Origin of the sequence: Mesorhizobium sp. M1428 (assembly GCF_040317515.1) — a bacterium.
GTDB lineage: Bacteria > Pseudomonadota > Alphaproteobacteria > Rhizobiales > Rhizobiaceae > Mesorhizobium.
Window position 1 is genome coordinate 1 of sequence record NZ_JAMYKT010000036.1, and the last position, 46,380, is coordinate 46,380.

Annotated in this window: 39 protein-coding genes and 4 pseudogenes; 15 read left to right on the top strand and 28 right to left on the bottom strand. The window is 61.2% G+C overall.

Translation table 11 applies throughout. The features are described from left to right. The 7 genes from tssF to NKG60_RS29455 all read right to left on the bottom strand — a co-directional run. On the bottom strand, positions 1-1,147 hold a 1,147-nt coding region (gene tssF / locus NKG60_RS29425; protein ID WP_352976321.1), incomplete at its 3' end, for a type VI secretion system baseplate subunit TssF. A 1-nt stretch (position 1,148) separates the two neighbouring features. Beyond that, positions 1,149-1,904, bottom strand: a complete 756-nt coding sequence (gene tssE, locus NKG60_RS29430; protein WP_352665769.1) for a type VI secretion system baseplate subunit TssE — start codon at positions 1,902-1,904, stop codon at positions 1,149-1,151. Beyond that, positions 1,891-2,352 carry an Hcp family type VI secretion system effector gene (locus NKG60_RS29435; protein ID WP_023678576.1) on the bottom strand — a complete coding sequence of 154 codons (462 nt, stop codon included), beginning with the start codon at positions 2,350-2,352 and terminating at the stop codon, positions 1,891-1,893. Before NKG60_RS29435 ends, tssE begins: the two co-directional genes overlap by 14 nt. A 46-nt stretch (positions 2,353-2,398) precedes the next feature. After that, a complete protein-coding gene (gene tssC, locus NKG60_RS29440) occupies positions 2,399-3,901 on the bottom strand; it encodes a type VI secretion system contractile sheath large subunit (RefSeq protein ID WP_352665768.1) in 1,503 nt (500 codons plus the stop codon). 2 nt (positions 3,902-3,903) lie between these two features. Next, positions 3,904-4,440, bottom strand: coding sequence for a type VI secretion system contractile sheath small subunit (gene tssB / locus NKG60_RS29445; RefSeq protein WP_352665767.1), 537 nt, complete (start codon positions 4,438-4,440; stop codon positions 3,904-3,906). 6 nt (positions 4,441-4,446) lie between these two features. Beyond that, a complete protein-coding gene (tssA, locus tag NKG60_RS29450; protein WP_352665766.1) occupies positions 4,447-5,625 on the bottom strand; it encodes a type VI secretion system protein TssA in 1,179 nt (392 codons plus the stop codon). Between the two features lie 72 nt (positions 5,626-5,697). After that, positions 5,698-5,895, bottom strand: coding sequence for a hypothetical protein (locus NKG60_RS29455; protein WP_352665765.1), 198 nt, complete (start codon positions 5,893-5,895; stop codon positions 5,698-5,700). Positions 5,896-5,962: 67 nt separating this feature from the next. Here NKG60_RS29455 and tssH point away from each other — a divergent pair, with 67 nt between their 5' ends. Both tssH and NKG60_RS29465 read left to right on the top strand, forming a co-directional pair. Then, entirely contained in the window at positions 5,963-8,713 is a 2,751-nt protein-coding gene (tssH, locus tag NKG60_RS29460) for a type VI secretion system ATPase TssH (RefSeq protein WP_352976325.1), read from the top strand. A gap of 128 nt (positions 8,714-8,841) precedes the next feature. Beyond that, a complete protein-coding gene (locus NKG60_RS29465) occupies positions 8,842-9,075 on the top strand; it encodes a type II toxin-antitoxin system VapB family antitoxin (protein WP_352665763.1) in 234 nt (77 codons plus the stop codon). 304 nt (positions 9,076-9,379) lie between these two features. Here the strand turns inward: NKG60_RS29465 and NKG60_RS29470 are convergent, their stop codons facing one another. The 5 genes and pseudogenes from NKG60_RS29470 to NKG60_RS29490 all read right to left on the bottom strand — a co-directional run bounded on the left by NKG60_RS29470 (position 9,380) and on the right by NKG60_RS29490 (position 12,297). Then, positions 9,380-9,877, bottom strand: coding sequence for an RES family NAD+ phosphorylase (locus tag NKG60_RS29470; protein ID WP_352976327.1), 498 nt, complete (start codon positions 9,875-9,877; stop codon positions 9,380-9,382). A gap of 9 nt (positions 9,878-9,886) precedes the next feature. Further along, on the bottom strand, positions 9,887-10,237 hold the full coding sequence (locus NKG60_RS29475; protein WP_352665761.1) for an MbcA/ParS/Xre antitoxin family protein: 351 nt from the start codon (positions 10,235-10,237) through the stop codon (positions 9,887-9,889). A gap of 303 nt (positions 10,238-10,540) precedes the next feature. Beyond that, positions 10,541-10,833: pseudogene (locus NKG60_RS29480) on the bottom strand (type II toxin-antitoxin system RelE/ParE family toxin). Next, positions 10,830-11,138, bottom strand: a complete 309-nt coding sequence (locus NKG60_RS29485) for a type II toxin-antitoxin system RelB/DinJ family antitoxin (protein WP_352665759.1) — start codon at positions 11,136-11,138, stop codon at positions 10,830-10,832. Before NKG60_RS29485 ends, NKG60_RS29480 begins: the two are co-directional and overlap by 4 nt. Positions 11,139-11,307: 169 nt before the next feature. Then, positions 11,308-12,297, bottom strand: a complete 990-nt coding sequence (locus tag NKG60_RS29490) for a Tim44 domain-containing protein (protein ID WP_352976342.1) — start codon at positions 12,295-12,297, stop codon at positions 11,308-11,310. 359 nt (positions 12,298-12,656) lie between these two features. On the opposite strand from NKG60_RS29490, the gene NKG60_RS29495 reads away from it, so the two are divergent. From NKG60_RS29495 to NKG60_RS29515, 5 genes are all read left to right on the top strand, one after another. Further along, positions 12,657-13,376: a FadR/GntR family transcriptional regulator gene (locus NKG60_RS29495; RefSeq protein WP_352665757.1), complete on the top strand. Its 720-nt coding sequence runs from the start codon at positions 12,657-12,659 to the stop codon at positions 13,374-13,376. 14 nt (positions 13,377-13,390) lie between these two features. Continuing rightward, positions 13,391-14,596, top strand: a complete 1,206-nt coding sequence (locus tag NKG60_RS29500; RefSeq protein WP_352665756.1) for a mandelate racemase/muconate lactonizing enzyme family protein — start codon at positions 13,391-13,393, stop codon at positions 14,594-14,596. A gap of 39 nt (positions 14,597-14,635) precedes the next feature. Next, positions 14,636-15,619 (top strand): sugar ABC transporter substrate-binding protein, encoded by a 984-nt coding sequence (locus NKG60_RS29505; protein ID WP_352492409.1) that lies wholly within the window; start codon positions 14,636-14,638, stop codon positions 15,617-15,619. A gap of 200 nt (positions 15,620-15,819) precedes the next feature. Further along, a complete protein-coding gene (locus NKG60_RS29510; protein ID WP_352665755.1) occupies positions 15,820-16,800 on the top strand; it encodes an ABC transporter permease in 981 nt (326 codons plus the stop codon). 2 nt (positions 16,801-16,802) lie between these two features. Continuing rightward, positions 16,803-17,534 (top strand): ATP-binding cassette domain-containing protein, encoded by a 732-nt coding sequence (locus NKG60_RS29515; RefSeq protein WP_023678772.1) that lies wholly within the window; start codon positions 16,803-16,805, stop codon positions 17,532-17,534. A gap of 53 nt (positions 17,535-17,587) precedes the next feature. Here the strand turns inward: NKG60_RS29515 and NKG60_RS29520 are convergent, their stop codons facing one another. The 15 genes and pseudogenes from NKG60_RS29520 to NKG60_RS29590 all read right to left on the bottom strand — a co-directional run bounded on the left by NKG60_RS29520 (position 17,588) and on the right by NKG60_RS29590 (position 36,581). Further along, complete coding sequence (locus tag NKG60_RS29520) at positions 17,588-18,586, bottom strand: sugar-binding transcriptional regulator (RefSeq protein WP_352665754.1); 999 nt, start codon at positions 18,584-18,586, stop codon at positions 17,588-17,590. Between the two features lie 98 nt (positions 18,587-18,684). Then, positions 18,685-19,740 carry a hypothetical protein gene (locus tag NKG60_RS29525; protein WP_352665753.1) on the bottom strand — a complete coding sequence of 352 codons (1,056 nt, stop codon included), beginning with the start codon at positions 19,738-19,740 and terminating at the stop codon, positions 18,685-18,687. Continuing rightward, positions 19,741-20,823, bottom strand: a complete 1,083-nt coding sequence (locus NKG60_RS29530; protein WP_352866985.1) for an ABC transporter ATP-binding protein — start codon at positions 20,821-20,823, stop codon at positions 19,741-19,743. A gap of 76 nt (positions 20,824-20,899) precedes the next feature. After that, positions 20,900-22,225, bottom strand: a complete 1,326-nt coding sequence (locus NKG60_RS29535) for an iron-containing alcohol dehydrogenase (RefSeq protein ID WP_352665751.1) — start codon at positions 22,223-22,225, stop codon at positions 20,900-20,902. Then, a complete protein-coding gene (locus tag NKG60_RS29540; protein WP_352665750.1) occupies positions 22,218-23,747 on the bottom strand; it encodes a xylulokinase in 1,530 nt (509 codons plus the stop codon). Before NKG60_RS29540 ends, NKG60_RS29535 begins: the two co-directional genes overlap by 8 nt. 65 nt (positions 23,748-23,812) lie before the next feature. Beyond that, positions 23,813-25,342, bottom strand: coding sequence for an ABC transporter substrate-binding protein (locus NKG60_RS29545; protein ID WP_352665749.1), 1,530 nt, complete (start codon positions 25,340-25,342; stop codon positions 23,813-23,815). A 47-nt stretch (positions 25,343-25,389) separates the two neighbouring features. Beyond that, complete coding sequence (locus NKG60_RS29550; protein ID WP_352665748.1) at positions 25,390-26,289, bottom strand: carbohydrate ABC transporter permease; 900 nt, start codon at positions 26,287-26,289, stop codon at positions 25,390-25,392. Next, positions 26,289-27,200, bottom strand: a complete 912-nt coding sequence (locus tag NKG60_RS29555; protein WP_352665746.1) for a carbohydrate ABC transporter permease — start codon at positions 27,198-27,200, stop codon at positions 26,289-26,291. Before NKG60_RS29555 ends, NKG60_RS29550 begins: the two co-directional genes overlap by 1 nt. 340 nt (positions 27,201-27,540) lie before the next feature. Then, a complete protein-coding gene (locus NKG60_RS29560; protein ID WP_352665745.1) occupies positions 27,541-28,587 on the bottom strand; it encodes an NAD(P)-dependent alcohol dehydrogenase in 1,047 nt (348 codons plus the stop codon). Positions 28,588-28,935: 348 nt separating this feature from the next. Further along, a complete protein-coding gene (locus NKG60_RS29565) occupies positions 28,936-30,051 on the bottom strand; it encodes a Fic family protein (protein WP_352665743.1) in 1,116 nt (371 codons plus the stop codon). A gap of 262 nt (positions 30,052-30,313) precedes the next feature. Then, positions 30,314-31,032, bottom strand: a pseudogene (locus NKG60_RS29570) (superoxide dismutase). A 40-nt stretch (positions 31,033-31,072) separates the two neighbouring features. Beyond that, complete coding sequence (locus NKG60_RS29575; RefSeq protein WP_352976336.1) at positions 31,073-32,638, bottom strand: adenylate/guanylate cyclase domain-containing protein; 1,566 nt, start codon at positions 32,636-32,638, stop codon at positions 31,073-31,075. Positions 32,639-32,662: 24 nt separating this feature from the next. After that, on the bottom strand, positions 32,663-33,034 hold the full coding sequence (locus NKG60_RS29580) for a response regulator (RefSeq protein ID WP_352665741.1): 372 nt from the start codon (positions 33,032-33,034) through the stop codon (positions 32,663-32,665). Next, positions 33,031-35,823 carry a response regulator gene (locus tag NKG60_RS29585; protein WP_352665740.1) on the bottom strand — a complete coding sequence of 931 codons (2,793 nt, stop codon included), beginning with the start codon at positions 35,821-35,823 and terminating at the stop codon, positions 33,031-33,033. Before NKG60_RS29585 ends, NKG60_RS29580 begins: the two co-directional genes overlap by 4 nt. Further along, positions 35,820-36,581, bottom strand: coding sequence for a Tll0287-like domain-containing protein (locus NKG60_RS29590; protein ID WP_352665739.1), 762 nt, complete (start codon positions 36,579-36,581; stop codon positions 35,820-35,822). Before NKG60_RS29590 ends, NKG60_RS29585 begins: the two co-directional genes overlap by 4 nt. Before the next feature lie 659 nt (positions 36,582-37,240). Between NKG60_RS29590 and NKG60_RS29595 the strand changes: the two genes are divergently transcribed. From NKG60_RS29595 to NKG60_RS29615, 5 genes and pseudogenes are all read left to right on the top strand, one after another. Next, complete coding sequence (locus NKG60_RS29595; RefSeq protein WP_352866980.1) at positions 37,241-38,239, top strand: LacI family DNA-binding transcriptional regulator; 999 nt, start codon at positions 37,241-37,243, stop codon at positions 38,237-38,239. Next, positions 38,236-39,753 (top strand): sugar ABC transporter ATP-binding protein, encoded by a 1,518-nt coding sequence (locus NKG60_RS29600; RefSeq protein ID WP_352976337.1) that lies wholly within the window; start codon positions 38,236-38,238, stop codon positions 39,751-39,753. Before NKG60_RS29595 ends, NKG60_RS29600 begins: the two co-directional genes overlap by 4 nt. Continuing rightward, entirely contained in the window at positions 39,753-40,802 is a 1,050-nt protein-coding gene (locus NKG60_RS29605; protein ID WP_352665735.1) for an ABC transporter permease, read from the top strand. The genes NKG60_RS29600 and NKG60_RS29605 overlap by 1 nt, the downstream gene beginning before the upstream one ends. A 78-nt stretch (positions 40,803-40,880) precedes the next feature. Continuing rightward, positions 40,881-41,870: a substrate-binding domain-containing protein gene (locus tag NKG60_RS29610; protein WP_352665734.1), complete on the top strand. Its 990-nt coding sequence runs from the start codon at positions 40,881-40,883 to the stop codon at positions 41,868-41,870. 82 nt (positions 41,871-41,952) lie between these two features. Continuing rightward, a pseudogene (locus NKG60_RS29615) lies at positions 41,953-42,218 on the top strand (RES domain-containing protein); the annotation flags it as partial. Positions 42,219-42,338: 120 nt separating this feature from the next. Here the strand turns inward: NKG60_RS29615 and NKG60_RS29620 are convergent. Then, positions 42,339-42,503 (bottom strand): annotated as a pseudogene (locus tag NKG60_RS29620) (integrase); the annotation flags it as partial. A gap of 274 nt (positions 42,504-42,777) precedes the next feature. Here NKG60_RS29620 and NKG60_RS29625 point away from each other — a divergent pair. From NKG60_RS29625 to NKG60_RS29635, 3 genes are all read left to right on the top strand, one after another. After that, complete coding sequence (locus NKG60_RS29625; protein ID WP_352665733.1) at positions 42,778-43,587, top strand: class I SAM-dependent methyltransferase; 810 nt, start codon at positions 42,778-42,780, stop codon at positions 43,585-43,587. Between the two features lie 502 nt (positions 43,588-44,089). Then, the gene (locus tag NKG60_RS29630; RefSeq protein WP_352665732.1) at positions 44,090-44,812 is read left to right on the top strand and encodes an SDR family NAD(P)-dependent oxidoreductase; all 723 of its coding nucleotides are present in this window, start codon (positions 44,090-44,092) and stop codon (positions 44,810-44,812) included. Then, positions 44,809-45,939: an S-adenosylmethionine:tRNA ribosyltransferase-isomerase gene (locus NKG60_RS29635; protein WP_352665731.1), complete on the top strand. Its 1,131-nt coding sequence runs from the start codon at positions 44,809-44,811 to the stop codon at positions 45,937-45,939. Before NKG60_RS29630 ends, NKG60_RS29635 begins: the two co-directional genes overlap by 4 nt. The last annotated feature ends 441 nt before the right edge of the window (positions 45,940-46,380 follow it).

Below are 46,380 nucleotides of genomic sequence, written 5' to 3' on the forward strand. Positions count from 1 at the left end.
ACCCACACCGCGCGGGGGGTTTTTCCCCTCGGTTCCGCCCGCCTCGCTGTCGGGCGCCCCCCCCGGGGCGGCGGCCGGCGCCCCCCCCCCCAACCCGATAGATTTCGAAGTCCCGCGCTCGCGTGCGGTCGGCATGCAGCACCTGCCGCGTCTTGCGCGGATCGAGCTCGATGACGTTGCACTCACGTTCGAACAGATTGATGATCGGCGTTGCGAAAAGTTCAAAATCGGCCGCCGTCACATCAGCAAGTTCAGGCACCGGACGCCTGAAGATGAAGATGATCTCGAGTTCGGCTGTGCACGTGCGCACGATGGGCTGCAATCCCGAAACCCGAGCGTAATGAAAACGCTCCGGCATCATGAAATATTCGCGCAGAAGACGGTACCCTTCGAAGGTCGGACGTGTACGAGGCATCAGCGCCTCGTCATCGTTGATGCCGACCATTTCAGGTACCGGCAACGGCGAGATCGGGTTGGCTTTGCCTTCCGGCCGTGCACCAAGGGCCGAGCAGGCGCCGAAAATCGCGTCGAAAAGCAGTGGTGCCTTGGTGCGCGCGGAAAAGTAGAGATCAAGCCGGTCCAGCGACAGTTCGTCGAGCTTGCCTTTTCCGGTACGAGCCAGTGTGATGCGAAGCGCCGCCTCGCCATTCACACCGCCGATCCGAGCGATGCCGGCGGCAGCCAAGGCGCTGCGATCCTGAAAATAGCCGACCGAGGTGATGGCAATCGGCCACAGCGTGATGTCCTGGGCGGTGGTGAACGTGCAACGCGTCGACAGGCCTGGCAGGAGGCTGGAAACCAGACGCGTTTTGCGCTTGACGACATGGCCCCCAATCATTGTCTGGACCTGCTGGCCGGGTTTGAACACCACCATGGCCGTTGCCGGCGCCGGCGTGACAAGATCGGGATAGAGAACATCAAGGACGGCGCGCGAGAAACGCGAGCGTTCCGCATCGACCTTGAGCCGGGTCCGCGCGGCCAAGAAAGCAACGCCGTCAAGCAGCCGCTCGACGTAAGGGTCCGGACAGGGGACCGTATCGAGTGAAAGGTTGCGCGCCACCGCCGGATGCATGTCGGCAAATTCTGCCGCGAGCGCGCGGATATGGGTCAGTTCCTCCTCGTAATATTCTACGAAGACCCGGTCCATCTCAGGTTTCCCTAAATTCGGTCCGAGCCAAGCCGTTATCGAGATTGATCGTGGTGCGCAGGCGCATGCGTTCGGGCGTCGGCGTCATGATCAACACCGCATCTATCTCGATCTTCAGGCCCACGGTTTTGTCGCCAAGGGTTACCGTAACCTTTGTTGCACTGTCCTTGAGACGCGGCTCGAAGGTGGCAAGCACCGAGCGGATCTCGCGCGCAAGGGCCTCGCGATCAAAGTCGCGGGAAGAACGGCCCGAGAAGGAAGGCACTCCGTAATTGACGACGCTGCGACGCACCTCCGGAAAATCGGCCAGCGACGGCGGGTTGTCCGCGGCCTGTTCGCTTTCAAGGTCGGTAAGAAGCGGAACGGCCTCGAAGCGCTCGGTGTTGAACAAAGCCTCGACGTCGCGCCGCACGGCTTCCTTGAGCACACGAGCCGACACCACTACGCCGCGGCTTTCGATTTCAGCGCGGTGCTGGCTCTGAAAGGCCAGGCGGTGCAGACGCCGCTTCTGGTCGGCCGTCAACTCCGCGTCGGCATCGATGAGCCGCGCACTGGCCGCAACCAGATTGTCCAGCCGCTCCGCGCCAAGCTCGTCCTGCAGTGCCTGGCGCAAACCGTCTATCTCGGAGGTCATACCCGGCAGATCGTTTACCAAGCGGTCCCACAGAGAGGGCTGGACCGCTTCGCGCTTTGCTCGCGAGCTGCCGCTACCCAGCGACTTGTCCGCGCCGGGCCGCCGGGCCTCACTTGCCGACATAGACATCCATTTCGATTTCGTCGTTGTCGTCGTAGACGAACTTTATTTTCTTGTAGGCAAAGCTGACCTCTTCCTCGATCAGGTCCTCCTCATCCTCGGCCTGCGACATGTCGTATTCCATGATCGAGGCGTCGGTGAGTGTGACGACTAGGTAATCCTTGGTCTCGCCATCAATGGTCCGCCGTGCCGAAAACACGACTTCGTCCAGGGCCTTGTTTTCGAACAGCGCCTTTTTCAGGTAGGGCGAGGACTTGTCATAATGCTTGGTGAACTTGATCATACCCAAGGACACACGACCGCGGCGCGAGAGCGAATTTGGATCATAGGGTGCGATCATCTTGTAATCGACGCCATGGATTTCGATTTCGTCCTCATGGCCATCACGGGTGCTTGGACCCTTGATATCCGGAACCTTTAGAAAGCCATCAATCTTCGTATTTGTGGGCATTGTCTTTCTCCACCGCTTTCAAAAACCAAGATGTTGTTGCTACAAATCAAGTCTTTACGGACGGAAGTTCCGAAACCAGCCGGAGCGAGGCATTGATACCTTCCAGCTGATAATGCGGGCGCAGATAGAAGCGGGCATTGTAGTAGCCGGGGCGTCCCTCCACGCTGTCCACCTGAACCTCGGCGGCGGCGAGCGGGCGCTTGGCGCGCGCCTTGTCGTCGGCAAAGGCCGGGTTGGCCAGCACATACCGGTTGATCCATTCGGTCAGCCAGATCTGCATGTCGGAGCGCTCCTTGAACGAACCGACCTTGTCGCGCGCGATCGCCTTGAGGTAGTGGGCAAAGCGCGAGACCGGGAAAAGGTAGGGCAGGTTGGCGCTCAGCCGCTCGTTGGCCTGCGCATCGGGGTCAACCAGCCGTCCCGCCCTTGTCTCGTCGTCCTGGAGCGAATGGGCGCCAATAAAGGCGGCGAGATCGGTGTTCTTTCGGTGCAGGATGGGCATCAGGCCGAGCTTGGCCAGCTCCGCCTCGCGCCGATCGTCGATGGCGACCTCCGTCGGACATTTCATCGCTATCGAGCCATCATCGGTCGGGAAGCTGTGCACTGGCAGGTTGAGGACCGTGCCGCCATTTTCGACGCCGCGGATCTGCGTACCCCAGCCATAGAGCTTGTGGCTGCGGTTTATGTTCACGCCCATCGGGAAGGCGGCGTTCATCCAGACATATTTGTTGTGGTCGCCATGCACCTCCTCCTCGAAGGTGAAGCCCTTCACCGGAACCGTATCGGTGCCATACGGCAGCCGCGCCAGAACGCGAGGCATGGTCAGGCCGATGTAGCGTGCATCCTCGCTCTCGCGCAGCGACTGCCAGGAGGCATAGGCGGGGTTGGAGACGATCTGCTGCAGGTCCTGCGGGTTCGGCAATTCCTGCCAGCTATCCATGCGGAACAGGCGAGGCGAGGCAGCTGCGATAAAGGGCGTGTGCGCTGAGGCGCAGATGCCGGAGATGTTGCGCAGCAGACCGACGTCGCGCGGGTGGTTGGAGAATTCGTAGGCACCGATCACACAGCCGATCGGCTCGCCGCCAAGCATCGAATATTCGTCCGTGTAGACTTTCTTGAAGATAGGGCTCTGATCCCACATCTGGCCCTCATAATCCTCAAGCGTGTCGGCCAGCTGCTCCTTGGAGATGTTCATCACCCGGATCTTCAGCTTCTGATCCGTCTCGGTATTGTTGACGAGATACCACAGGCCACGCCATGTGCCCTCCATTTCGCGCACTTCCGGCGCGTGCAGGATCTCGTTGACCTGTTCGGAAAGCATCTTGTCGATTCCGGCAATCAGCGACTTGATCGACTTGATCGCATTCGACGAGATGGTCGTGGTGTCGGAACGCGATTGCGCTGCAAGTGCGAGATTGCGCACCAATTGCTGCAGCTTTTCGCTGTCGTCCTTCTTGACCTTGAAATCCTTCTCGAGTAGCCCGCTGAATTCTCCAAGATCGATGGTTTCCGCCTCGGCGACGGCGGCGGTTTTTTGCTGTTCGGCCATGGTCATTCCCCTGCCTTGTCGTCCGCCAGCGCCTGGCTGGCGATCTTGCCAAGCAGCGGTTCATTGTTCAGCAGTTGCGCGATGCGCTTTTCGGCGTCGACGCGCCCGTCCATGAAGCCGAGAAGTTCCTCGAGCTGGCGGCGCATCTTGAGGATTTCGGCCAATTGGGGCACCTGCTCGGCAATCTTGTCCGGCGCGAAATCGCCCATCTTGGTAAAGGTAAGGTCGAGCGCCAGCTCCTCGTCCCGCTCGGCGCCTTCGGCCTGAGGCAGCGTATTCTTCACGCGGGCTTTCACGCGTGGTCCAAGTGCCTCCATGAAACGCGGAAACCGGTTCGCATCGGTCTCGACAAAGGAGCGGTCCAGCACTGACTTCGCCGCTTCCTTCGTCTGCGAAGCCCCCGAAAGATCGGCCATGACAGCCATGACAAACGGCAGCTCGATTGTCGTTGGACTGCCATAGGTTTCCACGTCGTAGGCGATCTGCACCCGCGGCGCGCGATTTCGTTCGATGACCTTGGCTTTGCTTTCGGCTGGCATTGCTTGCTACCTTTCATCCTTCTGAGCCGTCTTCTTGACATCGGGAACGCCGGCAAGAAGCCGGAACTCCTTCAGTCCCGACGGGGCGAGGTCTTCCATCAGTTCAACAAAATCCATATGCACCATCCGGCGCACACGGCGGGCGAGGTGGGGAATCGGGCTCGACGGTTCGGTGCGGTCATAGAAGGCGACGACGAGGTCCAGGCATTTCACCACGTCGTCGCGGGAAGTGATCCGGTCGGGGAGTCCAGCGCTCGAGTCCGCGTAGCTAGCCACACTTGCCATAGTATCGGCTCCATGACCGTTTCGAGCAGGCATTGCCGGTTCTGCAGGCGAAGGGGGCGGCTTTGCCGAGCCATTCGCCATCGCGCCGGCAGCCGAGTTGCGCTCGAGGGTTGTCAGCAAACGCTGCAGGAACCGTTTTAATTCCGGAATGGTGGTCCCGCCGCTGCCTTCAAGGCGAGCGTTGAGGGCTGTCTCGACGGCTTCGAGTGCCGCGACCGCCGCGCGCGCATCGGCGATGAGCGACTGCATTTCCTCATTAGCTTGATCCGCCTGTGCCGCGCACCCGGCACGAACCCGGTTCAACAGTTGTCCGTGCGCACTGACAAGCGCTGCCTTTTCGGCCGCATTCAATCCTGACGCTGCTTCTTGCAGCATGACGCGGTCGTCGAGTGCAGCGTGTTCCAGGTCGCGTCCGCTGATCGGCCCGATTGAGCGTGGCGCAAAGAAAGTCATTTGCCGCAGGTTGGCCAGCATGCCGTCCTGACCATTTTGAAGGTCGAGCAGCGCGTTGATGCGGCGCAACGCGGCCTCGCGAGGCGACGTGTTGGGCCGCAGCGCCGGGTGCATGGTTTCCCAATGCTGGTCGAATGTCCGCCCAATAAGCGCCAGACCCTGCGCCAAGCCGGCCAGTCCCTGCTCGTTGGCCAGTGCGCGTGTGACAATGACAATCAGGCGCAGGTCGCGACCACGCGCGCGCAATTCCTCGGCCTTGGTGAGCACTGCTGGCCAGTCGACTGGAATGGTGCTTTGCGAGACCGGCCTGTTGTTGCCGTCATGGACAACCTTGACCTGGGGCTCCGTCAGGCGCTCGAGTTCGTGAAACGCCGGATCGTTACGCAAATCCTCTCCGGACGGATTTTCACCGTCGAGCGGAGCAAGCCAGAGTGCGACGTCGATCACACCGATCCCCCAGTCACCGGCCCTGAGGCCGACCTGCCCCTACGTTATCACACGGTTGCGCTTTTCCACAATTCAGCGAGTGCGGAAAAAATTAACAAAAGCTAATGCAGCCTTGTCTTGATTGTGAAATCCGGTGGCGTGATCGCCGAGCCCTGAATCGGGAATGCGTCGTGGCGGGATGTCGGGTCCCTCGTTGTTTGCGGCCACGATGCGGGATCTTCCACCAATGGTGGGAGCCCGCATAATCGGTGCATCGAAACCTTTGTTCATCACGCACTTTGTCAAGCGGCTGCTTATGTGGCAGGTTATCAACTTGCAGAGTGCAGGAGCACGTTCGATGGAACAGCGCCGGTCATCGCAGAGTTTCAAGCGCAAGGAACTGGTCGGCAAGCTCAATACTGTAGGCTTGCGCGCCTTCAAGGCAGCGGCCGACAGTGCAAAGCTGCGCGGCAATCCTTACGTCGAACTCGTCCACTTCATCGAGCAACTGGTGCTCTCCGACCGCTCGGATGTGCAAATTATGATCGCCGATGCGGGACTGGATGCGAGCCGACTTACGGCCGATATGACGCGCGCGGTGGACAAGCTGCCTTATGGCGCAACCTCGATCGAAGAGTTTTCCGACCATATCTTCCACGCCATCCAGGAGGCCTGGAATCTGGCAACACTGGAATTCGGGGTGGAGGAGGTCCGCAGCGCACATGTTCTGCTTGCTTGCCTGAAGACACCGGTGCTGGAAGGCCTGCTGTCGAAGATCAGCGGCGAGTTCGACAAGATCGACGCCGACGCCGTCGTGGCGCGCTTCGCCGATGTCACGGAGGGGTCACTCGAAGCCGGCGCTGCGCCAACGGTCAGCGCGGCAGAGGCCCCACGGCGGCATCCCGGCGGGGATTCGGCACTGGCCAAATATGCCACCGACCTGACCCAGCGCGCCCGCGACGGAAAGATCGACCCGGTCGTCGGCCGCGATCCGGAGATCAGGCAGATTGTCGACATATTGATGCGACGGCGGCAGAACAATCCGATCCTGACCGGGGAGGCGGGCGTCGGCAAGACCGCAGTCGTGGAGGGTTTTGCGCTGCGCATCGCCAAAGGCGATGTGCCGCCCCCACTGCAGGGAGTGAGCGTGCGCATGCTCGATGTCGGGTTGATGCAGGCGGGCGCTAGCGTAAAGGGTGAATTCGAAAAGCGGCTGAAGGCCGTAATCGACGAAGTTCAATCCTCTGAAGCGCCGGTCATCCTCTTTATCGACGAAGCCCATACCCTGATAGGCGCCGGTGGTGCTGCCGGAACCGGCGACGCTGCCAATCTGCTCAAACCGGCGTTGGCGCGCGGCGAGCTTCGCACCATAGCGGCAACGACCTGGGCGGAATACAAACAGCACATCGAGAAAGACCCGGCTTTGACCCGCCGCTTCCAGGTGGTAAAGATCGACGAGCCGTCCGAAGCGGTGGCCATTCTCATGTTGCGCGGGGTGGCCGGCGTTCTCGAACAGCACCACAAGGTGCAGATATTGGACGAGGCGATCGACGCGGCGGTCGGCCTGTCGCATCGCTACATCCCGGCGCGGCAGTTGCCGGACAAGGCGGTCAGCCTTCTCGACACCGCCTGCGCGCGTGTCGCCGTATCGCAGCACGCCACGCCGGCCGAGGTCGAGGACATTATGCGCCGTCGCCAGGCGATGGAGGTCGAGCGCGGCATCATTGGCCGCGAGGCTGCAATCGGCATCGAGGTGGCCGAGCGGCAGGCACGGGTCGAGGCCGGACTTGCCGATACCGAACGCACGCTCGCAGCCGCGCAGCAGCGCTGGGAGCGCGAAAAGGCGCTGGTGGCCGAGATACTCGAACTGCGCGCCAGGCTGCGCGGCGACGGCGTGCCTCTCGATGCCGTGGAAGGGCAGGAGGCCGCCACTGAGACAGAGAGCGTGGACCTGCCGGAAGCCGAACGCTCCAACGCCGGCACGAAGGTTCCGGCGGCAGGCGGTACTTCTCCTCCCGATCCGGCTGCCGATCTCGCTCGGCTGCGCGAACTGATGAGCGAACTGGCCGAGGCGCAAGGCGAAACACCACTTATCCTGCCATCGGTCGACCGCAACGCCGTGGCGGCCGTGGTTCAGGACTGGACGGGCATCCCGACGGGGCGGATGCTGTCGAGTCAGACCGAGAAGGCGCTGCGGCTCGCGGCCACTCTGTCCGAGCGCGTTGTCGGACAGGATCACGCCATGGAGATGATCGCCAAGCGCGTGCAGACCAGTCGCGCCGGTCTCGGCGCTCCGGAAAAGCCGGTGGGTGTATTCCTGCTTTGCGGCCCCTCGGGCGTCGGCAAGACGGAGACCGCCTTGGCACTGGCCGAAACGCTCTACGGCGGAGAGCAGAACCTGATCTCGATCAACATGTCCGAATTCCAGGAGGCGCATACGGTCTCCACCTTGAAGGGCGCGCCGCCCGGCTATGTCGGCTACGGCAAGGGCGGAATTCTCACCGAGGCGGTGCGACGCAAGCCCTATTCGGTGATCCTGCTCGACGAGGTCGAGAAGGCGCATCCGGACGTGCACGAAATCTTCTTCCAGGTCTTTGACAAAGGGATGATGGACGACAGTGAAGGTCGACGGATCGATTTCAAGAACACGCTGATCCTGCTCACGTCTAATGTCGGCTCCGAAGTGATCATGGCCCGGACAAGGAACGGGGCGGAACGGGCAGGGCTCGACGAATTGGACACCGCGTTGCGCAGCCCGCTGCTGAAGGTCTTTCCTGCGGCCTTTCTGGGCCGGGTGGTGACCATCCCTTACTTTCCGCTTTCGGATTCGATGATTGAAGCCATCACTCGTCACCAGTTCGCCAAGATTGCTCGCCGGCTGCGCGCAACCAACGATGCTGAATTGGTCATCGGCGATGGTGTCATGGATCTGGTCAAGGCCCGCTGCACGGAAATCGAATCGGGCGGCAGGATGATTGACGCAATTCTGACCAACACGCTCCTCCCCGAGTTGAGCCGCGGCGTGCTGAACCGGTCGCTCGCTGGTGAAAAGATGACGAAGGTGACGGTTGGCGCGTCAGCCCAAGGGTTTACCTATTCCTTCGAATAAGAGCGCGAAATTATGGGCGGCTCCTTTCGTCAGCTGTGGCGTAAATCGCTCATGCGGCAGCAAGCCAACACCACCCATCTTTGCTAGTATGCGAAGTGGGTCTAGGTAATGCCGCGAAGGAATCCGATATGGCCGATCCACAGCTCTCAGTCCGCAGCGGCAAGGCTCGTGATCTTGCGCGCCGGCTTGCTCGGCGTCAAAACCGCACCATGGTGGACGTGGTCGAGCGCGCGCTCGAATACTACGAGTTCCGAGAGGCCGGTCGTGAGCCTGCTTCGGCCTTCTATCGGCGTCTTTCGGAGCAATCCGGTGTAGACATCGATCTTGACGCAGTGATTCATGAGACCGGATCAGGCCGCTGATCAGCTGGAGCAAGGTTGCCCGACTGGCGCAGGCGTTTCGCAACCGCATCTCTGACTGAAGAGCTGCTCTGGCTTGCCGAGAATTATGGATGCTGCTGGTTCGCCAGAGGTGCAGCATTGCGGCACCCGCTCTCGCTCGCCGGCAAGAGTTCTGAAGCCTCTGGAATGCCGGGTAAGCAGGGCAGGGGCTGTTCTTCCCTTTTGCATGCCTGGTCCTCTGTCCGGCAATATTTCTCGTCATCTCGGCCAGATCGTGTCGGCCAGATCGTGTCACCTGGCGCCGCATCTCGACACAAAGCCGGCGTCAGCGCGAAAGCCGATTTTCATCGTCAATCAAGGTGAGGCGCGAGGGGGCTCTGTCGCTCCACCGCCAGAGCACGAGATTCAAGTCGTTGTCGGTCGCGCCGGGCGCGAAGCTTTTGACCAACAGCGCATTGAACCCGTTGGCCATCAGGCGCCGGGCAAAGGTCTGGGTCATCGCCTCTCCAGAAACGTTCATCTGCTCGCGCCAGGTCGTATCGGAAAGGACAGCGGGATTCATTCCCTCAGCTTTCAGGGCGTCCTCGTCCCGGCTGTCAAATATGTCCTCAATGTGTGCGTCGTAGGCGACGAGGGTGGTCGGCTGCAGGCTGCCCACCTGATTGGCTTCCCTCAGCGCCGTCACTACGGACAGCGAGGAATAGAGCGCTGCCACGCCGTTCGGATTGAATCGTCCTCCATAGAGTTCGGCGCCGCGGCCCGAGAGCGGTTCTCGCGCATAGTTCGGATTGAGGACACGATAGAGCGCACCGCGGTAGAGCATCGAACCCGGTCAGGCGTGGACGCCGGCATCAACCGCATCGATGTAATCAAGCACCTCGTCCGCACGGCCACTGCGAACCAGTTGCATCGCGGTCTGGCCCGAAAACCCCGGTAGCGGCTCCGATCGATACCAGGCATAGGCGATCAGGGTTGAACCGAAGCGCGGCTCGACCTTGTTGATCACCTCGACCATCTCACGCAGGCGGCGCTGCGTCTTGTCCGACCGGACCCGCTCCTTGCGCTGAACGGCGTCCTTGCCCAGCCCGGCAGTCCGGGCGACTTCCTCGCTCGTCGTGCGAAAGGCGTCGGCAATCTTGCGCGGAGCAAAGAAGCCATCGTCGGAGTACTGGGCCAGTGCCATTGTCAATCCCAAGCGCAAATGCCTCATATCCTGACGGGACATAGCGTCAAAATAGGAGGCATTCAAGGAGGAGAGCTCATAGTGAAGGAATTGGAAGCCGCGACCGTGCGGTGTTAAGCTGCGCTATTTGCCGCATAGAATGCGGCAAATGATTTTACGTATGCGGCGATTGAAGGAGCGCTCGAGGCCTGGCTGGCATTCAAACCTCAGATTTCTGCTGGAGGATCCGTAGTCACATGCATAACCCTCGAGAGAGCAGCGCTGGAAAGTGTGCCCGACGTCCTCGTTCGGAAGAGGAAGAGACTACTCCGTGGCTATCTCGTCCGGCCACATCTGAGCGCCATGTAGGACGCGAAGGATGCGACCGTGCCGGCCGTCACCACGCAAGCTGCAATATAGGGCGTGCGAGGGACCACGAGTTCGCGCGTGCCGGCGACCCGGCCGGGTCGCCCGCTTTCCGGAAAGTCTATTAGACGGCGAGCCGTAAGGACGATGTGGTGGTCGATTTGAACCGCCGCTCTCGGATTTTCGGCCTCGATATGCGTGAAGATGTCCTCGCGATCGAAGAGCGCAAACCGCGCCCAAACGAGCCTCAAAGCTCGCCCGCCTCGGCTTTGCGAAGCGCTGCGGCTCGCCGTCCAGCAAAATGAGCTTCGGCGTCAGCGTCATCGACGTCCGGCCGGGTGTCATCAAGGGCCTGCAGAACTTTCGCGCGGAACCAGGCATCATGGGCGTTGCTGTTGCTGACAAGCTCGAGCGGCAACGTGCCCTCGTTCGCTGTGCGGGTTAAGAGGATACGGACGGCATCCGATACCGTCAGTCCCATGTTTTCCAAAACCGCCGTGGCGCGTTCCTTCACTTCGGCGTCAATTCGGGTCTGGACCAGTGCGTTCGAGGCCATGGCAGTCTCCTTCGGTGATAGTCAGTGTAATGCATCTGCATGACAATTGCCAGACCCTCGCAAGCCCCATAGCCGATCGATTTGGCGTTCCCGACTTCGAGGCGGAGCTGAAAGACGAGGTGTCAAACGGCTCCCAAAACTGACCACTCTGATCGCGCTGGCAAGCACATCAGCTAGGCTGCTGGATCGCGGCGAGCTTCCAGTCCCCGCCGTTCTGGCGCATGAAGGTCCACAGTTCGGTTGTCTGCGTCGGCCCATCGGCCTGGCCCTCAACGATCTTGCCGCTGATGCGATCGCGGGTCACGTCGCGAGACTCATAGCGCAAAGCAGCCGTCGCGTAGTCGCGATCACTCTCCCGCCAACTTTCCGCAATATCGGCCTCCAGCAGGCTTACGTCTGATACGTCGTTCCTGACGCCCTTTTTGGCATTGTCGGCAAGTTCCTCGGACAGATAGGACACCATTTCCGGCGTCGCCAGGCGGCGCAATGCAGCATGGTCCTCGCGCCCGAATGCCTCCTGAACTTCCGTCAGTCGCTGTTGGAACGTGTCGAGATCGGTTTGGGTGAGTGTGATCTCATCGGAAGCATTGTCTTGGTTCGTTCCGCCATATCCTGACCCAATACCTGGAATGGGGAACGCTGTGGTGTTGCTCGGGTCAGGCCGGGCTGCTGCGTTGCGCCTAAAGGTCCCCGTACCCCGCGGGGCACCGGCCATAGCTGGCGCCGGGTTTTGCGCCGCCTGCGAGCGGAAAAACCGGATCGCCAGCATGATCGCGCCGCCGATCAGCAGTACTTGGAGCAAAAGACCCAACATGCCGGCCAAGCCGCCGAACCCATGGCCCAGAAGAACGCCGATCAAACCGCCGAGAAGCAGCCCCCGCATCATCGATCCGCCGAGGCCGTTGAAGAAGCCCGGGCGCTGGAATGCCTGCGGCTGACGGGCCGCATTGTTCGTTGAGGCATTCGGCGTCATCGAGCGCTCGACCGGTGCGGCCGGTTGCGGCGCAACTCTGGTCGGCGAGACCGGCTGGAAAGTGCGCATGCCGCGACTGCCGAAGCTGCCGCCACGGCGCGCATCGGCGTGATCCATAGCGACCATGGAAAATGCCAGGAACAACCCCGCAAACAAAACTGCAAACCGTCCCCAACGCGAAATCAGCATAGGCAAGTCCTCAAGTGACACTCTTTCCGCTCATATGGGATGCGTCGATCGAAATATCAGTGAATCGTCCGCCGAGATATTTTCGGGCGGCATGGTCGGCCGCCCGTCGGTGTTCACGACGAGAATGTCTGCCGTACCCAAGCGCGATGATCGCTGTTCGATCACGCAGGCTCCCGCACCCCGGCCGACCGGCGCCGGTCGCGTCAAAAGCATCGGTCATGCAAGCCTCTGGTCCCCGGCGATGATGCCTAGGGTTCTCCGTCGACGACTCGATTGACATACAGCTTTCCTAGGTACTATCAACACATCCGGACAACCTGCCAGACAGGTTTGCCCACTCCTGAGCTGGAGATTGCGTGAGCACGGCCGTATCCGCAAAACATTCCGACGCAGCGAGCCTGGTCAGCAATACGATCGGCGAGATCACGCGCCATATCCGCGCGCATGAGCTCGGGCCGGGCGACCGGCTGCCCAGCGAGGCCGCGCTTTCGAGACAATTGAGCGTCTCGCGTACCGTGGTTCGCGAGGCCTTCAGCTCGCTCGCCGCCATGCGGCTTATCGACCTGAGGGCAGGCAGACGGGCGACCGTCGCCGAGCTGGATTATGGCGCCATGTCACTGGTGATCGAGCATGGCGTCCACACCGAGCAGATCACGGTGCAGCAAATCTACGACGTGCGCCGCACGATTGAGACCCGCACCGCCATGCTGGCGGCCTTGCGCAGAACAGCTGACGAAGTGGAAAGGATCAGGACGCACGCGCTCGCCATGCGCGAGAATGTCCAGCAGCCGGAACAGGTCATGGAACACGATCTCGCCTTTCACCACGAAATCGCCAAGGCTGCGAAGAATCCGATTTTCAGCCTCATCGTCGGCGCGTTCGAGCGCGTATCGCGCCAGACCTGGCCGATCGGCTGGCGGACCCGCCCTTCGGATGCCGAGCAGTTGGAGATGATCCAGATCCATATCGATCTCGCCGAAGCAATCGAGACCGGTGATCCCCAGTCTGCTCGTGACCTGATGGCGAGGCATTTTGACGAGAGCGTCAAGGCCCTGCTGGCGGCCGGCATCGCCTGAGGAGCGGGGACGCAATGAAGATCACGAAACTGGAAACGCTACGGCTCAAGGAGCGGCCGAACCTTCTCTGGGTTCTGGTTCACACGGACGAAGGCCTCGTCGGGCTGGGCGAGACCTTCTTCATGGCCGAAACCGTCGAGACCTATCTGCACGAATACGTCGCGCCATGCGTGATCGGGCGCGACCCGTTGCAGATCGACCTGCTTGCCGCCGACCTCGTCGGCTATCTCGGTTTCCGATCGACGGGCGCGGAAGTCAGGGGCAACTCCGCTTTCGATATCGCGCTTTGGGATCTGTTCGGAAAGGCCACGGGTCAACCGATCGCACAGCTCCTCGGCGGCTTCACCCGGCACGAGATCAGGACCTACAACACCTGTGCCGGAACCGAATACATCAAGAAGGCCATCGGCCAGACGACGGCCAATTATGGGCTCGATAAGCCCGGCGACGCCTATGATGATCTGAACGGCTTCCTTCACCGCGCCGACGAACTGTCGCATTCGTTGTTGGAGGAAGGCATCACGGCCATGAAGATCTGGCCCTTCGACATGGCGGCCGAGAAAACACGCGGCCTGTACATATCGCAGCCCGACTTGAATTCCGCGTTGGCGCCATTCGAGAAAATCCGCAATGCGGTCGGCGACAAGATGGACATCATGGTTGAATTCCATTCAATGTGGCAGCTGCTGCCGGCCATGCAGATCGCTCGCGAGCTTGCCCCCTACAAGACCTTCTGGCACGAAGATCCGATCAGGATGGACAGCCTGTCCAGCCTGAAACGCTATGCCGAGGCTTCGCTGGCGCCGATATCGGCTTCGGAGACGCTCGGTTCCCGGTGGGCCTTCCGCGACCTTCTCGAAACCGGAGCGGCCGGTGTCATCATGCTCGATATCAGCTGGTGCGGCGGGCTCTCGGAAGCGCGCAAGATCGCTGCCATGGCTGAGGCATGGCACCTCCCGGTCGCGCCACACGACTGCACCGGTCCAGTGGTGCTCGGCGCATCGACCCACCTGTCGCTGAATGCGCCGAACGCACTTGTCCAGGAGAGTGTCAGGGCCTTTTACAAGACCTGGTACCGCGACCTTGTGACCGCTTTGCCGGAGGTGAAGAACGGCATGATCACCGTGCCTCCCGGACCGGGCCTCGGCATGGAACTGAACCCGGAGATCGATCGCGCCTTCACGGCGCTTCGACGGGTGACTGAGGCATCGACTCTCTGAAAATGAACCTGAAGCAGCTTTCTACGGAGGAGGAGAACCATGAAGAAGCTACTTATCTCGGCAGCCTTGGGAGCAGTACTGGCTGGAGGCTCGGCAATCGGCTCACGCGCGCAGGAGCCGATGAACATCGTCTTCACGCATCATTCGTCGGCGTCGAACCCGTTCTGGCAGGCGGTGAAGAAGGGGTTTGACGACGCCTGCGCCAAGATCCAGGCCAATTGCCAGATGGTCTTTACCCAGACCGAAGGCTCGATCGAGCAACAATCGGCCAACATGCAGGCGGCACTCGCGGCAAAACCGGACGCGCTGATCACCTCGATCGTCGACAACAATGCCTTCGACCAGATCATCGCCGACGCCCGCGCTGCCGGCGTCACCGTCATCGCGTCCAACGTCGACGACACCGAGGGTGCAGCCGGCAATGCCCGCCAGGCTTTCATCGGCCAGGGCTTCATTCCCGCCGGCTACGAACTCGGCAAGAAGATGTCCGAGTTCTTCCCCAAGGAAGGCAAGATCAGGGCGCTCGTCGGCGTCTCCGCGCCCGGTCAGAACTGGTCGGAACAGCGCGCTGCCGGCGTCATGAAATTCCTTGAGGAATACAAGGCCGCGAATGCCGGACGCGAAGTGGTCATTGAACGGCTCGACACCGGCACAGATGGCGCCGTCGTCGCCGATCGTGTTGGCGCCTATCTGTCTGCCCACCCGGACACCACAGTGTATTTCGACACTGGCCTTTGGCACGCCTACGTCGCCCAGGTCCTGATCGATCGCGGCATCGAGCCGGGCAAGGTGCTGATGGGCGGCTTCGACATCGTCTCGGAAGTCCTGCAACAGATGGAAGCGGGTTATATTCAGGTCCAGGTCGACCAGCAGCCCTACATGCAGGGCTTCATGCCGGTGATGGAAGCCTATCTCGCCAAGAACGTCGGTCTGCTGCCGGCAGACATCGACACTGGCAAGGGCATCATCGTCAAGGAAGACGTGCCGAAGCTCAAGGAACTGGCCGCAAAAGGCGTGCGGTAGGCGCGAACCGGCGTCCTCTCCTCGTTCTTTACGCGGAGAGGCAAGGGTGAGGGGCAGGCCGCGTGGCCTTTGGGCGTTTTAGCTCCGCCCCTCATCCTGCCACGGCATCTCCCCGTCAAGGGGACGGCAGAAGACAGACTGCCGCCATCCCCTTGCCGACGCGGCAAGCCAGCGCAACCAATCTCAAGCCGGAGCGAATGATGAGGCGCTTGATGAAGATTTACCTGGAGAAGCCGGAGCTTGCGGCGGTCGTGTTCCTGCTCCTTCTCCTCCTCGTCTTTCAGATCCGCTCGAACGGCGTATTTCTGAACACACAGAACGTGCGCGGAATGCTTGGGCTGCTGCCCGAAATGGGGCTGGTCGCGATCGGCGTGACCCTGCTGATGATATGCGGCGAGTTTGATCTTTCAGTGGGCTCGGTCTTTGCGCTGACGCCGATGACCATGGCGGTGATGCTGGCGGCCGGCGTGCCGTTCGCGCCGGCCTTTGCCGCCGGCCTCGCGATCGCCGCCCTGATCGGCTTCTTCAACGGGTTCATAACGATTCGTTTCGCGATACCAAGCTTCATCACCACGCTTGGCATGCTGTTCATCGCGCGTTCGCTGACGGTGGTAATCTCCGGTGGCTTCCCTCCTGTCATCCCAGCCAACGCTCTGCCCAAATGGCTGTTTACGATCTATGTCGGGCCGGGCGACCTCTTTCGCATGTCGTTCTTCTGGTTTGTCGCCGTGGCAATCCTGGTGACGGTGCTGCTGTCGCGCACGAATTTCGGCAACTGGGTGCGCGCCACCGGCGGCTTTCTGCCCGCCGCGCAATCGATGGGCATCCCGACGGCCCGGGTGAAGGTCGTCTGCTTCATGATCTGTTCGGTGCTCGCCGGCTTTGCCGGCACCATTCAGGTGATGCGCCTCGGCGCGCCGCTGCCCTCGATCGGCGAGGGGCTGGAGTTGCAGGCCGTGTCGGCTGCCGTCATCGGTGGCGCCTCGCTGGCTGGCGGCATCGGCACCATCTTCGGCGGCATCATCGGGGCTGCCCTGATCCGCGTTATCGACAACGGACTGGTACTGAGCCAGGTGGACGCCAACTGGTTCAAGATGGCAATCGGCTTCCTGACTATCTTCGCGGTCGTCATGAATGCCTGGCTTCGAAAGCGGGGCAGGGCAATGAAGGTGGAGACCTGATCATGGCGGCACCCATCATCGCGATCAAGGGACTCCAGAAATGGTATTCCGGCGTCCATGCCTTGAAGAACGTCACGCTGGACATCTACCCCGATGAGGCACTGGGCCTCGTCGGCGACAACGGCGCCGGCAAATCGACGCTGATCAATATCCTGTCAGGCACCCAAAAGCCCGATGGCGGCGAGATCAGGATCGACGGTGAACCGGTCCGATTCTCGAACCCGCGCGACGCCATGGATCGCGGCATAGAGACGATCTACCAGTACAATTCCATGGTCCCGACCATGACCATTGCCCGCAACGTTTTCATCGGACGCGAGCCGGTGAAGGGCTCGGTTTTCGGCATCGGCATCCTGGACCAGAAGCGCATGCGTGACGAAAGCGTCAAGGCGATCGCCGACGTCGATCTGCATCTGAGGTCGCCCGACGCGCTTGTCGGCGAACTGTCGGGCGGCCAGCGCCAAGGCGTGGCGATCGCCAGGGCCATGCACTTCAAGTCGAAAGTCATGATCCTCGACGAGCCGACCAATCATCTCTCGGTGAAGGAGACGCGAAAGGTGATCGGCTTCGTTCGCGCCCTCAAGGCCCAGAACATCACCAGCGTCTTCATCAGCCACAACATGCATCATGTTTTCGAATGCTGTGACCGGGTCGTGGCCATGGCGCGCGGAGAGATCGTTCTCGACAAGCGGATCGGCGAGACTTCGATCGAGGAAATCCACGAGGTTCTGTGACGTGGAGAAGCGATCACTCGCGAGCCAACTCTGCTGGTAGAGGTCAGTCTGCGCTACGGCTTTTCCGCAAGGATTGCCTCAGCGGTTTTCTCGTCGGTGATCAGCACATCGACGACTCCCAGACGCAACACCGCGCGCAGCACCGGAACCTTGTCGAGGCCGCCGGAGGGCAGGATCACAGTGTCGACGTCGCGCAGATGTTCGGGGGCGAGGCCGATGACGCGACTGTTTAGCGGGTGATCGACGAGATGTCCGTCGGCGCCGATCCAGTGGCCGCAAATATCGCCGACCGCTCCGGCTTCGCGGAGCGATCTGAGATCATCGTCTCCTACCAGTCCGATCCGAAAGATGGTGGCGTCCTTGTGCACCGCGCCCACCGAAACGAAAGCGGCGTCAACGTCGCGGGCATGAGTGAAGGCGTCTTCCAGAATAGACTGGCGCATAAGCAGGTCGCGCGTGGCTTCGGTGTCCGTGAACACCGGTGCCGCGATGTAGAAGCATTCCGCATCGAAAAGCGCCGCGAGCCGCGAAGCGATCTCGTAGATGTTGATCGCCGATCCACGCGTGAGCCCGCCAAGCAGGGAAACGACCGACATCCCTCTGACCGGGCGTACGGTCACTGAGCGCAGACTAAGCTGGAGCGTCCGTCCCCATCCCACGCCCACCGATATCCCATCACGGATTCTATGCGACAGGGCTTCACCGGCAGCGGCTGCAATGACCTGTGGCACCAGGGCAGGATCGGGCGGTGTCGGAACCACGATTGGGTCGGAGACACCATAGGCGTCCCGCAGCCGGTGCTCCAGCTCGATGCAGTTCGCCACCTTGGAATTGATGCGAATCTGGACGATCCCCCGCTGGCGGGCATGCGCCAGCATCCGGTTGACGCGAAGGCGTGTCAGGCCAAGAGACTTGGCGATTTGCGCTTGCGTCAGGTCACCGACATAAGCAAGCCAGGCGGCGCGCACGAGCAGCCCTTCCTCGCGATCGGCCGTGACGGAACTCGTTACGGCTTGGCGGCCGTCGCGCTTCTTTCGTGCGGGTTTCTCCATCAGATCATCCTGTCCACTCCGCGGCAGCGGGTCCAGAGCGGGCTCGGTGGAGCCTTGCGCTCATCGATATGAGGCATCAATCGAGTTTCCCGGCTCCGCTAGCCTCGATGATAGCGGTCGAAGGACAAAACCAGCGGAGCATCATGGCAAATTGCGTCGATGATGGCTCTCGTCAGCGGCAGGCGATCGTGCGGAAGTACACCCCCGGCCATCATATTCTTCAAAGTCGGACCAAGGTCCAGCGCCAGTTGCGCGCCCTCGACCGTGTCCGAACTCATATGTTCGCGCTTCGCCACGGAATAGGGCAGGCCGCGGCCGAGCAGGCGCCCCATGCGACCATTACGGCCCGCCTGGCAGGTCACATAAAGATCGCCGGAGCCGGCCAGCCCCAGCACCGTTTCGATTTTTCCACCCAGAGCTTCGACCAGAATCGCCATCTCGGCGAGGGACTGCGAGAATAACGACGAGGCAAGATTGTGCATGAGCGCGCCGTTGGGCGCCTTGCCGTCGCGCTCGAGCAGCCCAACCGGAGCCCCAACGGCGAGCGTGTAGAAATTCTTGAAAGCAGCGCAGATCTCGACGCCGACGAGATCGGATGACGATCGCGCATGATAGAAGGGCGCGCGCAGAATGCGGGACGCCGCGGCCACCTGGTCGGGATCATGCCCGGCCACGATCACAGAGGTGTCGCGCTGTGCGGCCAGTTCGCCGGCAATGCACGGTCCGCCGACGGCCATCACCGGGACAGACAAGCCAGTGCGTTGCTCGATCTCGCGGGCAAGCAGATGTGGCAGGATTTCGATGCCTTCGTCGCTTGCCGCAAGTCCTTTCGTAATCATCAGGATCGGCACGGGCGACTTGATGCTTTCTGCAATGCGCTCGATCGCCCAGGGAATGCCGGCCGACGAGACGCCGAGTACAAGCAGATCGGGTCCATCGTTCATCGCCGCCCCGAATTCGGTCCAGGAACAGGCGGTCACCGCGTCAGGCAGAGTGATGTTGAGGCGAGGGTGACGACCTGTATCGGCCACAGAGCCGACGATCTCCTCGTCGAGATGGGTGCCGACAAGAGTGATGTGGTTACCGGCATGAGCGGCCGGAAGCGTCATGGCAGAGCCCATGACGCCGGCGCCGAGGATGATGATCCGCGCCATTCAGCTTTTTCCCTTGTCCAGCCGCTCGCCGCTATCTTCGTCGAACAGGTGGATTCGCTCAGGCGTCGGCTCCAGATGGATCACAGCTCCAGGAGAGGGCTCCATGCGGTCATGTAGCACCGAGCAGATCGGGGTGTTGCCCATGCTGGCAAAGATGTGGATTTCGGGGCCGGTCGGCTCGACAACCGTAATCCTTGCCGGGATGCCGCGCCCGTCTGCCACTGGTCGAAGATGTTCGGGGCGAATGCCGTAGATCACCTTTTGGCCGGGCCGGACCGCAGCTCCTGGCGGGAGCGGGAGGGATAGCTCGTCGGTCCGCACCACCCAGGCATCGCGCTCGGAAGCCACCTCGCCATGGAACATGTTCATTGCGGGCGAGCCGATGAAAGAGGCGACAAACAGGTTTGACGGGCGATCGTAGACATCGAGCGGGCGCCCGATCTGCTCGATATGGCCGTCGCGCATGATGACGATGACATCGGCCATGGTCATTGCCTCGATCTGGTCATGCGTGACATAGACAGTGGTGGTCTTCAGCCGCTGATGGAGCTCCTTGATTTCGGTGCGCATCTGCACGCGCAGCTTGGCGTCGAGATTGGACAGCGGCTCGTCGAACAGGAACACAGTTGGGTCCCGCACGATGGCGCGGCCCATGGCAACGCGCTGCCGCTGGCCGCCCGAAAGCTGGCGCGGATACCGTTCCAGATAGGGTGTCAGGTTGAGGATCGAGGCCGCCCACCCGACCTTCTGTTTGATTTCTTCGGTTGGGCGCTTCTTCAACTGCATGGAAAAGGCCATGTTGTCGAAGACGGTCATGTGCGCATAAAGCGCGTAATTCTGGAAGACCATCGCGATGTTGCGGTCTTTGGGATGGAGCGTGTTGACGACCCTGTCGCCTATGGCGATCTCACCGGACGTGATCGGCTCGAGACCGGCTATCATGCGCAACAGCGTGGACTTGCCGCAGCCTGACGGCCCCAACAGAACGACGAACTGGCCATCCTCGATCGAGAGATCGAGTCCATCGATAATCGAGAGGGCGCCATAGTCCTTCTTTATGTTACTGATGGTGACAGACGCCATTAATTACTACCCTTCGATTGCCCTTGCCTGTGGATTCCACTTTCGCCGTGCTAGCCATTGGCGATCGGATGCGGTCTCACCATTCGTTCTCCAGAAACTCTTCTAGCAACCCCGCATCGGCGGCCAGATTGACAAAGGACCATCGGCCGCGGATTTCCCGCGAATAGCGGATGGCATCGTGCCAAAGCGCGCGTGGCAGGCCCAGGTCCGCGCCGGTGACCGGCCCCCCGGCAGCCTTGAGCGCCGCCTCCATGCGGGCGACCGGCATAGCCATCGGCCGAACCTCCTGGCGCAGGGCCGGCCAGATTTCCGCAAGCCTGCGGTTGAAGCTTTCCGTCTGGCTGGCGTCGAGTGCCGTCTTCCTCATCTCGGCAATGCAAAGTGGTCCGAGCTGCGCCCCATAGCGGGCCAGCATCGCCGCCTCGTCGATGACGGTCGGCTTTGCCTGCGGCGGTTCATCCATGTCGAGCAGCCGCGCTTGCAGACGCGCCATGACCAGCGAGGCAACCCCGACCTGCTGGCCGTGCGTGGTGCCGGGATGATGGTCTTGCGCGAACATGTCGACCCAATGGGAAATCTGGTGCTCTCCCATCGACCCGGGATGGGAAACGCCGGCAAAGCACACACCCATCGAGCACAGCGTCAAGACGCGCTGGAGATGCCCGACGGCGGTGATGTCATGCCTGGCAAGGCCAGGCGCGTGGGCCAGCATCGGCCCCTCGTCGCCCGCCTGCAGCAGGTAAGGCACCTCGGAATAGTAGGTGTCGAACAGCCGATGTGAAGTCCACCAGTCGATCTGGGCCGTGGAGCGGCAGAGGCTATCGCCAAGGCCGGCGGCGCTGAGCCAGGCGGGTGCTGCGGCCGACACGCCAAGGTCCAGGAATATGCCCCGCGGAGCATGCGAGGGCAGCGAGATCTTGAGCCCGGAGGCCAAGGTCACCGATGCTGTCGAGGCGCCGTAGCCATTCATTGAGGCGGCCGTACCGAAGACGGCATAGGGCCGCTCATCGAGGAAGGTTGCATGCTTGCAACTGTCATTGAGGACACCGGATCCGACGGCCACGACACCGTCGGCATGACGCGTCCTCTGCCTGACCATCTGGATCGTTGCCTCATCGCAGTCGAGGCCGTCAGGCAACACGATTTCGTCGATGCCGGCGATGGCACGCAGCGCCCTCGCGACGCGCCCGCCCATTACATCGACGGTGTTGACATCGGAGACCACGGCGATGCGGCCGCCTAGCTTCAGCGGCGCAACGAGATCCGCCTCGCGGCCCGCCGTCGTCTCCAGCAATTCGATTGTCTGGAACGGCAGGACCGCAGCTGCGCCTGTCTTGGGATCTGTCCAGCGTCCTGCGACGACGTCCTCGATCAACGCGTTCCAGTTGGTCGCTTTAGCCATGATCGGCCTGCATGAAGGCCGCGAGGCGCTGGTTCCAGGCTGAAAGCGTAGGCCAAAGATCGGCATGGATCGCACGAAGCTCGGCGTAGAGCGCGGCCCGTTTCGTGTCCGGTTCGAAGGCTCTGGCCGGCTCGCTGGCCATTGCCAGCGACGCTTCGGCGATGGCGGAAAACCAGCCCACGCCCTTTGCCGCCGCCATCGCCGCGCCAAGCGAGGAGGCTTCCACCGTCGTCGAACGTTTTACGGGACGATCGAGCGCATCCGCCAGAATCTGCATCCACAGGTCGGACTTCGCTCCTCCGCCGATCGCTATGAACTGGTCGATAGTCTGGGCGGCAGCCGCAGCGGCCCGCTGACTTGTCGCGGCCTGATGCAGCGCTATGCCTTCCAGCACGGCGCGATAGATGTCGCCGCGGCGGCTCGAGCCCGAAAGCCCGGCAATCACACCACGGGCCGCACTATCCCAGTGTGGGTCCATGACACCCTGCCAGTAGGGCAGGAGCATTATGCCGCCTGCGCCGATCGGGCTGGCAGCGGCTTCGGCCTCGAGCGCCTCCAGGGCATCATTTGCGCCATGCAGATCGACGCCAAGCATTTCGCGCGCCATCCAGTCGACAAGAAAAGTGCCGGCGCGAAGGCACGTCTCGTAGATATAGCCGTCATCGGCGACCGCCGTCTCGGTGCGGAAGGCCTGGTCGTGGACGTAGGCCGTGCCGAAGCTGCCGGAGACGACCGCCGTGCCGAGGTTGATGTAGGCGCATCGCGGCTGCAACACACCAGCGCCCGTGCCGGCGCATTGACCATCGCCGCCGCCTGCGACGATCGGCGTGCCCTCGCGCAGGCCCGTCGAAATGGCCGCTTCCGAAGTCAGTTGACCCAGAACGGTGCCGGGCCGCGCCAGGTCCGGCATCATGCGCCGGGGGACGCCTGCCGCGTTCAGTATTTCGTTCGACCAGTCCATGGCTCGCATATCGAGTATGCCCATCGGGTCGGCGGATGCGGTGGATGTCACCCACCGGCCGCTCAAGCGAAAGACCAGATAGCCATGGACTTCGGCCATCCGCTCCACGCGGGCAAAAATCTCGGGCTCTTCCTCGCGAAACCAGATCATGCGGTAAAGGCAAGGAATGACGTCCAGCGGCTTGCCGGATATTGCGTGGACGCGTGCCGCGCCGAAACTCTCGCCGAAGCGCCGTGCTTTCCCCCGGGCGCGCTCATCGAGCCAGAGCGTTGCAGGCCCGACCGCCTGGCCCTGCTCGTCGAAAAGGCCGAAGCTCTCGCGTTGGTTGGCAATCGCAAGGGCGGCAATGCGTGCCGGCGAAACTGTTGCCGCGACAGCACGAAGCGCCGTGACCGTCGAGGCCCACCATTCGGCCGGATCCTGCTCGAAATAGCCCGAACGCGGATTGGACATTGCAAGCGGTGCACGACCTTCGGCCACGGCCAGACCATTGCGGTCCCAGGCGATCGCCTTGGTTGCCGAGGTCGAGGAATCAATGCCGATGACGAGATCAGGAACCATTGCCGCCACGTTGCCAACGGGCGAGGGCGGTCGAAACCGCCTTCGCCCAAATCACCGATTACCCGCTAAAGACCGGCATCCTTGACTTTGCCGTCGACAATGCCGGCAATGGCATCTAGGCATGCCTTGGCGTCGCCGCCATAGTCTTGGCCCGTAAGCAATTTGCCGAGCTCAACCGGAATGTCGTTGTTCGACAGATCCGCCCAGATCGGCATGTCCGGCTCCGATCCCATCTGATTGTCGATCGTGTATTTGATCGCGTCGAAATGACGTGTCGTTCCGGGGCCGACAACGGCCTTCGCCTTGACCCGAGGATCTGTAAAAGAGGAATTGCGCATCGGCGAGGCGCCGCCGCCGAGCGTCGATACCCGCGCCATCACATCCTTCGAGCAGACCCACTGCATGAACAGCCATGCTGCTTCCTTGTTCTTGGAATATTGCGACAGCGAGATCGTCGAGCCACCCTGGTGACCGACGGCCGGGATTTCGTTGAAGCCGCAATCTGCGGCGGCGCGACGGCCAGGAACTTCCTTGGGCGCGGGCAGGGCCTCGAACAGGCCCTTGACCTTGGAATCATTGGCGTCGAAGCCGGGGAAATCTTCGCCCCAGGTGATTGCCATGGCGGCCTGACCCTGTGTCAGTGCCTGTCCCTGGCCGTCCCAGGTCCAAGTCGTCGCGGAGGGCGGCGAGTTCTTGACCAGCTCCTGATAGAATTTGAGCCCGGCCACCCCGCGCTCGTCATTGCCGACAAACTTCTTGTCTTTGTTGAAGATGGAACCGCCATGGCCCCACAATGCGAAGGTCCAGTCGCATTCCAGCGAATAATGGCCTGACTTCGCCTGGCATGCTGTGCCGAAGATGCCGTTGCTTTTTTCTGCCTCTGTGAGCGCCTGCACGGCCTTGAGATAGGCGTCGAGGTCTGTCGGCAGCGCAATGTTGTGTTTGTCGAAAAGATCCTTGCGGTACATCAGGATGAAGATCGGAATATCGAATGGAATTCCGCACTGTTTGCCGTTGTACATGGCGATGCCGTCGACTAGCGGCTTGGAGAAATCGTCCCAGTCGAAGTTGGGCATCGCCAGTTCTTTGTTCTGGTCGTAATACTCGCGCGGATCGACGACATCCTGTGCAAATGTCGCCATCCAGGACTGATCGAGATAGTAGACGTCGTACGTACCAAGCTGGCCCTGTACGTCTTGCGTCGCCTTGGCGAGAACCTGCTCCAGCGGCACGATCTCGACTTCCACCTCAATGCCGGTTGCCTTGGTGAATTCACCCGCGACAAGCTGGTTGGCCACGATCGTTGGCGGCGTCGCTTCCGAAGTGTAGCGGATTTTGGTGCCGGCATAAGGCTTGCCGACGTCGGCCAGCCACTTCAGCATATCGGCGTCCTGGGCGCGGGCTTCCTCAACCCCGAGCCCCAGCATCCCCCGATTGGTACGGCCGCCTCCTAGCATGGCCGACCCGAAGGCCGAAAAGCCGACACCGGCGAGCGCCATCTTCCTCATGAAGTCGCGTTTGGTTATTCGGCGCGCCGTAAAGTCGTTGCAGGTATCGGCGACGAATGTCTTCTTGTCGTGTTCACTGAAGCTCATGATCGTTCCTCCATTGCGTTTTTGTCGTCGTTCTTCTCGTCTGTGCCTCACTCCTTCAGGGATCCGAGGGTGAGGCCGCGGACCAGATGCCGTTGAACCAGCAGGATAAAGATGAAGCTGGGTATGATCGCGGACGTGCCGAGCGCTGTGATGTAGCCCCACTCGGTCGCGGTCGAGGTGACAAAGGTCGAGATCTTCACCGGCACCGTGCGGATCGACGTTGTCAGGAACAGTGAGAGCAGGAACTCGGTCCACGAAAAGATGAAACACAGCACGGCAGTCGCAGCGATGCCGCCCTTGACCATGGGAAGGACGACGCGTCGGAACGTCTGCCAACGCGTCGCGCCGTCAATCAGCGCCGCCTCATCAACCTCGCGCGGAACATCGTCGAAGAACGACTTCAAAAGCAAAACCGCCAGCGGCAGGTTGATCAAGCTGTGAACGAGAATGAGCCCCGTATAGGTATCGCGCAACCCGAGATCGCGGAACATGAAAACGATTGGAATGACGATCGCGATTGGCGGCATGAAGCGCTGCGAGAGTATCCAGAACAGGAAGGACTGCTGGCCGCTGAACTGCATTCGCGACAGGCAATAGGCGGCCAGGGTGGCCAGCAGCAGCGTCAGCGCCGTCGATCCGACGGCTATGATGGCGCTGTCGAGCAACGACTGGCGGGAATCGTAGGAGCTGGCGCCACCCTTGATGACCCCGGCCGCCTCGCCGCCCTGTTCCATGCCGATGTCGACGCGCGAAACGCCAAGCAGCGTCACGCGGTAATTGTCCGGCGTTGGCGTGAAACCGGTGTAAACCGGTCCGCTGCGGTCGAAAATCGCCGAATAGGGTTTGATGGACGACAGCGCCCACCACGCGATCGGGAACATGAAGATCGCCACCACCAGGACGGCGAGCACGTCACGGGCGATCGCTTGGGCGCGCGACGACTCCATCAGAACCTCACCTTGAACAGCCTGACGAACAGGTTCGACACGACGATCAAGACGACGAGCACGATCAGCGACAGGGTCGCGGCATAGGGAAAATCTCCGGTGAAGTAGATTCGACCCGCGTAGAATGAAAGTGTCTCGGTGGCCGTGCCCGGCCCGCCGGCGGTGATGATGTAAACGTAGTCGTAGATGCGAAAGAGATCGACGCCGCGGATCAGCACCGCGACCGCTATCACCTTGCGCAGCATCGGCAATGTGAGCCGCAAGAACGTCTGGATGCCGTTGGCGCCGTCGATTGCGGCGGCTTCGAAAGGTTCCTTCGGCAGCGCCCTGAGCCCTGCCAGGATGATGAGCACCATGAACGGCGTCCATTGCCATATGTCTGCCAGCAGGATCGCCGCCAATGCGGTTCCGGGCTGCGTCAGGATCGGCTGTGCCGGCGAGATCAGGTCGAGGGCATAGAGGTAGAACGACAGGACGCCGAAAGAGCCGTCCTGCATCAGCAGGAACATCATTCCGGTCACCGCAGGCGGCACCACCAGCGGCAGTGTCATCAGCGCCCGCAGCACACCGTAACCTTTGCGATCGGTGTCAAGCAGAAGGGCAACGAGGATGCCGAGCGCAAGCTGAACCGCAAGCGCGACGAAGGTGTAGATCAGCGTGGTTTCCAGCGAATGCCACATACGTGCATCCGAGAAGGCCCGCGTCCATTGGTGGAGCCCGGCGAAGTCAAGCTGCCGGGAGACGACATTGCGTTTGTGAAACGACAGCCAGACCGAATAGGCGAGGGGGTAGATCCCGAAAACGAGAAGCATAACCGTGATCGGCGCGAGCCAGGGGAATGGATGCTCGGCCGTCATGAACCGGGGCAGGGCCCATCTGGGCGTTTCGCGGGTCACGGTCACCGTGCTCACGCGCAAATCTCCGCTCGGTCACAGAGACGCATCGGCCTTCTCCCTATCGGCCAGATTGTGCCAACTTGAACTTTTGTAAGTTTGTTGTGCCTTTTGTTAAGAACGTGTCGGACGGCCGCCGATTTGTCAAGTGTCGGTTCCGTCAGGCTCAGGGGATTTGCTCGTGGTCCCAGAGGATGCCGTGATCGCCGGGTACGGGGTTGTTTTTGGAGGGAGGGCCGCCGGCAAATGCCGTGTACCAGCATCAAAAGCGCTCGGGGCCGCCAACTTTGGCACCCCAAGGAAGCTACGGAACGCATTGAGGAGATCGGGAGGACAGCCCGGGGCTTTGGAACTCGCCTTAATCCGGCAATCGGATCTGAAGCTTTACGTCCGCCGGCCGTGCTTCGACTGCGCGGTCGAAGGCGGTGATGGAATCTTCGAAGGGGAAGGTCGCCGAAATGAGTGGCTTTAGGTCGACCCGGCCCGACCCCATCATCGCGATTGCCCGCTCATATTGGTGGGCATAGCGGAACACCGTTTCGATGCGGACTTCCTTGGTCGAGGCGGTGGCGACATCGAATGCGATCGGCGCCACCGGCAGGCCGACCACCACCACCACGCCACCGGGCCGCGGCAGATCGAGCAGGGTCTCCCATGCCTTGGACGAGCCCGAGCATTCAAACACGACGTCGGCGCCCCAGCCATCGGTCAGGCGCTTTACCTCCGCCGCCAGGTTCTTGTCGCGGACGTTGACCGGGATCACGCCTTGATAGCCGCCGGCAATGTCGAGCTTGGGTTGGGCGAGATCTGCAACAACGGCGCGGGCGCAGCCGCCGGCGAGCGCCGCGATCGCCACCATCGTGCCGATCGGCCCTGCGCCAATCACCACCGCCGTGTCGCCCGGCGCGATCTTTGCTTTGGCAGCCGCCTGCATTCCGACAGCGAAGGGCTCCACCATGGCGCCTTCGGCGAAGCTGACATTGTCGGGCAGTTTGAAAGTGTAGTTGGCGGGGTGGACGACATAGGGCGTCAGCACACCGTGGATCGGCGGCGTTGCCCAGAACCTGACCGCCGGATCGATGTTGTAGAGGCCGAGCCGGCTCGCCCGCGAATTGGGATCGGGGATACCCGGCTCCATGCAGACGCGGTCGCCGACCTTTAGATGCTCGACGCCTTCCCCTGTTTCGACGACGGTGCCGGCGGCTTCGTGGCCCAAGACCATCGGCGCTTCGACCACGAACGGGCCGATGCGGCCATGCGTGTAGTAATGCACGTCAGAGCCGCAGACGCCCACCGTATGGATCTTGATGCGAACTTCGCCCGGGCCCACGGTCTGTGGCAGATCGATGTCACGCAGCTTGAGTTCGTGCTGGCGTTCAAGGACAAGGGCGCGAACGTTCGTCATCGACGTAGTCTCCTTTAATGCCGATTGTTCGAGGCCTCCTCAACCTTACCTGCATTCGGCACGCTCATCATAGCCGCTTATCCGCGGCTTCAAAATCCAGTTCAGAAACGGGTGTTGCCTGATTGTACCAACTTCCCGGCCAAGGGCCTTGAAGGCCGACCATGCCGCTGCCGAATTAGGGTGTGATCATCGGGGTGCTCTGGGGTCGGTAGTAGCCGGCGGCAGTTCGAACAGACTCTTACCATTGTCTTGGCCTCGAGGATCTCCTGTCAGATTGCAGCCAGCCACCCCTCGATGCTCAGGCAGGCAGACTCTTTGACAGCCCGCTTCTTCTGTCTCTGTTGTGGTTTACGCTCGGCCAGCAAGAGTGTTCAATGCGTAACGTGTGTATCGTCGTTCGCCGGTTCTAATCAGTGCACCCTTGGCAACGAGGTCCTGCAAATCTCTTGTCGCTGTCGCGCGGGATGCCTGAGTGATGGCGATGTAATTCTCGGCGCTGAGACCGCCCTTGAAACCATCTATACCTTCGCGGAACATCCGGGTGATGACCTTTTCCTGGCGCTCATTGAAGTGACCGCGGTAGCGTTCGTAAAACTTGGCCTTGGCGATCGAGAATTCGACACGGGCAAGCGTTACGCGTTGCGCTTCAAGGATCGTGTTAGCGAAATAGAGTAGCCAAGCCGTAATCGCTTTGTTTTTGTTGCTGGCCTCCAGATTGCCGTAGTAGGGCTTGCGGTGGCGTTCAATCGTGTACGCCAAAGCGATGAGACTGGGCTCACCCAGGCTTTGCGCCAGTGCCTTTTCGCAGAGGGCACGCCCTATGCGCCCGTTGCCATCCTCGAACGGGTGAATGCTCTCGAAATAAAGGTGCGCGATTCCGGCACGCGTCAACGCCGGAATCGGTATCTTGCCTTTGGGCGCAGTTTCGTTGAACCAAGCCACGTAGGCGTCCATTTCGGTCTTCACCCGGGCCGACGGTGGCGCTTCGAAATGGAGTTTGGGCTTATCCAGCCGATTGGAAACGATTTGCATGGCATCGGCGTGCAGGCGGTAGCTGCCGATGGTCCCGATGCGCCGCTCACCCGACATCACCATCTTGTGCCAGGCGTAGAGGGTGGGATGCGAGAGTGCATCGGAAAAATGCAAATAAACATCGGCCATCATTTCAGCGATACCGCGCTCGGCCGGCGGAATGTGCCTGGTCTCGCTCCCCCAGCCAAGTTGCTGGCGTAAGGATGATTGCAGACTCTCGCGGTTGAGGTATTCCCCTTCAATCGCGGATGTCTTCAAGGCTTCTTCGCTGATAAGGTCGATGCGAATCTGGTCGCGATCGTCGGCACCGACATGACGAAAGACGCCCCGCAACTCGCCCGACCGCAACAGGAACTCGCTTTCCAGCGGTTCCAATACCTTCTTATCGTAGGTAAAATGCGGCCAGTCAGTCTGCTCCCAATTCCATACCATGAGTTATAGAGCGCCTTTCTATAACTCATGATGCCATGAAAAATGAGCTATAGCAATCCTCGCTATGCCTCAGAGTCCTGTCGGATACGTCAACAATTTGCAGACATGTTCGGGGTTCGAGTCGGCGGTGCGCTGCATGGCAAGGCCCACTATTGAGGAGGCGTTCTTTTGCTATGGTCGAAAAGCGGCCTGACAACAAATCGAGATCGAGCATCACGAACTCGAAATTGCGATGGATGAGGTGTTGCGAACTGCGGCCCCCTCAGCCGATCGACTTCTTGAAGTTGGCGAGCGCCTTGTCCCAGTTCACCACGCTCCACCATTCCTTGAGGTAGTCGGCGCAGCGGTTCTGGTACTTGAGATAATAGGCGTGCTCCCAGACGTCGAGGCCAATCACTGGATGAGCCCCAAGCTCGAGCGGCGTGTCCTGGTTATGCTGACGATCTCAAGCTTCTTGTCCTTGTCCACGACAAGCCATACCCAGCCGGAGCCAAAGCGGTCAAGGCCAACCGCCATGAGCTTTTCGGTCAGGCCCGCATAGCTGCTGAAGGTGCTGCTTATGGCGGCATTGAGGTCGCCACCGGGCTGGTTGGGTCCCCCCGGCGTCATCAGCTCCCAGAAGTGAGTGTGATTCCAATGTCCCCCAAGATTGTTGCGCACGCCGCTGCGCACGCCTTCCGGGACCTTGCCCAAATCTGCCAGAATGGCCTCCATCGGCGTGCTGGCGAGCTCAGGCCAAAGTGGCACGAGTTGATTGCAGGCATTCACGTAAGCGGCGTGATGACGATCGTGATGGATCATCATCGTAGTCGCGTCGATGTGCGGCTCCAATGCGTTGTTCGAGTAGCCGAGCGGCGGAAGCTTGAAGGGTTCGGCCGCCTGCGCCCAGGCTGCGGCGCCTAACAAGCTTGTGTTGGCTGCGGCGGCCGATGCTCCGGCGAGAAACAACGCTTGTGCTGCATGCAATCGTTTCGACCCCAAGCATCGCTTCGCGAAATTCCCTTAGGCAGTCAGACATTGTTCAGTGTTGAACGAGATAGGTTTCAATCCTGCCGACACCTGCCAGTTCTACATTGCAGCGCGGTTTGAGCTTCCAGGAGGTACGCAGGGCCTGCTTGGTTGCCTCCGAAATCTGCATGCGGTCGGCCACGCCCTGAGACTCGAGCCGGCTTGCAATATTCACGGTCTCGCCCCAGACGTCGTAGACGAATCGATGCCGGCCGATCAGGCCCGCGATCACCGGTCCCGTGTGCACGCCAATGCGGATCCGAAAACTATCGTTGCCCCACGCTAAGGGCTTCAACGCGTCCAGCATGGATTTCCCCAGTGCCACGATCCTGTCGGCATGGTCATCTGCCGGTTCCGGAACACCGCCTGCAGCCATATAGGCGTCTCCGATGGTCTTGATTTTCTCCACGGAATGTTTCTCCGCCAAGACATCGAACGTGCTGAATAGCCCATCGAGGCGCTTGATCAGGTCCGCCGGCGGCAACCTTGCCGCTATGCTCGAGAAACCGACAATATCGGCAAAAAGGATGGTCACTTCATCGAATCGGTCGGCAATGAACTCTTCGCCCCGTTGCAGCCGTGCCACGATCTGACCGGGCAGGATCGCATGGAGGAGCGAGTCGGCCCGCCGCTTCTCCGCCTCGATCCGCTGAAGATACTGGTGCTCGCGGTCGAGCCAACGTTTCTTTTCCAAACTCGAGTTGATCCGGGCGCGCAGCAGGACCGGATTGAAAGGTTTAGGCAAGTAGTCGTCCGCCCCCGCCTCGATGCAGCGGACCACCGCGTCCACTTCGTCCAACCCCGATATCATGATGACAGGGATATGCCGCCATCGGCGCTCCGCTTTCAATCGCGAGAGCACCTCGATGCCGTTCATGTCCGGCATCAGGAGGTCAAGAAGAACCAGGTCGAACTCGTGTTCCGCCAGGTGAGCCAGCGCTGATGGACCGGACTCGGCAGTGACTACCTGATGACCGTCACGTTGCAAGCGGCGCGAGAGGAGACCGCGGTTGCTGCTGATGTCGTCGACGACAAGTATGCGCCCCCCGTGGCCTGGGCTTGCGTCGTGCTCTGCCTTGATCAGTGCCCGTTCGAGCCCTGCCGCATCGATCTCAGCCTGATCCGTGGTCCGCGGATCCTCGCTGTCGGGTGCGCGCGAGAGGCCGGCAATTGCATCGACATGCGCCAACAACTCGGCCGCCGCGGCGAGCATCACCGTGACATCCTCTTCCAGCGCGTATTCGCGCAATTCTTCGGCTTCTTCACGAATCATTTCGGAATAGCCGATGATCGCGTTGAGCGGCGTTCGCAAGTCGTGGCGCAGTTTCGCCTCGATCTCGACCCCTGCCCGGTTCTCATTATCGGCTTTGCCGTGGATCAGGCTGTCGATCAGGCCATTCAGTTCGCAAGCAGCGGCGCCGACCTTCTGTAGGTCGGGTGTCATGTGGACCAGACCGAGGTCCTGCACCTGTTCGGTCAGCAACTCCTGAAGTCCTGAGATTGCCCGCGCCGGTCCGGCGAGCTGCTGTGCCAGATGGACGGCGATCGCATGCCGTTGGAACTTGTTCTTGGCAGTCATATTTTCATACCGTCCGCCCGAGCCTCATCCATTCGCGGCGAGCAATTGTTCAATTTTCTGGACAAGTCGCGACAGTTCCACCGGCTTACTATCGTAGTCATCGCAGCCCGCCTCGAGCGCCATTTCGCGATCGCTGGCCATCGCGTGTGCAGAAAGCGCAATGATCGGGATCCCGGAGGTGGCCGGATCGGCCTTGATCCGCCGCGTCGCCTCCCACCCGTCCATGACCGGCAAGCTCATATCCATGAGGATGAGATCGGGCCTTTCCGAAACGGTGAGTTCCACCCCCGATTGTCCGTTTTCCGCAATGAGGACTTCGAACCCACGCCGCGACAACCGTCGCGAGAGCATGTCGCGGTTCAATTCGTTGTCTTCTACGAGAAGGATCCTCGTCATCTTTGGCTTCCTTCAACTATAGGGGCGCTTCCGCGATCGGCGTTGCCGGCACCCGTCGACTCAAGTGGGAAGATCTGGCGCTCGAGGGCCTCGACCAACTGGGACCGACTGTTTGCGCCCTTGGTCACAACCGAGACCGCCCTGTCGCGAAGCCATTTGAGTTCGTCCGCCGACAAATCCTTCGAAGTTACGACGACGACCGGAATGTTTTGCAGTTCGGGCACCTGCTGCATCTCGTTCAGCGTCTGGAACCCGTCCATTTCGGGCATCAGCAGGTCAAGCAGGACCAAACGCGGCAGCAATCGCTTCATCAGCTTGAGGCCCCGCAAGCCATCGCTTGCCTCGTGAACCCGCCAACCCTTCTTGATCAGGATACGCCGAAGGAAGTCGCGCGAGGCTTGATCGTCGTCAATAACAAGCACATCGCGGTTGCCGCCGCCGCAAGCCTCTATCGTTCGAATAAGCCTTCGGGTGTCGATCGGCTTGGTGAGGTATTCGACCGCACCGAGTGAGAGGCCGAGTTCGCGATCTGCAAGTATCGTCGCAAGGATTACCGGAATCTCGCAGAGCTCCTTATCGCCTTTCAGTGAGCGCAGCACTGACCAGCCGTCCTGATGCGGCATGATGATGTCGAGAATGATTGCGGCCGGGCGATGCGCTCGCGCTGCGGCTATGCCTTCCTCGCCGCTTGCTGCTTCGATCGATGCCAGTCCCGCCTCTGCCAAGGCCTTGGCGATGAGAGTTCGGGCGGCTGGCTCGTCATCTATGATCAGAACCGCCCGTTCCGACGGCCTCGACGACAGCGGCTCGGCGGGTTTCTGCTCGCCAGGTTCTTCGTTGCACTCGGCTGGAATCTCCATTGTGAAGGTCGAGCCTTTTCCGAACTCGCTCTTGACGGTTACAACGCCTCCGATCATGCGGCAGAAACTCCGGGTTATGCTGAGGCCCAATCCCGTCCCGCCATAGTTGCGAGTGGTGGAGGCGTCTGCCTGCGTAAAAGCGTCAAAGAGCCGTTCTTGCTGCTTTGGCGTCATCCCGATCCCGGTGTCGGATACTCTGAATATCAGCCAGTCGCCGTCCGATCTCCTCTCGCGTCGAATCGCCAGCGTTACGCGGCCCCCCTCGGTGAACTTGGCTGCGTTACTGAGCAGATTGAAGAGGTTCTGACGCAACTTCGTCTGGTCCGAATGCATCTTCCCGAGGTCGCCCGCGGGGTCCAGAACGAAACTGTTTCGGTTTTTCGCCATCAGTGGCGCGACTGTGGCCTGGACATCGCGCAACAAGTCGGCGACGTCGAAAGTCTCCAGGAAATTTGCCATCTTGTTTGCCTCGATCTTCGACAGATCGAGGATGTCGTTGATGAGCGCGAGGAGATGGCGACCGGCCCCGGCGATCTTTTCCAAATCTGGCACGAACTCGTTCATTTGCTGGCCGCTCGCCTCTTCGATCAGCATCTCGCTGTAGCCAATGATCGCATTCAGTGGAGTGCGTAGCTCGTGGCTCATGGACGCGAGAAAGCTGCTCTTGGCCTCATTTGCCGCTTCAGCATGACTCTTGGCCCGCTCGAGTTCGACCTCTCTCTGCTTCAGTTCCGTGATGTCGGTGTAAATGGCGACGGTCCCGCCGTCAGGGGTCTTTCGTTTGCTGACGCGGACCCAGCGTTCTCCGAAGCGACCCTCGTGGACGAAGCCTGCCGGATCCTTCTGGATGCGCAGCCTCTTCGCAATCCACTCCTCCGGCGACGCGCCCTCAAGGTCGACGTGTCCGCTCGCCAAGCGACTTTTCAGAATATCCTGAAGGCTTTTCCCAGGCAGAGTAGCTCGCTCATTGTCGGGAAAGATTTCGCAGTATTTGCTGTTGGCAAGAAGGACCTTGTCCTCCGAGTCGAACAGGACAAATCCGTCAGAAATCGCCTCGAGTGCCGCTCCGATCGTCCGTCTTTGCCGCTCCGCCTCATCCTCCAGTCTTTGCTTTTCAATTGCGCTCGCCCGGAAAAGCCGAAGCGTCCGCGCCATCGCGCCGAGCTCGTCCCCTCCCTCTGCCTGTATTTCGACGTCGTAACGTCCTTCCGTCAGATTTCCGATCACCCGGTTTAGCCGCCGCAACGGGCCGACGATCGAGCGAAGGACAAGGATGGTGAGAAGCGACCCGATCATCACCACGATGGCCACCAGAACAGCAGCAGTAGTCGCCGTTTTCTGGGTTTCCGTTACGACCTCGTTCCGGGCGGCTTCTGCCTCGGCGCTCGCTCGTTCAACGAGTTTGTTAAGCGCAGCATCCACATTTGCGCTGTGGGTGCGCGCTTGCGCGAGGAGAGTGTTGCCGATGATGCGGTTGTCTTGAGTATAGCTGTCTGCCGCCTCTAACGCTGTTTTGACATAGGCATCGATCTCAACGCGGATTTCCCTGACCGCATCCGGTGATGATTTTGAAAGGCGGTCCAGGTGTGCCAGGAGTCGCTCGCGCGCCTGCTCGGCATTACGCTGCGAATTCATCAACAAGCTAACCGACAGGTCGGTCAGCCAGTATCGCAATTCGCCGAATGTTACGTGCGCCGCAGCCGCAGTGGACGCGGCGTCGAAAAATGCCTTGGTCTCCGCGGTTCGATCTGCACTGCGATAAAGTGCCTGTGTGAGAAAAATGGAGGATACGATGAGGCTGATAAGGCCGGCCGCTGTCAGCGCAGCTATGCGGGCCGAAATCGGTAGATTCGCAAAGCGACGTGTAAGCGGCCTCGCCGGCGCCGAAACCGCTTTCACTCGGTGCGGTGATTGTTCCAAAGCGCTCATTTGAACAAGACGATGCTGATCGCGCCTCCCAGATCGCCCGCTTTGCCGCCCTCCTTTGGATATCCTGTCACGTCGATCTCGCCCTTCGGCTCGCCGTGACAGGAAAGGCACGAGCCAGTATAGTATTCGGGCAGCAGCATTCGAAATGCCCGGCGTCCATCCACCGCTGTGACTTCCGTATAGGCTTCTCCCTTCGCTCTCTGCTGATCTAGCAAGACGCTTTTGATGATCTGTGCTTCCCAGGCGTCCGGAAGCGATTTGCGGTTGCGCACGAGTTGCTCTGGCGCAGTCACCCGCACCCGAGCTTCGTTGCCGGCCTTGGCGGCGAACTTGTCATTCATCAGACGCGCAAACACGGCTGGCACGAACCCTTTGAAAGCGGTTCCCGCGCGGTTGATGTTATCTTGCTGTTCGTTCACCACCTCTCGCATCGCCTCAATCTGGGCCTCAAGCAGACGACGGTCGCGCTCAGTCAATTCGCCGGAAAGCGGGTCGTGACCGGTGTGTTTTGAGTAAGCGGCGATGGCCTCTCTCGCAATGCGCTCACCGTCGAGGTGCTTGTCGCCAAGAGCAGGGTCATTGATGAGCGTCTGATAGTTCGAGATGATGCTTCGCCCCGCCCGGAGCAATTCCGCGAGTCGCGTTGCCGTCACGACATCCTCGGTAACTCCCGCTCCGATGGCCGACGACATGACAAGCGCGCCGCCGACAAGAACAGCGGCAATGAAAGTCCGCGTCAACGCTGACATGGCGGACATTTCCGTTTCCCTTCAAGGAAGGTCTTTTGGGTCTATTAGCATAACACGATAAAAGGCCGGGACCCAGCGACAAACTTCGAAGCTCAGGAAGGAGGGACGAAATACTCGGCGGCCGTTCGAAGCGTCACTGGCTTGTAAACCATCTCCGCCCAACGTTACCACCCCATCGCCAACCCACAGCTTCGACGACTTCAGCCACTGGGGTGCTGCAAGCATGGCGACCACGGGCATGGCGCCGAACGGGCGCCTCATGCGTCAACCAGGTTCCTCCCACCTAAGATTGTGACAATGAGGTCTTATTCAACGCTGTTGGCTATCGCCGAAGACCAGCGAATGAAGAGCCCGGTGTCGAGGCCAAGCCAGATCATTGCGGCGCCTAGCCCCACAGCTGGGCCAGAATACAGAATTCTATTCCAGGCGTTGCGCTGACAGCGCTACAATTGGCCATTTTCGAGAGGTTAGAAACGGCCCCTCATCATTGCGCCATTTGACAATCACCTAGAACTGCCGCTGATCTCGTTTTTCGGCATATTGAGCATCGAAACGATTGCGCAAACGTTTCGATTGCGATATCGTTTCGCTCAATCCGCCAATCAGAACAAGAGCGGACGGAAACGCAGTTAGGGAGGAGCGCTTGCGAGCACCCCATTTGAGCCGCCATGCCGACAATGGCTGAAGTGGCGCGCCGCGCGGGCGTGTCGGTTTCGACCGTGTCGCATGTAGTCAACCGTACCCGTTTTGTATCGCCCGAGAAGGCGAAGCTCATCAACGACGTGATTGCCTCGATGGGCTATCAGCCTAATGAGCTGGCGCGGTCTCTCAAAGCCTCGACGACCAACAGCGTCGGCCTGGCAATCTCGGCAATTTCCAATCCCTATTTCACCGACATCATCTGCGCAGTGGAGGCCGAGTGCGCGCGTCTCGGTCTTATGGTTTTCCTGTCCGACACCCAGGACGACCCGGATCGCGAACTTTCGGTGGTCCGTGCTTTCCATCAGCGGCGGGTCGACGGCGTCATTCTGGCGCCATCGGGCGCGCCGCAGCGGGCGATCGACTATCTTGCCGAGAAGAAGTTGCCCTGCGTCTTGATCGACCGCTTGGCCGACGAGCGCTTCGACCAGATCGGCGTCGAAAACCATTCGGCAATGCGAGCCCTTATCGATCACGTCGCCTCCTTCGGCCACAAGCGGATCGGCTTCGTCGCTGGCCAGCCGGGCTTGGCGACGACCCGTGAACGCGTCGAGGCGTTCCGGTCGGCCCTGGCCGCCAACGGACTTGACTGCCTGCCGGACTATTTGTCGGTCGGGAACGTCGACACCGCGTCCGCGACAGCATCTACCCGCGTCATACTGTCTTTGCCGTCGCCACCCACGGCCTTGGTCACCGGCAACAACATGACGACGATCGGGGCAGTCCGCGCGATCCGCGAAATGGGCCTGGCGATACCGGGCGATCTTTCGCTTGCCGGCTTCGACGACTTCGAATGGGCCGATTGTTTCGAGCCGCGGCTGACGCTGGTGGCGCAGCCTTGCGCCGAGATCGGCCGGCAGGCGGCCGCTTTGCTCAGCGCTCGCATCGCATCCTCCGCGACGGAGCCGCGCACCGTCCGACTCCAGGCCACGCTTCATGCCCGCCAATCCTGTGCGAGGCCGACATGAACGCGCCGCTGCTTTCGGTCACCGGCGCGGTCAAGCGCTTCGGTGGTGTCCAGGCTCTGCGCGGCGTCGATTTCGACCTCAGGGCCGGTGAAATCCACGCCCTTCTCGGTGAGAACGGGGCCGGCAAATCGACGTTGATGAACCTGCTGTCGGGCGTCTACGCGGCGGACGAAGGCACGATTGAGATCGACGGCAAGCCAGTGCGCTTCAGCAATCCACGCGAAGCGCAGGGCGCCGGCATAGCCACTATCTTCCAGGAGCTCGATCTCGTACCGACGCTCGATGTGGCGTCGAACCTCTTCCTAGGCCGCGAGTTAATGCGCCCGGGCGGCTTGCTCGATGTGGCCGCGATGCGCCGTGAGGCCCGCAGACGGCTGGAAGCGATCGAACTCGCCATTGACCCGGCACGACTGGTCGCCGATCTCTCGATCGGCCAGCGCCAGGTGGTGGCGATCGTCAAGGCGCTGTCCTACGCATCGCGCGTACTGATCATGGACGAGCCGACGGCGGCCCTGACGGTGGGTGAGGTCGAAAGGCTGTTCGACATCATGCGCAAGCTCGCCGCCAGCGGCATCGGCATCGTCTATATCTCGCATCGGCTGGAGGAAGTGCCCGAGATTGCAGACCGGGTAACGGTGATGCGCGACGGGCGCGTCGCCGGCGTCACCGAGCCGCACGCGCCGCAAGCCGAGTTGGTGCGGCTGCTGGTGGGGCGTCCGCTCGACGAGCTTTTTCCCCAGCGCGCTAAAGCGGTCGGCCGGGCACTGCTCAGCTTGCGCGATGCAAGCTTCCGGCTGGTGCGCGACAGTGCCGGCTGGCAGGCCCCGACAGGGCTTTCGCTCGATGTGCATGAAGGGGAGATCGTCGGACTGGCCGGCATCATGGGGGCAGGGCGGACCGAACTTCTCAGCGCGCTTTATGGCACCGGCCTCTCCGGCCACTGGGAGGGCGATGTCGCCCTCGATGGCCGTCAGGTGAAGCTCAATTCAATCAGGGCGGCGCGAGCGGCCGGCATCGCCTTCGTCACGGACGACCGTCGCGGCAGCGGACTAATGCTGAGGATGGCGGTCGGCCTCAACCTGGTCATGTCGGTGATCCGCCGCCTCTCGCCGGCCGGACTGATGTCGCCGGGCCGGCAGGCGGAGGCGGTGAAACAATCCTTCGGTCAGTTCGACATCCGGCCAAAGAACCCCGACATCGCCGTCGGCGCGCTTTCAGGTGGCAACCAGCAGAAGGTGGTACTGGCCAAGGAAATCTTAGGCAATCCGCGTCTTCTGCTGCTCGACGAGCCGACGCGCGGCGTCGATGTCGGTGCCAAAGGCGAGATCTATGCGCGGCTGAGGCAACTGGCCGCTCAAGGGTTGGGCATTCTGGTCGCCTCCAGCGAAATGCCTGAGCTGATCGGCCTATGCGATCGCATCGTAGTGCTGCGCCAGGGGCGCAACGTAGCGGAATTCATCGGCGGCGTCGACGAGCACACGGTGCTGGCCGCAGCAAACGGCAAGGAGACCTGATGTCTGACGAGACGACTTCGGCTGCAGGCGTGCCGTTGGCGGCAGCACCGGTGCATCGCGATCCGCTCGCTTTGGTCGTGCGCTTCCAGAGCTTGATCGGCCTGGTGCTGGTCGCGATGGGCGGCGTCATCTTCTCGCCGAGGCGCCATGGCGAGATCCTGTTCCTTGCGCCCGACAACATGGCCAACATAGTGCGTGCGGTGTCTGAAACAGGCATCATTGCCATCGGCATGACCTTCGTCATCATCACCGCCGGCATCGACCTTTCAGTGGGCGCCGTGCTCGGTCTCTCCAGCGTGGTTACCGCAACGATGATGATCTCCGGCGGCTTCGGGCTTATCCCGACCGTCCTTGCTGTGCTGGCAATGGGCACCGTCTTCGGCATGATCCAGGGCATGATTTCCAGCCGCTTTCGCCTCGAGCCGTTCATTGTCACGCTCGCCGGCCTGCAGGCGGCGCGGGGGCTCGCGCTGGTCGTATCGGGCAACCAGTACATCAACATTTCCTATGGCGATGGTCCCGGCCTGGCGCCACCTGTTTTCGCGGTGCTGGGCGAGCGTCTGTTCAACAACACCGTGCCGGTGGCGACCATTGTCTTCATCGTCTTCGCCGCCATTGCCACCTTGGTATTGAACACCACGCGCTTCGGCCGCTATGTCTTTGCCGTCGGCGGCAACGAGCGGGCCGCGCGCATTTCCGGCGTGCCGGTCTCGATGGTCAAGATCTCGGTTTACGCTATCACCGGCTTTGCCGCCGCCCTTGCCGGCATCGTGCACGCCGGTCAATTCAACTTCGGCAGCGCCAATGACGGTATGGGCTATGAGCTCACCGCAATCGCGGCCGTGGTCATCGGCGGCACCAGCCTGTTCGGCGGCGCCGGCTCGATGGTCGGCACCGTCGCCGGCACCATCATGCTCGGCGCGCTCGCCAACATCCTTCAGCTTAACAACATTACCCCCGCCATGCAGCTGCTCGCGACGGCCGCGATCATCGTCCTGGCGGCCGTGCTTCAATCTCTCGTGCGCCGCCGCGAGGGTTTGGGCAGATAGCAGGCAGACGGCGGGCAGATGGAAGGCGTTAGAAACCAAGGTGTGGCCGCAGCGGCCCTAAAAAGGAGGAGAGAGAGCATGAGAACCACAGAACGAGGATCGTGGCGTGCCTGGCGGCTTGGACTGCTCGCCGGCACGTGCCTGTGCATGGCGGGCACCGCAGAGGCCGCTGACCCAATGGTCAAGGCCTGCGCCAAGGACGGCCAGTTCATCATCGGCTTTTCGCAGGCAAACAACGCCGAGCCCTACCGCCAGCATGTCAATGACGAACTGAGCGCGGCGGTCAAGGAAGTGTCGCAGTTCACGCTGCAGATCGCCGATGGCGCCGGCAACGTCAACACGCAGACATCGCAGGTCGACAACTTCATCACTCAAAAAGTCGATCTGCTCTTGATCTCGCCCTTCGAGGCAGCGCCCCTGACCCCGGCGGTGAAGCGCGCCATGGATGCCGGCATTCCCGTGATCGAGCTCGACCGCAAGACGGTAGGCGACCCAGGTAAAGACTACACCGCCTTCATCGGCGGCGACAATTACAAGATCGCGCTCGAAGCGGGCAAGTACACCGCAAAGACGCTGCTCCCCGAAGGGGGCGAGGCAGCGGTGCTTGAAGGCCTGCCAAGTTCGACGCCGGCAGTGGAGCGGCTCAACGGATTCAAGGATGGTGTGAAGGAAAATGGCAAGATCCAGGTGGTGGCCGAGCAGGCCGCCGACTGGGTGCCCGACAAAGCTCAGACCGCTTTTTCTGCCATGCTGCAAGCGCACCCCGACATCAAGGTGCTCTACGCCTCGAACGACATGATGGCAGCCGGCGCGCTGCTTGCAGCCAAGGGCGCGGGCAAGCAGGTCAAGATTATCGGCACCGACGGCCTGCCGGGCCCGGCCGGCGGCATCGAGGCCGTGGCCAAGGGCGACTGGGCGGCAACCTTCACCTACCCGACCGGCGCCAAGGAGGCGATCGAGATGTCGAAGAAGATTCTGCTTGATTGTGCTTCGTCGGTTGAGCCGACGGTGACGGTGGCTACGACCGCGATTACGCCAGAGAATGCCAAGCAGATGATGGGGAAATGAGTTCAGGGCAAAATTAATAGGACAAGGCCCCGCGAGGGGCCTTGTTGCGTATTGGGAGACGCCACGCGGGCACGCACCGTGCAGGGGAGAATCTTCTGTCACGCTTGCGGACATGGGCAGCGCGTGGGCCACGGCTCTCAGCGACGGAGAGAGACCTGCATCCTGGCCCATATATGACCGAATGCGGCCTGAAGGCATCGCTGGAATTCTGGTGCCGAGTTTTGCTCCGGGCGCGGAGACGGAAGACCGCAATCTGGTGCTACGGGACTGGGCCCCGATCTTCCGCACAAAGTGAACGTGTTCGATCCGAGCGGTCGGCTGCCGAAAGACCAACTGTCCTGGCGATGAAACAGGCCCGGAGGCTCCGGGGCTGTCCGAATGACAGAAAATCAGTCTGCTGGCCCTCAGGATGAAAGCGTTCGCGTGAACCTGAGCGGCGGAACGACGGCAGAGGAGGGGGGTGCCTCCTTAGAGGCCGGAGGCTCTGGTCACGTTGATGCGGAAGCGATGTCTGCGGCGCCGATGGAGGCGGGCAATCTCGGAGGAGGTATGGCAGAACTGTTTTTGCACATAGCGTTCGTCGACCTCGGCCGACGAGGCGAGGCCAGCACGCAGCGACTGGCCGGCGAATTTGACATGCGGGCCATTGTCGAGAAGCAGCGGACAAGACGCAGTAATGACGATGATCGAATTTTCTCTTCAAAGGCTGGGTTGTCGAACAGGACAATGGGACTGGCAGCCCGCCAGCGCGAGTTCCTGCTGGCGGCTGTCCGAGCGTCAGCGAGGGCCCGGCTCCCACGCCCTGCATTGCCAGCGACCGATCGGGAGACCTGCTGCTCCGCAGACTCGACTTCATATAAGCTGGCACTAATTATTGCCCCTTGGGTGAAAAAACCTTGGAGGCGACATGCTGAAACCATCAGGGAAGAACAATGCTCGGGGAAGCCGACTTCTATCTCTTTTTCGCAGCTATGGTGATCGTATCACGGTGCGGCGAGTCACACGCAAACTTCGTTCATACCGAGATTGGCTCAGAGCCTTTGCCCTGACGGTCCTCCCGACGAGCAAGGCTCATCACTGCAATGCCTGCGATCGCGATATAGCGGCTTTTTACCGTTTCGGAGCGTACACTCTTGTCTGCCCGCTTTGTCATGCGGTGGATCGCGAGCGGTTTTTGATTTGTGCTCTAGACCGTAGGCTTATCAAGTTGCCGGCGGGGCAGCTTCAAATTCTCCAGATTGCGCCTAGCGAGAAAGGTCTTTCAAAGAGACTCTCTCAAGCAGGCAACCTAATCAAAGGCGATTTCGAGCCGGGACGGTACGGGCCGGATACCGTGAAAATTGACCTGATGGACATGCGACGCACCAGCGATCTCGATATCGTCGTATTAAGTCATGTCATGGAACACGTGCCTGATGATCGGCATGTGTTTCGGCAACTTTGGTCATCTCTTAAGCCCCGAGGGCAGGTCTGGATCCAGGTACCGCTTATTTATCGCCAAACGATCGAAGCGACGCCATCTATGTCACTGAGGGAGCGCGACGAGCGCTTTGGTGGATCGGATCACGTGCGAGCCTACGGACCGGATATCAAGGAGCGTATCGAGGACGCCGGCTTTGCTGTCACCCGAATAAATTCAGATCGTATACCCGCCGCGGATCGCGAACGGCTTGGGCTTCTCTCCGATACTCTCTTTGTCGCAGAACGGCCCGAGTAACCCAATTTGGAATGAAAGCATTGTTGCAGCGCCGGGATCGGCTGAATTCAGCGCGAAGGCAGCTCGGTCGAAGAAGTGCGGCCCGGCCACGTGGGTTAGAACGCTCCCGGCGTCTCGCGCATGGCCATGGCCTTCTTGCGTCTGTAATCGGCGGGGTTTGCGATGCTAAACCGGTCGATCACACACAGCCGCAACCCGATAGCGCTTTCACGGCGATGCGCCTCCTTCACTGGTCCGATAATCACGGCGCACTCGGGGCCAATCGCCTGATCGACAGCCCATACGCGGCGCTAAGACGATAAGGCAATCCGACTCGGCACCGATCACGGCTGCACCTGCTCCTGTGCCGGCCCGCTCAAATGCGATCAGCCCGCTGGCCGACAAGGCGAACCTGCGCTGCGATACGTGAGTCTGGTTGGCATCGATCCACGGAATGAATGCTTGACCTCAAGTTAACTTGAGCTTGTACCATTCGGCCATACGGTTTGAAGGAGCATCGGCAATGCTGACCAACATCGATCTTCAGGGACTTCGTGTAGCAGTCACGGGAGGCACCTCCGGCCTAGGACTGGCGCTTGTGCGGCAGCTTGCCAAAGACGGAGCCTCGGTCGCCTTCGTTGCACGCACTGCCGCGGACGTCGAACGCATCGCTGACGAGACGGGCGCACATGGCATTGTCGGCGACGTCGGCAAAAAGGACGACATCTACCCGATCGCGTTGCAGGCCACAGCGAGCCTGGGCGGGCTCGACGTTCTGATCAACAATGCCTCGAGCCTCGGGCCCGTTCCACTGGCGCTCCTTGCCGATACCGAGTGCGAGGAGCTGGAAAAAGCGCTCGCGGTCAACCTCGTCGGCGCGTTCCGGCTGACGAAAGCACTGTTCGGTGCACTTGCCGCGTCCGCGCGCGAGGGCCGTGGCGCGCTGGTGGTCAACATCTCCAGCGACGCGGCGGTGAACGCCTATCCCGGCTGGGGTGCGTATGGCGCGAGCAAGGCCGCTCTTGCTCACCTGACCGCGATTTGGGACGAGGAGGGGAAGGCCGACGGCATCCGGCTCCTCGCGCTAGACCCTGGCGATATGGACACCCCACTGCACGCGCTGGCGCTTCCTGACGCCGATCCGTCGACATTGAAGCGTCCCGACTTGGCTGCTGCCGAGATCATCGAACAGATGCTCGACACGTTGCCGGCCGGCGCAACACTTCTCGCCGAGGCACGTGGATGATTGCCGCCGACCGTCCGGATCGGCGCGCCGCCCGGCTGCTCGTTGTCGAGGCGGACGGGGCGACGCGCGACCTGCCGCGCACTGAACTCGCGACACTGTTCGATGGCGGCGATCTGGTCGTAGCCAATGACGCCGCGACCTTGCCTGCCAGCTTCCACGGCACGCATATTCGAAGCGACGAGGCGATCGAGATCCGCCTGGCAGGCTGGCTGACATTTCCCGACCCAACCGACTTCCTGGCGATTGCCTTCGGCGCGGGCGATCACCGCACGCGCACCGAAAATCGGCTGTCTCCGCCCCCGCTGTCACCAGGCGATCGCCTCCGGCTCGGTCGGCTTGAAGCCGTTATAGAGCGCCTTCTCGACCATCCTCGCCTTCTCGAGTTGCGCTTCCCAGGCAACCGCGCAGCGGTGCTTGCAGGACTGGCGCAGCACGGCCGGCCGATCCAATATGCTCATGTTCGCGAACCGTTGGCACTTTGGAATGTTTGGACGAAGATTGCCGCCGGGCCGGTGGCGTTCGAGGCGCCATCGGCAGGCTTCGCACTCGACTGGCGCACGCTCCAGGCCTGGCGTCGGCGCGACGTGGGCTTCGCAACACTCACGCATGCCGCGGGCGTGTCTTCCACCGGGGACCCCGCGCTCGACTTGCGCCTCCCTTTCGACGAGCCGTACCGCATCCCCGGACGCACGACGGCGCAGGTCGCGCGGGCGAAGCTCCGCGGAAGCCGCATCATCGCAATCGGCACGAGCGTGGTGCGCGCGCTTGAGGCAGCTGCCAACCCCGACGGCAATGTGCGTGCCGGAAATGGCGTTGCGAGGGGGCGCATCGCGCTGGGCACGCCACTTCGCGTAGTCGATGCGATTCTAACAGGCGTCCACCAGCCCGGCGAAAGCCATTTCGAGCTCCTGCGCGCCTTTGCCGACGATGCTCTGCTCGCCAAGGCTTCCGCATCCTTCGCCGAGCACCGATATCGCACGCATGAATTCGGCGATTCCATGCTGCTCAGTCGCCCAACGGTTAGATCGATCGCGCGAACAGAAGCGACTGAAGTGAAAGGAAGCCTCAACTCTAGGCGATCCGATGATCTTGGTTTCCAGGGCTTTCGAAAACGACGTTTTGATTAAGTAATTCATCTAAAACAACTATTTTGACACTGGTAACTTCGACTCTAGGGTCCGGAGTTCGAATTTCGTCGCCGGGAGGTCACGCGCGAGCTGCGACATCCACTCGACGTTGGGAAGTCAACAAATTTTGCCGAACGACGGTGGCGAGAGCGAATCTACGTGCCTGACGGCTTCCTCAGAGGCAAGACGAACCGCCGGGTGCTCAGCATCGAGGAGATCAACGAGGCGATAGCGGAGGCGGGCGCCGCGGCCGGATCGGGCAAGGAATGAGGATTACGGCCGACACCAATGTGCTGCTGCGCGCCTATGTCGCCGACGATGAGAGGCAGGCGGCCATTGCCGTCGACCTGCTGGCCAAAGCAGATGAGGTGGATGGCTCCCGCTCCCGGCATCTGAGTGCCACAGTGGGTTTGCTGTCAGGCAACCCGAGCAAAGGAGCCA

Bases quoted from the DNA above. Each gene is read 5' to 3' on its own strand.
- NKG60_RS29590 (WP_352665739.1), bottom strand. From the start codon at position 36,581: ATGTCCGCCATGTCAGCGTTGACGCGGACTTTCATTGCCGCTGTTCTT.
- NKG60_RS29525 (WP_352665753.1), bottom strand. From the start codon at position 19,740: ATGGCGCGGATCATCATCCTCGGCGCCGGCGTCATGGGCTCTGCCATG.
- NKG60_RS29435 (WP_023678576.1), bottom strand. From the start codon at position 2,352: ATGCCCACAAATACGAAGATTGATGGCTTTCTAAAGGTTCCGGATATC.
- NKG60_RS29635 (WP_352665731.1), top strand. From the start codon at position 44,809: ATGATTGCCGCCGACCGTCCGGATCGGCGCGCCGCCCGGCTGCTCGTT.
- NKG60_RS29595 (WP_352866980.1), top strand. From the start codon at position 37,241: ATGCCGACAATGGCTGAAGTGGCGCGCCGCGCGGGCGTGTCGGTTTCG.
- NKG60_RS29540 (WP_352665750.1), bottom strand. From the start codon at position 23,747: ATGGTTCCTGATCTCGTCATCGGCATTGATTCCTCGACCTCGGCAACC.
- NKG60_RS29630 (WP_352665732.1), top strand. From the start codon at position 44,090: ATGCTGACCAACATCGATCTTCAGGGACTTCGTGTAGCAGTCACGGGA.
- NKG60_RS29505 (WP_352492409.1), top strand. From the start codon at position 14,636: ATGAAGAAGCTACTTATCTCGGCAGCCTTGGGAGCAGTACTGGCTGGA.
- NKG60_RS29520 (WP_352665754.1), bottom strand. From the start codon at position 18,586: ATGGAGAAACCCGCACGAAAGAAGCGCGACGGCCGCCAAGCCGTAACG.
- NKG60_RS29550 (WP_352665748.1), bottom strand. From the start codon at position 26,289: ATGGAGTCGTCGCGCGCCCAAGCGATCGCCCGTGACGTGCTCGCCGTC.
- tssE (WP_352665769.1), bottom strand. From the start codon at position 1,904: ATGTCGGCAAGTGAGGCCCGGCGGCCCGGCGCGGACAAGTCGCTGGGT.
- NKG60_RS29535 (WP_352665751.1), bottom strand. From the start codon at position 22,225: ATGGCTAAAGCGACCAACTGGAACGCGTTGATCGAGGACGTCGTCGCA.
- NKG60_RS29475 (WP_352665761.1), bottom strand. From the start codon at position 10,237: ATGGCACTGGCCCAGTACTCCGACGATGGCTTCTTTGCTCCGCGCAAG.
- NKG60_RS29530 (WP_352866985.1), bottom strand. From the start codon at position 20,823: ATGGCGTCTGTCACCATCAGTAACATAAAGAAGGACTATGGCGCCCTC.
- NKG60_RS29565 (WP_352665743.1), bottom strand. From the start codon at position 30,051: ATGGTATGGAATTGGGAGCAGACTGACTGGCCGCATTTTACCTACGAT.
- NKG60_RS29575 (WP_352976336.1), bottom strand. From the start codon at position 32,638: ATGACTGCCAAGAACAAGTTCCAACGGCATGCGATCGCCGTCCATCTG.
- tssH (WP_352976325.1), top strand. From the start codon at position 5,963: ATGGAACAGCGCCGGTCATCGCAGAGTTTCAAGCGCAAGGAACTGGTC.
- NKG60_RS29625 (WP_352665733.1), top strand. From the start codon at position 42,778: ATGCTGAAACCATCAGGGAAGAACAATGCTCGGGGAAGCCGACTTCTA.
- NKG60_RS29500 (WP_352665756.1), top strand. From the start codon at position 13,391: ATGAAGATCACGAAACTGGAAACGCTACGGCTCAAGGAGCGGCCGAAC.
- NKG60_RS29455 (WP_352665765.1), bottom strand. From the start codon at position 5,895: ATGAACAAAGGTTTCGATGCACCGATTATGCGGGCTCCCACCATTGGT.
- NKG60_RS29580 (WP_352665741.1), bottom strand. From the start codon at position 33,034: ATGACGAGGATCCTTCTCGTAGAAGACAACGAATTGAACCGCGACATG.
- NKG60_RS29485 (WP_352665759.1), bottom strand. From the start codon at position 11,138: ATGGCCTCGAACGCACTGGTCCAGACCCGAATTGACGCCGAAGTGAAG.
- tssC (WP_352665768.1), bottom strand. From the start codon at position 3,901: ATGGCCGAACAGCAAAAAACCGCCGCCGTCGCCGAGGCGGAAACCATC.
- tssB (WP_352665767.1), bottom strand. From the start codon at position 4,440: ATGCCAGCCGAAAGCAAAGCCAAGGTCATCGAACGAAATCGCGCGCCG.
- NKG60_RS29470 (WP_352976327.1), bottom strand. From the start codon at position 9,877: ATGCTCTACCGCGGTGCGCTCTATCGTGTCCTCAATCCGAACTATGCG.
- NKG60_RS29545 (WP_352665749.1), bottom strand. From the start codon at position 25,342: ATGAGCTTCAGTGAACACGACAAGAAGACATTCGTCGCCGATACCTGC.
- NKG60_RS29560 (WP_352665745.1), bottom strand. From the start codon at position 28,587: ATGACGAACGTTCGCGCCCTTGTCCTTGAACGCCAGCACGAACTCAAG.
- NKG60_RS29510 (WP_352665755.1), top strand. From the start codon at position 15,820: ATGAGGCGCTTGATGAAGATTTACCTGGAGAAGCCGGAGCTTGCGGCG.
- NKG60_RS29610 (WP_352665734.1), top strand. From the start codon at position 40,881: ATGAGAACCACAGAACGAGGATCGTGGCGTGCCTGGCGGCTTGGACTG.
- NKG60_RS29605 (WP_352665735.1), top strand. From the start codon at position 39,753: ATGTCTGACGAGACGACTTCGGCTGCAGGCGTGCCGTTGGCGGCAGCA.
- NKG60_RS29600 (WP_352976337.1), top strand. From the start codon at position 38,236: ATGAACGCGCCGCTGCTTTCGGTCACCGGCGCGGTCAAGCGCTTCGGT.
- NKG60_RS29585 (WP_352665740.1), bottom strand. From the start codon at position 35,823: ATGAGCGCTTTGGAACAATCACCGCACCGAGTGAAAGCGGTTTCGGCG.
- NKG60_RS29465 (WP_352665763.1), top strand. From the start codon at position 8,842: ATGGCCGATCCACAGCTCTCAGTCCGCAGCGGCAAGGCTCGTGATCTT.
- NKG60_RS29515 (WP_023678772.1), top strand. From the start codon at position 16,803: ATGGCGGCACCCATCATCGCGATCAAGGGACTCCAGAAATGGTATTCC.